The following is a 55,146-nucleotide window of genomic DNA, read 5'->3' on the forward strand; positions in this document are numbered from 1 at the left end:
GTCCTGAGCAAACCCGTGGCGCCCGACGAACTGGTGGCCACCGTGCTCGCCCTCGCGACCCGCCCCGGCGCCGGCGCAGGCGCCCTCTCTGTTCATGAAGGAAAGCCCGTATGAAAAGCCGCAGCCGGTTCATCGACGAAGAGGCCGCCCGCCTGGCCGTGTCGCTCGCGCGCCCCGCCATCGAGGCGGCGCTGCGCGACGCCGCCGTCAGCGGGCAGCACGTGCTGCACCTGGTGGTGCTGGACCCCGCGTCGCCGCCGGGCGCCTGCCGCTTCGAGGAGGCGCTGCTGTACGAGCAGACCCTCGGCCGACAGGACCGCACCACCTGGGACGCCGACTACGCCACCTACGCGCGCGACAAGGCCGCGCTGAGCTGGCGCCACGGCATGGACAGCCGCCGCCTGCAACTGCTCGAGCCGCACCGGCTGGGCGCCGAAGACCACCTGGTGTGGGGCGGGGTGTGCCTCGACGGCATCGTCGTCGCGGCGAGTGGCGCCATGCCGCAGTGGGACGAGACCTTCTCGTTCTGGGTGGCGGGCGCCCTGCGCGCGATCGCGTACGAAAGGGCGCTGTCGCAAGCGACGTAGCCCCAAAACAAAACCCCCGCACACCACGACAGCGTGCGGGGGTTTTCATCTGGTGCCGGAGAGAGGAGTCGAACCCCCGACCTTCTCATTACGAATGAGCTGCTCTACCAACTGAGCTACACCGGCGAAGCCCGGCATTATAGCCAAGGCGTGGGCCGACCGGGGGCGGTCGACCCGGCGATGTTCAGGCCTCGCGGTGGTAGGCGGTCACGCGCTCCACTTCGTTCTTCGAGCCCAGGATCACGCTCACGCGTTCGTGCAGCTTGCTGGGCGTGATGTCGAGGATGCGCTCGCGCCCGTTGGTGGCGGCGCCACCGGCCTGCTCCACCAGCCAGCTCATGGGGTTGGCCTCGTACATCAGGCGCAGCTTGCCCGGCTTGTCCGGCTCGCGCTTGTCCCAGGGGTACATGAAGATGCCGCCGCGCGTGAGGATGCGGTGCACGTCGGCCACCATGCTGGCGATCCAGCGCATGTTGAAGTCCTTGCCGCGCGGGCCTTCCTTGCCCTGCAGGCACTCGTCGATGTAGCGCTTCACCGGGGCGTCCCAGTGGCGCATGTTGCTCATGTTGATGGCGAACTCTTTCGTGTCGGCGGGGATCTGCACGTCCTCCTGCGTGAGCACGAAGGAGCCCTGCTCGCGGTCCAGCGTGAACATGGCCACGCCGTCGCCCACGGTCAGCACCAGCGTGGTCTGCGGGCCGTAGACGCAGTAGCCGGCCGCCACCTGCTTGCTGCCAGGCTGCAGGAAGTCGGCCTCATCCACGCCACGGTCGTCCTCGGGCATCTTCAGCACGCTGAAGATGGTGCCGATGCTGACGTTGACGTCGATGTTGGAGGAACCGTCGAGCGGGTCGAACAGCAGCAGGTATTCGCCCTGCGGGTAGCGGTTGGGCACGACGTAGATGCTGTCCATCTCCTCGCTGGCCATGGCCGCGAGGTGGCCGCCCCATTCGTTGGCCTCGATCAGGACCTCGTTGGCGATGATGTCCAGCTTCTTCTGAACCTCACCCTGCACGTTCTCGCTGCCGGCGGTGCCCAGCACGCCGCCCAGCGCGCCCTTGTTCACGGCGTGGCTGATGCTCTTGCAGGAGCGCGCCACCACTTCCAGCAGCAGGCGCAACTGCGAAGGGATGTGGCCGTCGACGCGCTGTTTCTCGACGAGGTAGCGGGTGAGGGAGATGCGTTGGCTCATGGTGATGTGTCGGTTCAGTCGTCGGACAGCGCGCGGGTCACGACCTCGCGCACGTCGTTGCTCAGCTCGGCCTGCGCGGCCACACGGGCGATGGCCTCGCGCGCGGCGCCGCGGTAGGGCTCGGCCAGCTTCTTCCAGCGGTCCAGCGCGCGCGCCAGTCGGGCGGCCACCTGCGGGTTGAAGCGGTCGATCTCGATGACGCGATCGCTCCAGAAGACGTAGCCCGAGGCGTCGGCGCGGTGGAAGGCGCCCGGGTTGGCATTGCAGTAGCTGAAGATGACGCTGCGGGCCCGGTTGGGATTGCGCAGGTTGAAGTCGCGGTGCGCCATCAACTGTTTCACCGCCGGCAGCACGTTGCCGCCGCGGTCGGGCGCACCGGCCTGCAGGGCGAACCACTTGTCCAGCACCAGGGCCTCGTCGCGGAACAGGTTGTGGAAGCGCGTGAGCGCCTCGCGCGCCAGCGCGTGGTCGGCCACCACCAGGGCCGACAGCGCGTTGAAGCGGTCGGTCATGTTGCCGGCGTCCTTGAAGCGCTGGTAGGCCTTGCCGGGCCACACGGTGTCACCCGTGCGGCGCGCGTTCAGGCACAGCATGGTGAGCGCCATGCCGGCCAGGGCGCGGCGGCCGGCGCTCAGCGGGTCGGGCCGGTAGGCGCCGTTGTCCTTGTGGGCCTCGTAGGCCCAGGCCCAGTCGGCCTGCAGGGCATCGGCGAGCTGCTCGCGCATGGCTTCGCGCACGGCGTGCACGCGCTGCGGGTCCACCACCTCGAGTTGCTCGGCGATGTAGGTCTCGCTGGGCAGGGTGAGCGCGAGTTCCTTGAAGGCCGCGTCGAGGCCGTCGTGGCGCAGCACCGCGCGCATGGCCTCGATGAAGGCGGCGTCCAGCGGCGCGTCCACCGCGCCGGGCGCGGCGATGGCCGCCAGCGCACGACGCAGCGCCAGGCGCTGGCCGGCCTCCCAGCGGTTGAAGGGGTCGCTGTCGTGGGCCAGCAGGTTCAGCAGTTGCTCGTCGCTGTAGTCGCACTCCAGCACCACGGGTGCCGAGAAGCCGCGCAGCAGCGAGGGCACAGGTGCGCTCTCGACGCCCTCGAAGACCACGCTCTGGCTGACCTCGGTCAGCACGAAGAGGCGCTGCTCGGGCGACAGAGGCAGTTCGCGGCCCGAGGCGTCGAGCAGACCCAGCGCCACCGGAATGACGAAGGGCTGCTTGAGTGCCTGGCCCGGCGTGGGCGCGCAGCGCTGCGTGAGCGACAGCGTGTAGCGGCGCGCCGCGGCGTCGTAGTGGCCCTCGGCGCGCACGCGCGGCGTGCCGGCCTGGCTGTACCAGCGCTTGAAAGGCTCCAGCAGGCGCGCGAGCGCGCTGTCGGGGTTGGCGTCGGCCATCGCCTGCGCGAAGTCGTCGCAGGTGACGGCCTGGCCGTCGTGGCGCTCGAAGTAGAGCTCCATGCCGCGCGCGAAACCGTCCCGGCCGACGAGGGTCTGCATCATGCGCACCACCTCGGCGCCCTTTTCGTAGACGGTGACGGTGTAGAAGTTGTTGATCTCGACGTAGCTGTCGGGCCGCACCGGGTGGGCCATGGGGCCCGCGTCCTCGGGGAACTGCGCGGTGCGCAGCACGCGCACGTCCTCGATGCGCTTGACCGCGCGCGCCGAGGCCTCGGCGCACAGGTCCATGCTGAACTCCTGGTCGCGGAACACCGTGAGGCCCTCCTTGAGCGTGAGCTGGAACCAGTCGCGGCAGGTGACGCGGTTGCCCGTCCAGTTGTGGAAGTACTCGTGGCCGATCACCGCTTCGATGTTGGCGAAGTCGGTGTCGGTGGCCGTGGCGGCGTTGGCCAGCACGTACTTGGTGTTGAAGATGTTGAGGCCCTTGTTCTCCATCGCGCCCATGTTGAAGTCGTTGACGGCGACGATCATGAAGCGCTCGAGGTCGAGCGGCAGCCCGAAGCGGGCCTCGTCCCAGGCGACGCTGGCCATGAGCGAGTTCATGGCGTGCTCGGTCTTGTCCATGTCGCCACGGCGAACGTAGACCTGCAGCAGGTGCTCCTTGCCGCTGCGCGAGACGATGCGCTGCTCGCGGCCCACCAATTGGCCGGCCACCAGCGCGAACAGGTAGCAGGGCTTGCGGTGCGGGTCGACCCACTTGGCGAAGTGGCGGCCCTCGTTGCCAGGGCCTTGCAGGTCACCCGACTCGACCAGGTTGCCGTTGGACAGCAGCACCGGGTAGCGCTGCTTGTCGGCGCGCAGCGTCACGGTGTAGCGGGCCATCACGTCGGGCCGGTCCAGGAAGTAGGTGATGCGGCGAAAGCCCTCGGCCTCGCACTGCGTGAAGAAGGTGCCCTGGCTCACGTACAGGCCCATGAGCTGGCTGTTCTTCTCGGGCGCGCAGGTGGTGAAGATCTCCAGCGTGAAGGGGTCTTCACCCTCGGGCAGGTTGTCCAGCACCAGTTGCCCTTCGTCCATGCGGAAGGAGCAGCCCGCGCCGTTGACCAGCACGCGCGCGAGGTTGAGCTCCTCGCCATCGAGCCGCAGCGACTGCGCCGGCGCCGCCGCATTGCGCCGCAGCGTCATGCGGTTGAGCACGCGCGTCTTGGCCGGGTCGAGATCGAACGTGAGTTCGACGGTGTCGATCCAGTAGGCCGGCGGGGCGTAGTCTTCACGGCGCACCACGGTGGTGGGGCCTTCACGCAGAGAACTCATCATGGATCAGACCCCTTGTTTGAGCGAGGCTTCGATGAAGGGGTCGAGGTCGCCGTCCAGCACCTTCTGGGTGGCGGAGATCTCGACGTTGGTGCGCAGGTCCTTGATGCGGCTGTTGTCCAGCACGTAGGAGCGGATCTGGTGACCCCAGCCGACGTCGGTCTTGGTGTCCTCCAGTTTCTGCTGCTCCTCCATGCGCTTGCGCATCTCGTGGTCGTACAGCCGGCTGCGCAGGCGCTGCCAGGCCAGGTCGCGGTTGCTGTGCTGGCTGCGGCTGTCCTGGCACTGCACCACGATGCCCGTGGGCATGTGCGTCAGGCGCACCGCCGAGTCGGTCTTGTTGACGTGCTGGCCGCCGGCGCCGCTGGCGCGGTAGGTGTCCACGCGCAGGTCGGCCGGGTTGATGTCGATCTGGATCGAGTCGTCGATCTCGGGGTAGACGAACACCGACGCGAACGAGGTGTGGCGACCGCCCGAGCTGTCGAAGGGGCTCTTGCGCACCAGCCGGTGCACGCCGGTTTCGGTGCGCAGCAGGCCGAAGGCGTACTCGCCCTCGATCTTGATGGTGGCGCTCTTGATGCCGGCCGTGTCGCCGGGCGTTTCGTCCTCCACCGTGGTGCTGAAGCCCTTGCGCTCGGCGTAGCGCAGGTACTGGCGCAGCAGCATGCTGGCCCAGTCGCAGGCCTCGGTGCCGCCGGCGCCGGCCTGGATGTCGAGGAAGCAGTTGAGCGGGTCCGCCGGGTTGTTGAACATGCGGCGGAACTCGAGCTTTTCCACGTCGGCCGCGATCTTGGCGGCCTCGTTGGCAATGGTCTGCAGGCCGGCGTGGTCGTCGTCGGCGGCGGACATCTCGTGCAGCTCGGTGTTGTCGGCCAGCTCACCGGCCAGGCGGTCCAGCACCAGCACCACGTCCTCGAGGGACTTCTTTTCCTTGCCCAGGTCTTGCGCGCGCTTGGGGTTGTCCCAGACGGTGGGGTCTTCCAACGCGGACTCGACTTCCTTCAGCTTCGATGCCTTGGCATCGTAGTCAAAGATACCTCCGCAGCTCGGCCACGCGGGTGGTCAGGTCATCGAGTTGCGTGCGGATGGCGTTGATCTGTTCGGCGTCCATGGCGGTTCCTGCGTGTCTTCGGCGAAAAACGGCGATTTTCTCATGCAGGGGAGGGCCCCGGGACGAGGCGCCTAGAAGCGCACCGTGGTGCCCACCATGAAGGCCGCCGTGCCCAGGAACTGCACCTCCAGCGAGAACCGGTCGTTGAGGCGGTAGCCCACGGAGGGAATGACCACCGGTGCGAAGCCGCCCACGTTCAGCGGCACCTTGTCCTTGTACTTGCCGCGGTAGCCGTAGATGATGCCGGCGCTGACCGTGACGTAGACCTCTGGCCAGCGCACGAACAGGTCGGGGATGCTCTTGGCCACGTAAGCGTAGGCCGATGGCTGCCCGAAGGAGTTGTTGAACAGCGCCAGGCCGCACATCTGGTTGTTCGGCAGGCGCCGGCTCAGGCTCATCAGATAGACCTGCCGGTGTTCCTCGTCGAAGCGCCAGTGGTGGGTGTACGGCGAGGCGAAGACTTCGTAGCGCGGCTCGCCCTCGGGCAGGGGGTCGTCCCAGCCAGGGCAGAGGTTGAGGGCGAGGGCGGGACCGCTGGCGACCGCCGCGGCGAGGGCGAAAACGTGTCGTCGGATGGGCATCGGTGCAGTCTGCCCGAATACGCCCCCTTGGACGCCGTCCGAGTGCAACAGCCGGTGAATCAGGCCTTGTCCGACAGAAATGACTCGATCAATGTGGCCAATTCCTCGGGGCGGTCGTGGTGCATCATGTGCCCCGCGTCTTCGACGATGGCGTGCCGCAGGTCGGGCACGTGCGCGATGCGCTCGCGGAATTCGTCCAGCGTGTAGCGGCCCTTCCACCACAGGCCCAGGCTGTCGTCGCTGGCCACCACGCACAGCGTGGGCGCGCTGATGCGGCGGTACACCTCGATCGCTTCCTCGGGCCGGAACAGCACGGCGTTGGTGACCTTGTGCGCCGGGTCGCCGAGGATCGCCCAGCGGCCCTCGGCGTCGGGCCGCGCCCACTGGCGGGCCAGCCAGTCGGCCTTGTCCCGCGGCAGGCGCGGGTTGGTCTTCATCAGTCGGCGCGCCACGCCCTCGGCGTCGGGGTAGGTGCTCAGGTCCATGTCGCCGCGCCGCTGCGCGCGAATCTCGTCCAGCCACTGCGCGTAGCGTTTGGGCGCCTGCTCCGGCGGCGAGGCCGGCATGCCGAAGCCTTCCAGGTTGACGAGCCGGCGGATGCGCTGGGGCCGCGCGCCCGCGTACAGCGTGGCCACGTGCCCGCCCATGCTGTGGCCCACCAGGTCCACCGGCCGATCGGGGGCGATGGCGTCGAGCAGCGCATCCAGGTCGCCCAGGTAGTCGGGAAACCAGTAGCTGTCGGGCGCGGCGCCGTCGAAGCGGGTGTCGCCATAGCCGCGCCAGTCGGGCGCGACGATGTGGCGGTCTTCCTTCATCGCGTCGATCACGAACTGCCAGGACGCGGCCACGTCCATCCACCCGTGCACCAGCACCAGCGGCGCCCGCGCCGGGTCGGGCGAGCCCCAGTGGCGCAGGTGGTAGCGCCAGCCACGGATGGGGAGAAACTCGCTGTGGGAGGGGCGTCGTGCTTGGTACATTCGCCCGATCATAGAGAGGCTCCGGTGGCGGGGCCCGGAGACAAAGGCATGCCCACAGCCGCCCGCCGTCAAGGCCGCGACACCGTTCCTGACCTGTACGCCGCCCTGCACGCGGCATTCCGCTGGCAGGTGCCGGCCGAGTTCAACATGGCCGAGGTCTGCATGCGCCGCTGGGCTGGCAGCCCGGCCAGCGCCCGCCGCACCGCCGTCATCGCCACGGCCCCGGGCATGGCTGATCGCGAACACAGCTACGCCGAACTGTTCGCGCAGGCGAATCGCCTGTCCAACGCGCTGGAAGCCCTTGGCGTGCAGCGCGGCGACCGGGTGGCCATCGTGCTGCCACAGCGCTTCGAGACCGCGGTGGCCTACATGGCCGTTCTGCAGATGGGCGCCGTGGCCATGCCGCTGTCGCAGCTCTTCGGTCCCGAGGCGCTGGAGTTCCGCCTGCGCGACAGCGAGGCGGTGCTGGCCATCTGCGACGCGAGCACCCTGGCGGCGGTACAGGGGGTGAGCGCCGCGTGCCCGCTGCTGAACGAACTGATCGCCGTCGACGCGCCCGACGGCACCGCGCGCGGCGGCGCGCTCGACTGGGCGCAACTGCTGGCACAGGAAGAAGCGCGCTTCGAGCCCGCTCACACGCGCGCCGACGAAGCCGCCGTGCTCATCTACACCAGCGGCACCACCGGCAACCCCAAGGGCGCGCTCATCCCGCACCGCGCACTCATCGGCAACCTCAGCGGCTTTGTCTGCAGCCAGAACTGGTTTGGCTTCGACCCGTTCGACGCGGGCCGCGCCAGCGAGGCCGTGTTCTGGTCCCCCGCCGACTGGGCCTGGACCGGTGGCCTGATGGACGCGCTGCTGCCCACGCTCTACTTCGGCCGGCCCATCGTGGCGCACAACGGCCGCTTCAGCCCGCAGACGGCGTTCGAGCTCATCGAGCGGCACGGCGTCACGCACAGCTTTCTCTTCCCCACCGCGCTCAAGGCCATGATGAAGGCCTATCCGCAGCCCAAGCGCCATTTCCGCTTCATGCTGCAGGGCCTGATGAGCGCGGGCGAGGCCGTGGGCGACGCGGTCTTCAACTGGTGTCGCGACGAGCTCGGCATCACCGTGAACGAGATGTTCGGCCAGACCGAGATCAACTACATCGTGGGCAACTGCGCGCGCCTGTGGCCGGCGCGGCCGGGCAGCATGGGCAAGGGCTACCCGGGGCACCGTGTCGCGGTCATCGACGACGATGGCAACGAGTGCCCCGTGGGCGTGCCGGGGGACGTGGCCGTGCACCGGCGCGACGTGCACGGCGAGCTGGACCCGATCTTCTTCCTGGGCTATTGGAAGAACGACGCCGCCACGCAGGGCAAGTTCACCGGCAACCTGAGCAACAGCTGGTGCCGCACGGGCGACCTGGCGGTGCGCGACGCGGACGGTTACCTCTGGTATCAGGGCCGTGCCGACGACGTGTTCAAGGCCGCGGGCTACCGCATCGGGCCGAGCGAGATCGAGAACTGCCTGGTGAAGCACCCGGCCGTCGCGAATGCGGCGGTGGTGCCGAAGCCCGACAAGGAGCGCGGCGCGGTGGTGAAGGCGTTTGTCGTGCTGTCACCGGGACACATCGGAGACGCGGCGCTGGTCGCCACCCTGCAGGCGCATGTGAAGGGGCGGCTGGCGCCTTATGAGTACCCGAAGGAAATCGAGTTCATCGAGGCCCTGCCGATGACGACGACGGGCAAGGTGCAGCGGCGGGTGCTGCGGCTGAAGGAAGAGGAGCGGGCGCGGGGCGTCTGAGGGCCTGGACGGGCCGTGGCCCGGCCGGGCATGCCGTTTGCCGCGTGTCGGGGATATGGCCCACGTCCCCCTCGCCGAAGCCGGACTGGAACGGCTTTTCACGCACGCCGCCGCACTTCCGGAGGCGGGGGACAACGCGGTTCACCGGATCATCCAGTTGCAGGTCCAGTTGATGGCGCAGCAGCTTGCGCTGCTGGCGGGCAGTTCGGCCCCCGTGGTCCCGGAGCCCTTGTCCAGCCCCGCTGTGCCCGATGAGGTCTGCGTGGTTGCCGACCCCGGAGCCGGCCCCGACCGCGCCGACTTCGCCGCGCCGGCGAATGCCAGGGAGCAGGCCATCGCCGCCATCTGGGCCCGCCTGCTGAACGTCACCCGGATCGGGCGGAACGACAACTTCTTCAATCTCGGCGGCCATTCCTTGCTGGCCCTGCGCGCAGTCCAGGAGATGCAAGCGATCACCGGCGAGAAGATCGCGGTGTACCGCCTGATCCTCGAGACCCTTGGCCAGATCGCCGCGACCGGCGCGATCGAGGGAGCGCCTGCCGAGCCGGACGCCGACGACGGCTGGTCCGGCAACGCCATGACGCCCTTGCGCTTCGGCCCCGCCTCGTCTCTCTACGGCGTCTTTCATCCGGGCGCTTCGCGCGATGTCCGCCCCCGCGCCGTGCTGTTGTGCAACCCCTTTGGGCAGGAAGCGGTGCGTGTCCACCGCCTGTTCCGCGTCTTGGCCGAACGCCTCGCCAGCGCCGGCGTGGCCTGCCTTCGCTTCGATTACCACGCGAGCGGCGAATCCCTGGGCGAGGACCACGAAGCCGATCTCGAACGCTGGGTCCACGATGTGGTGGCCGCCGATGCGCTGCTGCGCCAGCGCGCCGGCGTGCAAGCGGTGGACTGGCTCGCGCCGCGCCTGGCCGGCGCCGTGGCGGTGAGGGCATCGGCGCAGGCATTGCCGGGCCCTCGACAGCTCGTGCTCTGGGAGCCGGTGGTGTCGGGCGCCCCGTATGTCGAGCACCTGCTGGCGGTGCAGGCCGCGACCATGGCCGACCTGCCGGACGGTGGTGCGCTCGCCGGGGAAGACGAGATCCTGGGCTTTGCTGTCAGCCGGCGCCTGCGGGAGCAGATGCGTGCCGTCGCGCCCGACGACTACCGGCACGCGCGGACCCGTTGCATCGCATGGATCACGTCGCATCGGCAGGCGGGCGGCGACGATTGGACCGCCGCGCTGCGGGCCGAGGGCGTGTCGGTGAGGCGCCATGCGCTTCCGCTCGATTTCGACTGGACGTCGGAGGAAGCCTTCAACACCGCGCTGGTTCCCAAGGATGCGCTGGAGCTCCTCGAATCGGTGTTGACCGGAGAGCCGGCTTGAATGAGCTTGGTCTCAGCTTCGGTCCCCAGCGGCGCTTGAGCGCCACGTTGACGCTGCCGCCTGACAGAGCGCCGGCCCGGATGGGCGTGGTGCTGCTCAACGTCGGCATCATTCATCGCATCGGTCCGCACCGCTTCAACACCAAACTCGCACGCGCGCTGGCCCGCGAGGGTTGGGCCACACTCCGCATCGACCTCTCGGGCCAGGGCGACAGCGGCGTGCCGATCGAACCCCTGCCGTTCGAGCAGCAGGCCGTGGCCGACCTGCAAGCGGCCATGGACCACTTTCAGCGCGTGTGTCCCGTCGAGCGGTTCGTCATTGCCGGCATTTGCTCCGGTGCCTACAGCGGCCTGGCCGCTGCGCTGGCGGATGCGCGTGTGGACGGCCTCTGGATGCTGGACGGTTACGCGTATCCCACGGCCAGGACGCGATGGAATCGTTACCTGCAGCCGCTTGTCGAGGCATCGCCCCGCGCGCTTGGGTCGTGGGCACGCAAGCTCGGCAAGCGCACGGCCCGCGCCGTCCGGGCCGCGCTCAGCCAGTCGACGACGCCGGAGGTATGGGACTTCGCGCGCCGTGCGCCCTCGCAGGACGCCTTCGGCCGCGACATTCAGGCGCTCGTCGATCGCGGTGTGGCGGTGTGCTTCGTGTACTCGGGCAACATGCGCTGGTACTTCAACTATCGGAACCAGTTGCGCGACGCCTTCAGCGCATTCGACTTCGTCGGCCGCGTGCGCTGCGAGTACCTGCCGAAGGCCGATCACACGGCCACGACGCTGGCGACGCAACAGCAACTGATCCGCGGTCTGGCCGAGTGGCTGCGGAGCACGCGCGCATCCGATGGCGAGGGCGGGGCTCTCAATGCCGGGTCACCCAGACCATCCCGATGCTCACCCACGCCCCCAGGCTGAAATAAGGCGTGAGCCACAAGGCATCCTCTTTCCATGCCGACCATTGCCGGCTGGGCACGCGCCGGACCATGGCATCGCGGGCGCCGCTGGTCAGGTCCAGGTAGCACACGCCCCGCGCCCGGCATTCGCGGTAGCGACGCAGGTACATGGGGGTGTCGATGGCGAGCACATAGGCGATGAAGCCCAGCGATCCCACCAGGCCGAACAGGGCCGCCGCCTGCACCCACCCACTGCTGTGCTGCGCCACCACCGCCAGCAGAACGGCCGTCATGAAAAACCCCGCCGCCCACAGCAGCGATTCCACGGCCTGCGTGATGTGGTTGAGCGTCAGCACGCTGTGCCAGCAAAAGGCCTGGGCCAGCGTCATGAAGACCGGGATGCCCCAGGCCGCCGTCTGGACGAGCGGCAGGCCGGCCTGCCCACCCAGCTGGTGGACCAGCAGGCCCAACTGGATGGCGAAGCAGATCTCCGCCACCGTGGCGGCCGTGCGGCCCAGGATGATGCTGGACAGCGGTGAGTCCACCAGCACCAGCCGCTCCAGGTCGACCCGGGGCAGCACCGAGCGGTACGCGCACACCAGCACGTAGACGCCCGACAGCGCCAAGTGCCAATTGGCGTAGGCGCTGGTGCCGGCGCCGAGGTACCAGGCGACCAGCCACAGGCACACGTTCGCGACGGCCAGAACACAAAGCGCTCGCCACCAGGAGAGCGCTTGGCGATCGGCGCCGCAGAGGGTCACGGTGGAGCGGGAAGGGCTTCAGATCAGCCCGATGAAGCTGAGGATGAAGCCGACGACGACGACCAGACCGACGATGTAGATGATGGTGTTCATTGGTGTGTTCTCCTTGCGTGCAGTCAGATCCATCGTAGGGGGAGGGGTGTGCCCGGTGTGTCGGACGAGGTGAGCTTGAGCTGTAGGACAGTGACGTCGGTCCTGCGGCGGCGCGAGGACAGCTTGCGCGAGTCAAGCCACCGGCCTTCGCGATCGCGACTGATCCCGCGCCACCTCGATGAACTCCAGCACCTGCGCCCGCGGCTGCGAGCCGCGCCGCCACACCAGCCCCACGTCCACCGTGGGCACCGCGTCGCGCAGGGTGCGCACCTCCACGTGCTCCGCGTCCAGCGTCCAGGGGCGGTAGAGGAAGTCCGGCAGAACCGCCAGGCCCGCCCCCACGCCCACCAGCGAGCGCACGGCCTCCAGCGACGAGGTGCGCAGCAAGGTCCTCGGCTTCAACTGGTGGCGCGCCCATACGCTGCGCATCAGCACCTCGATGCGGTCCGCCTGCAGCACCACCAGGTCCTGCGCCGCGATCTCCGCCAGGCCCACTTCCTCCTGCACGGCCAGCGGGTGGTCGGCGGCCATCCACACGCGGTTCGGTGAACGCGTCAGCGTCTCCGCCGTCAGCGCCTGCGGCTCGCCCAGCGCGTTCGACACCATGATCGCGATGTCCAGTTCGCCATTGATGAGCAGGTGCTCCAGGAAGGGCGGCTGGTCTTCCACCACCTGCACCTCCACAGCGGGGCAGGTGCGCCGAAAGCGGGCGAACACTTCCGACAGGTAGTAACCCGCCACCAGGCTCGTCACGCCGATGGACAGCGAGCCCGCCAGCGGCGCCGCGCCCTCGCGCGCGCCGCGCGTGGCCTCGGCCACGGCGCCGATCACACGGCGCGCCTTCACCAGGAAACGGTGTCCCTCGGGCGTGAGGCGCATGCCCTTGGTGCTGCGCTCGAACAGCGTGAGGCCCACCGCGTCTTCCAGCTCCAGCACGCTCTTGGTGATGGCCGATTGCGCGATGTTGAGCATGCGCGAGGCCGCGGCCACCGAGTCCGATTCGGCCACCGCCAGGAAGTAGCGGAACTGCTTGAGCGTGAGGTGCCGGTTCATCGCGGTGCACGCCCTGCGGCAGGGCGCCCTGTTGCGGTGCAAAAAAGGAATCGCTGCCGGGGGCTATCGATTTTTTCGAACGCTGGCCGAGCTTATTTTGTATTTTGAAACGGTCAAGCCCCTGCCTAGCATGCCCCGCAGCCCAGGCGCCTGCGGCCCTGTGGTCGTGTTCAACCCGCAGCCAACCGAGGTGATTGACCCATGAGACACGCACACCACCCCCTCGCCCGCCGCCTCACCGGCGCGCTGCTCTGCGCCTTCGCGCTGGGCGCCGTCAGCAGCGCGGCGCTGGCCCAGAAGGCCCTGGACAAGCTCGGCAAGGGCGAAGGCCAGGTCGACATCGTGGCCTGGCCCGGCTACATCGAGCGCGGCCAGACCGACAAGAACTTCGACTGGGTGACCGACTTCGAGAAGAAGACCGGCTGCAAGGTGAACGTCAAGACCGCCGGCACCTCCGACGAGATGGTGGCGCTGATGAACGAGGGCGGCTTCGACCTCGTCACCGCCTCGGGCGACGCCTCGCTGCGCCTGATCGCCGGCAAGCGCGTGCAGCCCATCAACGTGAACCTGATCCCCAGCTTCAAGAACGTGGACCAGCGGCTGCAGAAGGCGCCCTGGCATTACGTGGGCAACACGCACTACGGCACACCGTACCAGTGGGGCTGGAACGTGCTCATGTACAACACCACGGTCTTCAAGGACAAGCCGCCCACCAGCTGGAGCGTGGTGTTCGAGGAGACCACGCTGCCCGACGGCAAGACCAACAAGGGCCGCGTCCAGGCCTTCGACGGTCCGATCTACATCGCCGACGCCGCGCTCTACCTGATGAAGAAGAACCCGGCCTTGGGCATCAAGGACCCGTACGAACTGAGCGAGGCGCAATACAAGGCCGCGCTGGACCTGCTGCGCGGCCAGCGCAAGCTGGTGGGCAAGTACTGGCACGACGCCTTCGTGCAGATCGACGACTTCACCAACGAGGGCGTGGTGGCGTCGAGCAGCTGGCAGTTCATGGCCAACATCCTCAAAAGCAAGAACCGGCCGGTGGCCACGGTGGTGCCCACCGAAGGCGCCACGGGCTGGGCCGACACGACCATGATGCACGTGGACGCGAAGAACAAGAACTGCGCGTACCTGTGGATGGAGCACTCGCTCAACCCCAAGCTGCAGGGCGACCTGGCGGCCTGGTTCGGTTCGGTGCCGGCGGTGCCCGCGGCCTGCAAGGGCAACAAGCTGCTGGGCGACGACGGCTGCGCGCGCCAGGGCTTCGAGTCCTTCGAGCGCATCTCGTTCTGGAAAACGCCCACGACGAAGTGCGCGACGCAGAACAACGCCTGCGTGCCCTACCACCGCTGGGTCACCGACTACATCGCGGTACTGGGCGGACGCTGAGCCCATGGCCGTTGCCGTCGCCCTCGAAGGCGTGAGCTGCCAGTTCGGCAGCGGCGCGCAGGCGGTTCGCGCCGTCGATGGTGTCGACCTCGTCATCGAGGGCGGCGAGTTCTTCACCCTGCTCGGGCCCTCCGGCTCGGGCAAGACCACCTGTCTGCGCATGATCGGCGGCTTCACGCTGCCCACGGCCGGGCGCATCCGCATCGGGGGGCAGGACGTGACGCTGCAGCCCCCGTACGCGCGCCCGGTGAACACCGTGTTCCAGGACTACGCGCTGTTCCCGCACATGAGCATCCGCGACAACGTGGCCTACGGTCTGATGGTGCAGGGCGTGGACAAGGCCGAGCGCCACCGCCGCGCGGAGGAGATGCTGGCCCTGGTGCGCCTGCCCGGCGTGGGCGCGCGCCGGCCCGGGCAACTGTCGGGTGGCCAGCGCCAGCGCGTGGCCCTGGCGCGCGCGCTCATCAACCGGCCGCAGGTGCTGCTGCTCGATGAACCCCTGGGCGCGCTGGACCTGAAGCTGCGCGAGCAGATGCAGACCGAGTTGAAGGCGCTGCAGCGCCAGTTGGGCATCACCTTCCTCTTCATCACGCACGACCAGCACGAGGCCTTGTCGATGAGCGACCGCATCGGCGTGTTCAACAACGGCCGCCTGGAGCAGGTGGGCGCGCCATCGGCCATCTACAACCAGCCGGCCACGCGCTTCGTGGCCGAGTTCGTGGGCGCGGCCAACGTGCTGGACGGCCCGCGCGCGCAATCGCTCACCGGTCTGTCCAGCGCCATGCTGCGGCCCGAGCGCATCCACCTGGTCGACGAGGCCGGCGCCCAGGTGCAGGGCACGGTGGTCGACGCGATGTACTTCGGTGCCTTCTCGCGCCTGCGCGTCGACTGCGGCGGTGAGGCGCTGGCGGTGGACCTGAGCCCCGAGCAGCACCCCTTGCTGCCAGCGCCGGGTACGCGGGTGGGGCTGCGCTGGGCGGCGGACGCGGTGCACCCTCTGGACGTTTCATGACCATGGCCGCGACGCTGCCGATCGCGCAGCCGGCCCGCCGGGGCGCGCTGCGGCGCCTGTCGGACGCGCTGTACTGCCACCGCGGTCTTGCATTGGCCGCGCTGCTGGTGCCTCCGCTGCTGTGGTTCGGCGTGGTCTACCTGGGCTCGCTGTTCGCGCTGCTGGCCAACAGCTTCTTCGCGCTCGACGAGTTCTCCGGCGTGGTGGACCGCTCCACGCTCACGCTGCAGAACTTCCGCGACCTGTTCGATCCCGCCAACCTCGACGTGGTCTGGCGCACGGTGCTGATGGCCACGGCGGTGACGCTGGCCTGCACGGTGATCGCCTTTCCCATCGCGTACACCATGGCCCGCTACGCGCGCGGACCACGCAAGGCGCTGCTCTACATCGCGGTGATGCTGCCGCTGTGGTCCAGCTACCTCGTGCGCCTGTACGCCTGGAAGCTGCTGCTGGCGAAGGAGGGCGCCATCGGCTGGGTGCTGGCCGAGCTGCACCTGGGCTGGCTGCTGGACGCGCTGCTGGCCACGCCGGGCATCGGCGGGCCTTCGCTGTCGTTCTCGCGCCTGGGCACCTTCGTCGTGTTCGTGTACATGTGGCTGCCCTTCATGATCCTGCCGATCCAGGCCGCCATCGAGCGCATCCCGGGCTCGCTGATCGAGGCTTCCGGCGACCTCGGCGCGCGCGGCGCCACCACCTTCTGGCGCGTGATCTTCCCGCTGGCCATGCCGGGCATCGCGGCGGGTTCCATCTTCACCTTCTCGCTCACACTGGGCGACTACATCATTCCGCAGGTGATCGGCGACTCCACGATGTTCATCGGCCAGGTGGTGTACCGGCAGCAGGGCGTGGCGGGCAACGTGCCCTTCGCGGCGGCGTTCTCGCTGGTGCCCATCGTGGTGATCGGCGCGTACCTGTGGTTCGCGAAAAAGCTGGGGGCCTTCGATGCGCTCTGACCCATCGAAGCCCGGCTGGGGCCTGCGCGCCGCGACCTGGGGCGCGGTGCTGTTCCTGCACATCCCGCTGGCGCTGATCATCCTGTACGCCTTCAGCGCCGAGGACAAGAGCTACGTCTTCCCGCCGCCCGCGCTCACCACACAGTGGTTCGCCGTGGCCTGGGAACGCGAGGACGTGTGGGCCGCCATCGGCCTGTCGCTGCGCGTGGCGGCGGTGGCCACGGCCGTGGCCATGGTGCTGGGCACGCTGGCGGCGGCGGGTCTGGCGCGCACGCGCTTCTTCGGGCGCGACGCGGTCTCGCTGCTGCTGATCCTGCCGATCGCGCTGCCTGGCGTCATCACCGGCATCGCGCTGCGCAGCGCCTACAGCACGCTGGAGATTCCCTTCAGCTTCTGGACCATCGTCATCGGCCACGCCACGTTCTGCGTGGTGGTGGTCTACAACAACGCGGTGGCGCGGCTGCGGCGCACCAGTCCCTCGCTCATCGAAGCCTCGATGGACCTGGGCGCCGACACCTTCCAGACCATCCGCCACGTGATCCTGCCGCAACTGGGTTCGGCATTGCTCGCGGGCGGGCTGCTGGCCTTCGCGCTGAGCTTCGACGAGGTCATCGTCACCACCTTCACCGCCGGCCAGCAGACCACGCTGCCCATCTGGATGCTGCAGGAGCTGGTGCGCCCGCGCCAGCGGCCGGTCACCAACGTGGTGGCGGTGGTCATCATCGCGCTGACCTTCCTGCCGATCTTCGCGGCGTACTACCTCACGCGCGCCGACGAACCCGGCCGCTGAATCAAACCCTCATGCACACGGAGAGCACCATGGGCAAGACCCCCGATTTCGCAAGCAGCCTGCACACCGAGCTGTTCATCGACGGCCAGTTCGTGCGTGGCGAAGGTGAGGCCGAGAAGGTGCTCAACCCCGCCACCGGCGAGCTGTTGGTCGAGGTGCCCGAGGCCTCGTACGAGCAGATCCACCGCGCCGTGCTGGCGGCCAACCGCGCCTTCGACAGCTGGGGCGACACCACGCCGCAGGAGCGCTCGCGCGCCCTGCTCAAGATCGCCGATGCGGTGGAGGCGAACGCCGAAACCTTCGCGCGCATCGAATCGCTCAACTGCGGCAAGCCCTATGCACGCGCCTTGGAGGACGAGATCCCCGCCATTGCCGATTGCTTCCGCTTCTTCGCGGGTGCGGCGCGCAACATGCACGGGCCGCTGGCGGGCGAGTACCTGGCCGGCCACACCAGTATGATCCGGCGCGACCCCATCGGCGTGGTGGGCTCCATCGCGCCCTGGAACTACCCGCTGATGATGGCGGCCTGGAAGATCGCGCCCGCGCTGGCGGCGGGCAACACGGTGGTGCTCAAGCCCAGCGAGCAGACGCCCCTGAGCAGCCTGCTGCTGGCGCGCATGGTGGCCGACATCCTGCCCAAGGGCGTGTTCAACGTGGTCTGCGGGCGTGGCGCCAGCGTGGGGCAGCCGCTGGTGGAGCACCCCCTGGTCCGCATGGTTGCGCTCACGGGCGACGTCGCCACCGGCCGCAAGATCCTGCAGGCCGCCACGGGCACGCTCAAGCGCACGCACCTGGAACTCGGCGGCAAGGCGCCGGTGATCGTGTTCGACGACGCCGACATCGACGCGGTGGTGGAGGGCATCCGCACCTTCGGCTACTACAACGCGGGGCAGGACTGCACGGCCGCCTGCCGCCTGTACGCGGGCAGCCGTGTGTACGACCGGCTGGTGGCCGACCTCAGCAGCGCGGTCAAGACCATCAGGATGGGCACGCAGGACGAGGCCGGCGTGGAACTCGGCCCGCTGATCAGCGACCGCCAGCGCGACCGCGTGGCCAGTTTCGTGGAGCGCGCGCAGATGGTGGGGCACATGGAGATCACCGCGGGCGGCAAGATGCGTGCGGGCAATGGCTTCTTCTACGAGCCCACGGTGATCGCGGGCGCTCGCCAGGACGACGAGATCGTGCGGCGCGAGGTCTTCGGCCCGGTGGTGTCGGTGACACGCTTCTCCGACCCCGACGAGGCCATCACCTGGGCCAACGACTCGGACTACGGCCTCGCCTCATCGGTGTGGACGCAGGACGTGGGCCGCGCGCTGAAGGTGGCGCGCAAGCTGCAGTACGGCTGCACCTGGATCAACACGCACTTCATGCTGGTGAACGAGATGCCGCACGGCGGCCTGAAGCACAGCGGCTACGGCAAGGACATGTCGATGGTTGCGCTGGAGGACTACACCGTGGCGCGGCATGTGATGGCGAAGCTCTGATTCGCGGCGACACGGGTGGCACCATCAAGGGCGCGGCTCGGTGGCGCCGCGGGCGAGCGCGGCGGACTGCGCCAAGCTAATGCCCGCCACCAGCGGGTCGGCGTGGCGGTGCGCGAGTTGCCAGGCCGTGCCCACGCGCCGGTACACCAGGGTGACGCGCAGCGCCCAGTCCTGTGCCGGCAAGCCGCCGACTTCCACGTGAGCGGCACGTTCGATCACGGCCAGCACCACCATGTCCTGGCTCGCGTAGGTCTGCACCACCTCCTGCGTGAGGCTGCCGTTGCGAAAGAACCGTCCGAAGGAAGCCATGCGCTCCTCGGTGAGCTGGACGCCGTGGGTCGGCGGCCCGCCGAAGGGCGACATCAGGGTGAAGTCCGGCGTGTAGGAGACCAGTTCGAGGTAGCGGGCGAAATCGCCACGCATCAGGGCGTCGTTGGCGCGCTCGGACACGATGGCGAGTTGTTGGGCGGTCGACTCCGGCGAGGTGCCGTCGGAGGCCGCCACCGCGCTGGCGGCGCCGAGAGAGCCGATGGCGCTGGCGGCGGCCAGCAAGGAGCGTCGGGATGCGTTCATGGGATGAGGTCCTTGAGGTCAGGTTAGGCGCGACAGGCACCGTCGAGGCCCGCATCGTCCGGTGATTGACTGAATGAATCCAGTGATACGATTTCAGCGATATGCTGAATCAGATCGATCTTCATCGGACGGACCTGAACCTGTTGACGCTGTTCGAGGTGGTGATGGCTGAGGGGCATGTGGGCCGCGCGGCGGAGCGATTGCACCTGTCGCCATCGGCGGTCAGCCACGGCCTGGGTCGCCTGCGCCGCCTGTTGAACGATCCGCTGTTCCTGCGCACCCCCAAGGGCGTGGTGCCGACCGCGCGCGCCGCCGAACTGGCGCAGCCGATCGGCGACGTGCTGGCGCGAGCGAGAAATGTGTTCGCGGTGGCCGAGCCGTTCGAGCCCGCGCGCTCCACCCGGCGCTTCACCCTGGGGGCGCCAGACGGCGTGTCGGCCGTCGTGCTGCCGCCCTTGATGGCGGCGCTGCGCGACCAGGCGCCGGGTGTCGGCATCGGCGTGCGGCAGGTGCTGCCCACGCCGGGTGAAACCAGCGCGGAGCGGGCCTGGCAGTTCGCTTTCGCCGAACTGGAGTCCCGTGTGATGGATCTGGCGATTCTTCCGTTGGCCGAGGTGCCGGCGCGCTTCCATCGGCAGCTGCTGTACGAGGAAGACTTCGTGCTGGCGATGCGCGCCGGGCATCCCCTGTCGCGGCGTGTCACGCTGGCGCGCTACTGCGACAACCAGCACCTCGTCGTGTCGTTGCAAGGCGACGCGCACGGGTTCGTCGACGAGGTGCTGGCTGGGCAAGGCCGGCGTCGACGCGTCGCCTTGACGGTGCCGAACTTCATGATGGCCCTGGCCATGTTGGCCGAGTCCGACCTGGTGGCGGCTTTGCCGCGCCGCTTCGTGCAGCGGCAGGGGCCGCGCTTCGGGGTGGTCGCGGTCGAACCACCCGTCGCACTCGGCAGCTTCGGCCTGCAACTGGTGGCGCCCCGCGTGGCGATGATGGACGCAGGCATCGCCTGGCTCGTCGAGGTGCTCGCCAGCCACCACCAAGAGGTGCCATCGAATCGCCGGGCGAAAAAAAGCCCGGCGCGCGGCCGGGCTTGAAGGAGGTGACAGCAGGAGTCGCTCAGCGCGCCGCCGTGTTGGCCGGCTCGGCCACGTAGATCTCCACGCGGCGGTTCATGGCGCGGCCCTGGGGGGTGCCGTTGTCGGCGATGGGCTCGCGCGAGCCGCGGCCGTCGGTGGTGATGCGGGCGGCCGAGACGCCACGGCCCACCAAATAGTCGCGCGTGGCGTTGGCGCGGTCGAAGGACAGCGGGTTGTTGACGGCGTCGCTGCCCGTGCTGTCGGTGTGGCCGATGATGGTCACTTGCGTGGCCTGGTTCTGCTGCAGCGTGGTGCTGAACTGGCTCAGCACGCCCACCAGGGTAGGGCTGAGCTGCGAGCGGCCGGTGGCGAAGCCCGCGTCGGCCGGCACCTCGAGCTTGAGGCGGTTGTCGGCCGTCTGGCTCACGCCGATGCCGGTGCCGGCGGTGGCCGCTTCCATCTGCTTCTTCTGTTCCTGCATGCGCGTGGACCAGATGTAGCCGCCCAGTGCACCCGCGCCCGCGCCCAACACGGCGCCCTGCGCCGCGCCCTTGGAGCCGCCCGTGAGGCCGCCCAGCACGACACCGGCGGCGGCGCCGATGCCGGCGCCCTTGGCGCTGTCGCGCTGCGTTTCGCTCATGTTGGCGCAGCCGGTGACGGCCACCGCCGCAGCCGCCGCGAGGACGGTGAAGCCACGGGTGAATCGGGAAACGGTGTTGGACATGATGAGACTCCTCTTGTTGATCGGAAGATCGCCGCGGCGCGCGGCGACGTGGGGTTGTAGCCCAGCGCCTAAACTTATACCCCTGCCCGGATACCGCCTCCGTAGGACTCTTCTGAATTTACAAATCCTTGCATGAAACCCGTTTCACTCGGCCAGAGCGCCCTCCAAGTCACCCCCGTCTGCCTTGGCACCATGACCTTTGGCGAGCAGGTCGATGAAGCCACCGCGCACCGCATCCTGGACCGCGCCGTCGAACGTGGCGTGGACTTCCTCGACGCAGCCGAGATGTACTCGGTGCCCGCGCGCGCCGAGACCTGCGGGTCCACCGAAACCATCATTGGCAATTGGTTCGCCCGGCACCCCGGCCAGCGCCAGAAGCTGGTGCTGGCCACCAAGGTGGCGGGGCCGTCGCGCGGCATGCCGTGGATCCGCGGCGACAACGCGGGCCTGAGCAAGGCCGAGATCGTGAAAGCCTGCGAAGGCAGTCTGCGCCGTCTGCAGACCGAGGTGATTGACCTCTATCAAATTCACTGGCCTGCACGCAACCTGCCGGCCTTCGGCGCGCTGGTGTTCGACCCGAGCAAGGACAAACCCTGCGCGTCCATCCACGAACAACTGGAAGCCATGGCCGAGCTGGTGAAGGCGGGCAAGGTGCGCGCCATCGGCCTGTCCAACGAAACGCCCTACGGCGTGCACGAGTTCGTGCGCCTGGCCGAGCAGCACGGCCTGCCGCGCGTGGCCACGGTGCAGAACCCGTACTGCCTGATCAACCGGTCGTATGAGAACGGGCTGGACGAGACGAGCCATCGCCTGGGCGTGTCGCTGCTGGCCTACTCGCCGCTGGGCTTTGGCCTGTTGACGGGCAAGTACGACAACACCGGCCTGGTGGGTGAGCACGGCCGGCTGGCGATTTTCGAGAGCATGCGCAAGCAGCGCTGGGGTCGGCCCGAGGCGCTGGCGACCGCGAAGCGCTACAACGCGCTGGCGCGCGAGCACGGCCTCACGCCCTCGCAACTGGCACTGGCCTTCTGCTACACCAACTGGCGCGTGGCCAGCACCATCATCGGCGTGACCACGGTGGCCCAACTCGACGAGTGCCTGGACGCCTGGGGCACCACGCTCACGCCCGAGCTGCTCGCCGCGGTGGACAAGATCCGCTGGGACAGCCGCGACCCCGCGCAGTAAAAGGATCACCCCCGCCGCGCTACGCGCGACCCCCTCAAGGGGGCGATGCCAGCGGCCCGGCAAAGCCGGTTCCGCGGCATCCCTCGACAAGGCCTGGCATGCCCAAACCTCGACACATTTCCGAGACGCCCGCGACGGCCTGGCTCAAGGCGCATGGCGTGCCGTTCTCCGAGCATCCCTACGAGTACGTGGAGCACGGTGGCGCCCAACACAGCGCTCAGGTGCTGGGCTTCGACCCCTTCGCGGTGGTCAAGACGCTGATCATGCAGGACGAGTCGGCGAAACCGCTGGCCATCCTCATGCACGGCAACCGCACGGTGTCGACCAAGAACCTGGCGCGCCAGATCGGCGCGAAGTCGGTGGAGCCCTGCAAGCCCGAGGTGGCCAACCGCCACAGCGGCTACCTGGTGGGCGGCACCTCGCCGTTCGGGCTCAAGCGCGCCATGCCGGTGTACGTGGAGTCGACGGTTCTTGAACTGCCTCGCCTCTGGATCAACGGCGGTCGGCGTGGCTTCCTGGTGGGCATCGAGCCCGCCGTGCTGAGTGGTCCGCTGGGTGCGAAACCGGTGCAGTGCGCGCTGGCAGAATGACGCGCGCGTTCAGCGCGCACCCATAGAAAAGAACTCTCCGAGGAGATGCCCTTGCAAGCGCTCTATCCCGCGTTGGCCACGGTGGCCGCCTACCTGATCGGGTCCCTCTCCTTCGCGGTGATCGTGAGCCGCCTGATGGGCCTGTCCGACCCCCGCACCTACGGCAGCAAGAACCCCGGCGCCACCAACGTGCTGCGCTCGGGCAGCAAGGCGGCGGCCATCGTCACGCTGCTGCTGGATGCGGTGAAGGGCTGGTTGCCGGTGGTCGCGGTGATGCACTGGGGCGAGCCCTTCGGCCTGGGCGCGGGCACGGTGGCGCTGGTGGGCCTGGCGGCCTTCCTGGGACACCTCTTCCCGGTGTTCTTCAGGTTCCAGGGCGGCAAGGGCGTGGCCACGGCGGCCGGCGTCATCCTCGGCTTCAACCCCTGGCTGGGGCTGGCCTCGCTGCTCACCTGGCTGATCATCGCCTTCTTCTTCCGCTATTCCTCGCTGGCGTCCATCGTCACGGCGGTGTTCGCGCCGGCCTACTACCTGCTGGGCGGCGGCGTGGCCTGGGAGGCGCCGGGCGTGATGGTGCTGAGCCTGGCCGTGATGGCGGTGCTGCTGGTGTGGCGCCACGCCGAAAACATCAACCGCCTGCTGGCCGGCAAGGAAAGCAAACTGGGAGCGAAGAAGGCATGAGCCCGAAGGACATCACCCGCGTCGGCATGGCCGCGCGCTACAGCGAAGCCGCCGTGTTCAACGGCACCGTGTTCCTGGCGGGCATGGTGCCCGAGCGCGGCGACACCGACATCCGCGGCCAGACCGAGGACGTGCTGCAGCAGGTGGCGCAGCGCCTGCAGGAATGCGGCAGCGACAAATCGCGCATCCTGCGGGTCGAGATCTACCTCACCGACATCCGCGACATCGCCGCGATGAACGAGGTCTGGGACGCCTGGGTGGTGCCCGGCGCCGCGCCGCCGCGCGCCACCGTGCAGGCCGCGCTGGCCAACCCGGCGTACCGCATCGAAATCGTCGTCACCGCTGCGCAGGCCTGAACGATCACGGCGCGATCAGTAACGACGCTCGAGTGTCATCTGGTCGTTGCTGCGCTGCATCTGGAAGCGCGAGAGAAAGCTGTTGCCCAGCAGCACATACGGCATGGGCTGCGGTAGCACGATGGCGCCCACCGCGTGCAGCTGCGCGTCGCCCACGCGCACCGAGTCGAGGTTGAGGCGGTAACCGATGGCCGCGCCGTTGGCGGTCTGCACGGTGACGCGCTGGCCGCGCTGGTAGTCGAGGTTGATGCGTTTGGCCTCGGACTCGCCGAGGATGACTTGCGTGGCGCCGGTGTCCACCATGAACTGCACCGCGCGGCCGTTGATCTGGCCCTGGGGCATGAAATGGCCGCTGCCGTCGGCCGTGAGCACCACGCGCTGGCTTCTGCCTGAGGCCTCGGTGGCCGCGCCACCCAGATGAACGGGTGCCTCGCCCAGGCGCAGGGTCTGGCGTTTGCCGCCGATGTCGATGACCGCCGCATCACCCTGCACCGACACCAGGCGCACGCCCTGGTGCGCCTGGCCCGCCGCCATGAAGCGCGGCGCGCCGCCATCGATGACGACCAGGGCCTTGCTGCCCGACACGCCCGAGAGCGACACCGATTGCGCGAAGCCCATGGCGGCCGCGCTGCACAGCACCGCCGCAACGAGCCCGCGCCGCATGTTCAGTCTCGGAAGTTGTTGAAGGACAGTGGGAGGTCCTTCATCTCGCTCTTGATGATGGCCATGGTGGCCTGCAGGTCGTCGCGCTTGGCGCCGGTCACGCGCACCGCGTCGCCCTGGATGGCGGCCTGCACCTTGAGCTTGCTGGCCTTGATGGCCTGCTGGATCTTCTTGCCGTCTTCGGTGGCGATGCCGTTGCGCACCTTGGCCACCTGCTTGACCTTGTCGCCGCCCACCTTCTCGACCTTGCCCATGTCGAGGAAGCGCACGTCCACGTTGCGCTTGGCGAGCTTGTTGCGCAGCACGTCCTCGATCTGCTGGAGCTGGAAATCGGCGTCGCCTGTCAGGGTGATCTCCTTGTCCTTCAACTCGATCGCGGCGCTGGTGCCCTTGAAGTCGAAGCGCGTGCCGATCTCGCGCGCGACCTGATCGACGGCATTCTTGACTTCAACGAGATCGGCTTCGAGGACGGTGTCGAACGAGGGCATGGCGAGGGAGCAGTGGGTGAGAAAATCGCGGCCATGATAGTCGAGAAGCAGGTGCCTCTACAGGGCTACAACAGCTTTGGCATTGTGGCCAAGGCGCACCACCTCGTGCGCATCCGCGACGAGGCCGACCTGGCCGCGCTGCGCGCCTCCGCGCCCTGGGCCGAGCTCACCCGCGTGGCCGCCCCGTTCGTGCTGGGCGGCGGCAGCAACCTGGTGATCACGGGCGATGTGAGGCCTTTGGTGCTCAAGGTGGAGATCGCCGGCCGGCGCCTGATGGAGGAAACGCCCAGAGGCTGGCTGGTGGAGGCCGGCGCGGGTGAGAACTGGCACGACTTCGTGCAATGGACGCTGGAGCAGGGCTGGCCCGGGCTCGAAAACCTGGCGCTCATTCCCGGCACCGTGGGTGCTTCGCCGGTGCAGAACATCGGCGCCTATGGCGTGGAACTGCAGGACCGTTTCCACTCGCTCGACGCCATCGACCTGCGCACGGGCGAGCGCTTCACGCTCGACGCCGCGCAATGCGGCTTCGGCTACCGCGATTCGGTGTTCAAGCACGTGCCCACCGACGCGCGAGATTTCGGTCTGGGCGGACGCGCGCTCATCACCCGGGTGCGCTTCTGGCTGCCCAAGGCCTGGAAACCGGTGCTGGGCTATGCGGACCTGGAGCGCAAGATCGCCGAGACGGGCAACACGGCCCCGGACGCGCAGACGATCTTCGACTGGATCTGCGCCATCCGCCGCGCCAAGCTGCCGGACCCGGCGGTGATCGGCAATGCCGGCAGCTTCTTCAAGAACCCCACGGTGACGCCGGACCAGTGCGCGGACATCATCGCGCGCGACCCGAAGGTGGTGCACTATCCCATGCCCGACGGCACGGTGAAGCTGGCCGCGGGCTGGCTGATCGACGCCTGCGGCTGGAAGGGGCGCGGCGTGGGCAACGCAGGCGTGTACGACAAACAGGCCCTGGTGCTCGTGAACCGCGGTGGCGCCACCGGGGGCGAGGTGGTCACGCTGGCCAAGGCGATCCAGACCAGCGTGTACGAGCGCTTCGGCATCCGGCTGGAGCCGGAGCCGGTGGTGATCTGAACGCACTTCAGGGAGGCATGACGATGGCCAGACACCCGGTGTTCTCGTACAGGTTCGCGAAGATCCATGCCCTGTACGTGCAGAAGGCCCAGCGAAAGCAACGCACCAGCGAAGAGGTGGATCAGATCATTTGCTGGCTGACCGGTTACGACGCGGCAGGTCTGCGCCAGCAGGTCGAGGGCGAGAACGACCTGGAGACCTTCTTTGCCGAGGCGCCGCGCATGCACCCGAACACCGCGCTCATCAAGGGCGTGGTCTGCGGGGTCCGGGTGGAGGAAGTCGAGGACCCGCTGATGCGCAAGATCCGCTACCTGGACAAGCTGATCGACGAGCTGGCCAAGGGCAAGGCCATGGAAAAGATCCTGAGGCAATGAAGGGCAACACCACCATGAAGACGACCGAACGCGAACAACTGCTGCAGACGCTGAAGACCCGCTTCGAGAAGCATTCCGAGCGCCACAAGGGCCTGGATTGGGCAGAGGTGCGCGCGCGGCTGGAGAAGAACCCGAAGGCGCTGGAGTCCTTGCGCCAGATGGAGGCCACGGGCGGCGAGCCGGACGTCATCGGTCGCGAGAAATCCTCGGGGCCGTTTCTCTTCTGCGACTGCTCGCCGGAAACCCCCACGGGCCGCCGCAGCCTGTGCTACGACCGCGAGGCCCTGACCGCGCGCAAGGAGAACAAGCCGCAGGGCAGCGCCGTGGGCCTGGCCGACGAGATGGGCATCGAGATGCTTGACGAGGCGCAGTACCGCCAACTGCAGGAGCTGGGCGAATTCGACCTGAAGACCTCGAGTTGGGTGGTCGCGCCGAAGGAGATCCGCGCGCTCGGCGGGGGGCTGTTCTGTGATCGCCGCTTCGGGCGGGTGTTCACGTACCACAACGGCGTGCAGTCCTACTACGCCTCGCGCGGGTTTCGGGGCCTGCTGCGCGTCTGAACGCGGCGCTGGCCGGATGGTGGCCAACAAAAAAGGGCCCGCCAACTGGCGAGCCCTTCGAACGGAGCGGTGGATTCGCCTCAGTCCTTGCCCAGCTTGAGCATGTCCACGCCGTCGCCGCCCTGGAGCAGGCCGCTGCGCGTGTACACACCCAGCTTGCCGCGCGTGTCGGTGATGTCCAGGTTGCGCATGGTGAGCTGGCCGATGCGGTCCAGCGGCGTGAAGGGCGCGTCCTCCACCTTCTCCATCGACAGCCGCTCGGGCGCATAGGTGAGGTTGGGACTCTCGGTGTTGAGGATGGAGTAGTCGTTGCCGCGGCGCAGCTCGACCGTGACCTCGCCCGTGATGGCGCGCGCCACCCAGCGCTGGGCCGATTCGCGCAGCATGATGGCCTGCGGGTCGAACCAGCGGCCCTGGTACAGCAGGCGGCCGAGCTTGAGGCCGTTGATGCGGTACTGCTCGATCGTGTCTTCGTTGTGGATGCCGGTGACCAGGCGCTCGTAGGCGATGAACAGCAGCGCCAGGCCGGGGGCCTCGTAGATGCCGCGGCTCTTGGCCTCGATGATGCGGTTCTCGATCTGGTCGCTCATGCCCAGGCCGTGGCGGCCGCCAATTTCGTTGGCCTTGAGGATCAGGTCCACGGGGCTGGCGAAGGTCTGGCCGTTGAGGGCGACGGGCTGGCCGTCCTCGAAGCGGACCGTCACCTCTTCGGGCTTCACCGCGCAGTCCTCGCGCCAGAAGGGCACACCCATGATGGGGTTGACGATGCGGATGCCCGAGTTCAGGTGCTCCAGGTCCTTGGCCTCGTGCGTGGCGCCGAGCATGTTGCTGTCGGTGCTGTAGGCCTTCTCCACGCTCATCTTGTAGTCGAAGCCGTTGGCGATGAGGAACTCGCTCATCTCCTTGCGGCCGCCGAGCTCGTCGATGAAGGTCTGGTCCAGCCAGGGCTTGTAGATCTTCAGGCTCGGGTTGGTGAGCAGGCCGTAGCGGTAGAAGCGCTCGATGTCGTTGCCCTTGAAGGTGGATCCGTCGCCCCAGATGTGGACGTCGTCTTCCTTCATGGCGGCCACCAGCATGGTGCCGGTGACGGCGCGGCCCAGCGGCGTGGTGTTGAAGTAGGTGATGCCGGCGGTGCTGATGTGAAAGGCGCCGCACTGCAGGGCGGCGATGCCCTCGTGCGCCAGTTGCAGGCGGCAGTCGATCAGACGGGCCTTTTCGGCGCCGTAGGCCATGGCCTTGCGCGGGATGGCGTCGTAATCGTCCTCGTCGGGCTGCCCGAGGTTGGCGGTGTAGGCGTAGGGCAGGGCGCCCTTCTTCTTCATCCACAGCAGGGCGGCGCTGGTGTCCAGGCCGCCCGAGAAGGCGATGCCGACCTTCTGTTGCGTGGGCAGGTGTTGCAGGATGGTGGCCATGGTTTGGCGGCCCTTCGACAGGCTCAGGGCAAACGGGGTTGAAGGGATCAGCCGAAGTGGCAGATGTAGTGGTAGGCCTCGCTCACGCGGATGTCGAAGCTGCTGTTGGCGGGGACGGAGAAGCGCTCGCCGGGGCCCGAGCGTTTCCATTCGGTGCTGCCTGCAAGCCGGTATTCGCAGCCGCCGGCCACGCATTCCATGATCTCGGCCGCGCCGGTCTTGAAGGTCAGCTCGGCCGGCAGGACCACGCCCACGGATTGTTTCGTGCCGTCGGCCAGGGTGAGGCTGTGGCTCACGCATTTGCCGTCGAAGTAGACGTTGGCCTGGGTGGCGACGGTGACGCCGCTGATCTGGGAGGTGGTCATGGGATGGGGGCGTGGTGAAGGCAAAGCCGCGATTTTAGGTGGCGGCCCCGGGGCGGGCGGGTCGGGGCGGCGGCTCAGCGCCGGCTGGCCCAGTCGGCCGAGTCGAAGCCCACGGTGATGGCGCCATCGCTCCACTGCACCACGGGCCGCTTGATCAGGCTCGGCCGTTCCAGCAACAGGCGGCGCGCGCTGGTGCTGTCCACCACGGCGGCGCGCGTGGCCTCGTCGAGCTGGCGCCAGGTGGTGCCCTTGCGGTTCACCAGGGTTTCCCAGCCGGCGCTGGCCAGCCAGGCGTCCAGCCCGGCCTCGGGCACGCCCTGCTTCTTGAAGTCGTGGAAGCGGTGTTCGCGGCCGTTGGCGTCCAGCCAGGCGCGCGCCTTCTTCACCGTGTCGCAGTTGGGAATGCCATGCAGCGTGATCATGGTCGGGGATTGTCCGTCACCGCTGTCGGGCCAGGAGGTGGGTGGGACAATCGCGGGATGCTTGAGATCCCCGTTCCCGACCATCCCGTGACGCTGGCCGACTGGCTCGCCCACGCCGAGCGCCTGCACCCGCAGGCCATCGACATGGGCCTGGAGCGCGTGCAGACCGTGGCGCGGCGCATGGGCCTGCAACTGAACTGCCCGGTGATCACCGTGGCCGGCACCAACGGCAAGGGCAGCACCTGCGCCATGCTGGAGTCCGTCTACACGCAGTCGGGCTATCGCACGGGCGTGTACACCTCGCCGCACCTGGTGCATTTCGAGGAGCGCTGCCGCATCGCGGGCGAGGTGGTGTCGGCCGAGGAACTCGTGCCCGCCATGGCCGAGGTGGACGTGGCGCGGCGCGGGCAGGGCGGCGAGGCCGAAGTGAGCCTGACCTACTTCGAGTTCACCACGCTGGCCATCCTGCGCACCATCTCGCGCGCGTCGGTGGACGTGGCCATCCTCGAAGTCGGCCTGGGCGGCCGGCTCGACGCGGTCAACATCCTCGACGCCGACTGCGCCGTCATCACCAGCATCGACCTCGACCACATGGCCCTGCTGGGCCCCGACCGCGAGAGCATCGGCCGCGAGAAGGCCGGCATCATGCGCACCGGCCGCCCCGTGGTGGTGAGCGACCCGGCGGTGCCGCAGAGCGTGATCGACCACGCCCGCGAAATCGACGCGGACCTCTGGCGCGTGGGCGTCGACTTCCACGTCGCGGGCGACCAGCAGCAATGGGGCTGGGCCACGCACCCCTCGCGTGGCGGGCGGCGCTACAGCGGACTGGCCTACCCGGCGCTGCGCGGCGCCAACCAACTGCTCAACGCGGCCGGCGTGCTCGCCGCCATCGAAACCCTGCGCGCTCGCCTGCCCGTCACGGCCCAGGCCGTGCGCACCGGCTTCGTGCTGGTGGAGTTGCCCGGGCGTTTCCAGATCGTGCCCGGGCGGCCCACGCTGGTGCTCGACGTGGCGCACAACCCGCACTCGGTGGCCGCGCTCGCCGTCAACCTGGACGCCATGGGTTTCTACCCGCGCACGCACGCGGTGTTCGGCGCCATGGCCGACAAGGACCTGAACACCATGCTCGCCCGCATCGCCCCGCTGATCGACCGTTGGTACCTCACCGATCTTCCCCTGCCGCGCGCGAGCCGGGCCGCGGATCTGCGGCCCCTGGTAGAGGCCCTGCCCGGCGCCATCCCACGCGAGACCAGCACCCACGCCAGCCCGCGCGAGGCATTGGCCGCGGCCCTGGGCGCGGTGGACCCCGCTGATAGAATCGTGGTCTTTGGCTCGTTCTACACCGTCGGTGGTGTGCTGCAGGACGGATTGCCGAAACTCGCGGCCCCGCACCTCGCCGCCTGAACCGTGCCGACCCAGGCCCTCGCGACCCCATGATCAGCTCACGCTCCGGCTCCCAGGGCAGCGCATCCGCACCGCCTCCCACCATCGAAGCGGTGCGCCGCCGGGCGCGGCACCGCCTCATCGGCGCCAGCATCCTGGTCGCCGCCGGCGTCATCGGCTTCCCGCTGCTGTTCGACAGCCAGCCGCGCCCGATTTCGGTGGATATCCCGATCGAGATCCCCGCCCGCGACGGCGCGCCGCCGCTGGCGGGCGCGAGCCGGCCAGCCCCGGCGCCCACGCCCTCGCCGGCACATGCCCCGTCTCCGGTGCCAACGCCTGCTCCCGCGCCAGCGCCCAGCCCGGCACCCGCGCCCAGCCCGGCACCGGCGCCATCACCCAGCCCGGCACCGGTGCCATCGCCCAGTCCCGCGCCCGCGCCAGTGGCTCCCGCGCCGGCGCCCGCCCCCGAGCCCGCCAAGCGCGACGCCGCCGAGGCCGCGCGCGCCCAGGCCATTCTGCGTGGCCAGCAGCCGCCCGCGGCCAGCACCGCCAACGAGCGCGTGGTCGTCCAGGTGGGCGCCTTCGCCGACGAGGCCCGCGCCCGCGAGGCGCGGCAGAAGCTGGAGCGCGCCGGCCTCAAGACCTACGTGAACGTGGCGCAGACGTCCGAAGGCAAGCGCACCCGCGTGCGCGTGGGCCCCTTCGACAGCCGTGCCGAGGCCGAGAAGGCCGCCGCGCGCGTCAAGGCGCTGGGCCTGCCGGCCGCCATCCTCACGCTCTGAGCGGAGGGCGCTCCATGCTGCTGACCGACTGGGTGCTGCTCACGCTGCTGGTGCTGTCGGTGCTGCTGGGCATCTGGCGTGGCCTCGTGTTCGAGGTGCTGTCGGTGCTCGGCTGGGTGGTCGCCTTCCTGTGCGCCCAGGCCTTCGCTGCCGACGTCGTGCCCTACTTGCCCATCGACAAGGTCGCCCCACCGCTGCAACTGGCGATCGGTTTCGCGCTGGTCTTCATCGCGGTGGCCTTCCTCGGCGGCCTGGTCGCCTGGCTGGTGCAGAAATTCGTCAACACCGTGGGCCTGCGCCCCGTCGACCGCGTGCTCGGCGGTGCCTTCGGGCTGCTGCGAGGCCTGGTCATCCTGCTGGCCATCGCTCTGGTCATCACCATGACGCAGATGCAAACGGCCGCCTGGTGGCAGGGCTCACCCACCGCCAACGCGCTCAGCGGCACGCTGCAACAGGCCAAACCGCTGTTGCCCGACCCGCTCGCTCGCTACATCCCCTGAACTTCTGAACCTCTACCCAAGGACACCATCATGTGTGGAATCGTCGGCGTCGTCAGCCAGACCCCGGTGAACCAGCTCATCTACGACGCGCTGCTGCTGCTGCAGCACCGCGGCCAGGACGCGGCGGGCATCGTCACCCAGCAGGGCCGCAAGTTCTTCATGCACAAGGCCAAGGGCATGGTGCGCGACATCTTCCGCACCCGCAACATGCGCGCCCTGCCGGGCAACTGCGGCCTGGGCCAGGCGCGCTACCCCACGGCCGGCAACGCCTACAGCGAGGAAGAGGCCCAGCCCTTCTACGTGAACGCGCCCTTCGGCCTGGTGCTGGTGCACAACGGCAACCTGACGAACGCCCACGCGCTCAAGCAGGAGCTGTTCCAGACCGACCACCGCCACATCAACACCGAGAGCGACTCCGAGGTGCTGCTCAACGTGCTGGCGCACGAACTGGAAAAGTGCACGCGTGGCGAGCCGCTGAAGCCGGCCGACGTGTTCGCCGCCGTGCGCGGCGTGCATGCGCGCGTGAAGGGCTCCTACGCGGTGGTGGCGCTGATCGCCGGCCATGGCCTGCTGGCCTTTCGCGACCCCTTCGGCATCCGCCCGCTGTGCATCGGCCGGCACGAGGGCAGCGTGATGGTGGCCAGCGAGTCCGTCACGCTGGAGGGCTCGGGCTTCAACTTCGAACGCGACGTGTTGCCTGGTGAGGCGGTGTTTGTCACGCTCGAGGGCGAGATGCACGCCGAGCGCTGCGCCCCGAACGCGGTGCTCAAGCCCTGCATCTTCGAATACGTCTACCTCGCGCGGCCCGACTCCGTCATGAACGGCATCTCGGTCTATCAGGCGCGCCTGAACCTGGGCACCACGCTGGCCAAGCGCGTGATCTCCACCGTGCCGCCGAACGAGATCGACGTGGTGATCCCCATCCCCGAATCCTCCCGCCCGAGCGCGATGGAGCTCGCGCGCCTGCTGGGTCTGCCCTACCGCGAAGGCTTCGTGAAGAACCGCTATGTGGGCCGCACCTTCATCATGCCCGGCCAGGCCGTTCGCAAGAAGTCGGTGCGTCAGAAGCTCAACGTCATCGGCAGCGAGTTCAAAGGCCGCAACGTGCTGCTGGTCGACGATTCCATCGTGCGCGGCACCACCAGCCGCGAAATCGTGCAGATGGCGCGCGACGCCGGCGCGCGCAAGGTCTACCTGGCCAGCGCGGCGCCGCCGGTGCGCTTCCCCAACGTCTACGGCATCGACATGCCGACACCCGGCGAACTCGTCGCCCATGGCCGTTCGGTGGAAGAGGTGCGCGAGATCATCGGCTGCGACGCGCTCATCTATCAGGACGTGGACGGCATGAAGCAGGCGGTGGGCTCGCTCAATGGCGCGCTCGATGGCTTCGATGCCTCGTGCTTCGACGGCGTTTACGTCACCGGCGACATCACGCCGCAGGACATCGAACGGCTCAACCAGGGCCGCCCGCAAAGCGAAGAGGGCGAAGAGGACACCTCGCGCCTGGCCTTGCCGAACGCCCAGGAGGCCTGAGTTGGACGACGAGTTGCGCAAGACACTGCACCGCGACACGCTCGCGGTGCGCGAAGCCGTCGACCGGAGCCCCTACGGCGAGAACTCCGAGGCGCTGTACCTCACCAGTGGCTACGTGCAGTCCTCGGCCGAATCGTCGGCACGGCGCTTCGCGGGCGACGAGGACGGCTTCACTTACGGCCGCTACGGCAACCCCACGGTCACCAGTTTCGAGCGCCGCCTGGCCGCGCTCGAAGGCAGCGAGGCCGCGATGGGCACTGCCTCGGGCATGTCGGCCATCCTGATGATGTGCATGGGCCTGCTCAAGGCCGGCGACCACGTGGTGTGCTCGCGCTCCATGTTCGGCTCCACCATCAAGCTCATCGGCAGCGACCTGGGCAAGTTCGGCGTGGAGTCCACCTTCGTGCCGCAAGACGACGTGGCCGCGTGGAAGGCCGCGCTGCGCCCGAACACGAAGCTGCTGTTCGCCGAGACGCCCACCAACCCGCTCACCGAGGTCTGCGACATCCAGGCCCTGGCCGACCTGGCGCACAACGTGGGCGCGCTGCTGTGCGTGGACAACTGCTTCGCCACGCCCGCGCTGCAGCGTCCCATGGACTTCGGCGCCGACATCGTCATGCACTCGGGCACCAAGTACCTCGACGGCCAGGGGCGCGTCATGGCCGGGGCGCTGTGCGCCAGCCAGGCCATGATCACCGAGAAATTCCTGCCGGTGCTCAAGAGCGCCGGCATGACGCTGGCCCCCTTCAACGCCTGGGTGGTGCTCAAGGGCCTGGAGACGCTGGACATCCGCATGCGCGCGCAGAGCGCCAACGCGCTCGAGCTGGCGCACTGGCTCGAATCGCATCCCTGGGTTTCGCGTGTGTACCACCCGGGCCTGGCCAGCCACCCGCAGCACGCGCTCGCAATGAAGCAGCAGTCGGGTGTGGGCGGCGCGGTGCTGTCTTTCGACGTGGTGGCCATGGATCCCGACCAGGCCCGCCAGCGCGCTTTCCACGTGCTCGACTCGCTGCGCGTGCTCTCCCTGTCCACCAACCTGGGCGACACCAAGACCCTGTGCGCGCATCCCGCGAGCACCTCGCACGGACGCCTCACCGAGGCGCAGCGCCAGGCGGCCGGCATCGGCCAGGGCCTGATCCGCGTGGCCGTGGGCCTCGAACACCTCAACGACATGCAGGCCGACCTCTCGCGCGGCCTCGACACCCTGCCGTGACCATCCGCACCCGCTTCGCCCCGTCGCCGACCGGCTTCATCCACCTCGGCAACATCCGCTCGGCCTTGTACCCCTGGGCCTTCGCGCGCTCGCAGAAGGGCGACTTCATCCTGCGCATCGAGGACACCGACCTCGAGCGCTCCTCGCAGGCCGCGGTGGACGTGATCCTCGAAGGCATGGCCTGGCTGGGCCTGGACCACGACGAGGGGCCGTTCTATCAGATGCAGCGCATGGACCGCTACAAGCAGGTGCTGGCCGAGATGCAGGCCCAGGGCCTGGTCTACCCCTGCTACATGAGCGTGGAAGAACTCGACGCCCTGCGCGAACGCCAGATGGCCGCGAGGGAAAAGCCGCGCTACGACGGTACCTGGCGTCCCGAACCCGGCAAGACCCTGCCGCCCGTGCCCGAAGGCCGCAAGCCCGTGCTGCGTTTCAAGAACCCGCAGGGCGGCGTGGTCGCCTGGGACGACAAGGTCAAGGGCCGCATCGAGATCGCCAACGACGAACTCGACGACCTCGTGATCGCGCGCCCCGACGGCACGCCCACCTACAACTTCTGCGTCGTGGTCGACGACATCGACATGCGCATCACGCACGTGATCCGCGGCGACGACCACGTCAACAACACGCCGCGCCAGATCAACATCTTCCGCGCGCTCGGCAAGGAGCCGCCGGTGTACGCCCACCTGCCCACCGTGCTCAACGAGCAGGGCGAGAAGATGAGCAAGCGCAATGGCGCCAAACCCGTGACGCAGTACCGCGACGAGGGCTACCTGCCCGACGCCATGGTGAACTACCTCGCGCGCCTCGGCTGGAGCCACGGCGACGACGAGATCTTCAGCCGCGCGCAGTTCCTCGAGTGGTTCGACCTCGACCACCTGGGACGCAGCGCCGCGCAGTTCGACGAAGCCAAGCTCCGCTGGGTGAACGCCCAGCACCTCAAGGCCATGGCCGACGAGGCCCTCGCCCCGCTGGTGGCCGAGCAACTCAAGAAGCGCGGTATCACCGCCGATGAACGCCTGCCGCGCATCTGTGCGCTCTTCAAGGACCGGTGCGACACCACCGTGGCCCTGGCCGACTGGGCCGCGGCCTTTTACGCCGACGTGAACCCCGGCGCCGAAGAGCGCACGCAGCACATCACCGAGGCCGTGAAGCCGGCACTGGCGGCGCTGGCCTCGGCACTGGCCGATCTGGCGAGCTGGGACAAGGCAGCCATCTCTGCCGCGCTCAAGGCGGTGCTGGCCGCGCACGGCCTGAAGATGCCGCAACTGGCCATGCCGGTGCGGGTACTGGTGATGGGCACAGCGCAGACGCCGTCGCTCGACGCCGTGCTGGAACTGCAATCGCGTGACATCGTGGTCGCGCGTCTGCAGAAAGCCTGAATTTCTGGCATATAATGCGAGGCTCGCTAGGACGCAACGCCGAGTGATCGGCGAAACGGAACAGCGAACCCTGTGGGGGTATAGCTCAGCTGGGAGAGCGCTTGCATGGCATGCAAGAGGTCAGCGGTTCGATCCCGCTTACCTCCACCACAGATTCGAAGTCGCGCATGGTGGCGACGGCAGGAAAAGCAGACACTGCCGCTGATACAATGCGAGGCTTCCGTCCAGGTTATGACCCTATCGTCTAGAGGCCTAGGACATCACCCTTTCACGGTGAGTACCGGGGTTCGAATCCCCGTAGGGTCGCCAAACAAGCCGCAAGGCAAGTAGGCACAAGTCGTGGCACTTGGTTCGCAAGAACGAAAGCCGCCTGCCAGGAGTGGTAGTTCAGTTGGTTAGAATACCGGCCTGTCACGCCGGGGGTCGCGGGTTCGAGCCCCGTCCACTCCGCCAGATCCAGAAGCCTTGCTCATCACTGAGCAAGGCTTTTTTCATTTCCGAAGCGCTTTCGGCGCTTCGTCGACGGTGGTTCACAGGAAGCGGTTGAGGATCCGCTTGGACGTCCGGTCCAGTGCAAAGCGGTCAGCGATCTCGAACAGCACGCCGTGGCCGTCCTGGATCAGCAGGCGGCCGCCGTCGAGGCGGCGGATGTCGTCCTCGGCCTTGAGCACCAGCTGCGCGGGCCCGCGCGTGGTCTCCACCGTCCAGGTGCTGGGCGTGGCATAGCCCGACACGCTCAGGATGCGAGCGATGCGGGGCATGAACTCGCGCGGCGCCAGTTCTTCTTCGATCAGTGCGCGCGTCGCGGCGTCCAGTGTGGACAAGTGGTCGATCCACAGCAGTTCGTGCCCGTCGCTGCCCACCAGCGACAGGCCTTCGTCGGGTGCGGCCAGCGGAAAGGCGCGAACGGGCAAGACGTCGGTGTGCACCTGCCCGTCCGCAGTGGTGAGTCGCAGCGGGCCCTGCGGGTCGCGGTGGAGTGTCCAGGCGGTCGAGGTCATGGGCTTGGTTCCAGTGTCCATCAGGCGGTGCCCACCGTGGCGCCGTGCGCCGTGGGGTTGGCATGGGGCGAAACGAATGTGGGCTCGTCTTCCGAGTCCACGTTGCGCAACTGCGCCATATAGAGCCGCCAGTAGGCGCCTTCGCGCGCCATCAGCTCGTCGTGCGGTCCCACCTCGACGACTTCCCCGCGGTCCATCACCACCAGCCGGTCGGCGCGGCGCAGCGTGGACAGCCGGTGCGCGATGGCGATGGTGGTGCGCCCGGCCACGAGGTTGTCGAGCGCCTTCTGGATTTCCTTCTCGGTCTCGGTATCCACGCTGGAGGTGGCTTCGTCGAGGATCAGGATGCGCGGGTCGATGAGCAGCGCGCGGGCGATGGAGATGCGCTGGCGCTCACCGCCTGACAGGCCTTGGCCACGCTCGCCCACCAGCGAGTCGTAGCCCAGTGGCAGGCGCAGGATGAACTCGTGCGCGTGCGCGGCGCGCGCCGCGGCCACGATCTCGGCGCGGGTGGCGCCGGGCTTGCCGTAGGCGATGTTCTCGGCGATGGTGCCGTAGAAGAGGAAGGGCTCCTGGAGCACCAGGCCGATGTGGCGGCGGTAGTCGGCCACGGCGAACTCGCGCACGTCGGTGCCGTCGATGCGGATGCTGCCGCTGCTGACGTCGTAGAAGCGGCAGATGAGGTTGACCAGGGTGCTCTTGCCCGAGCCGCTGTGGCCCACCAGGCCGATCATCTCGCCGGGCCGGATCTGCAGGTCCATGCCGCGGATGACCGAGCGGTTGCCATAGCGGAAGTGCACACCGTTCAGTTCGATGCCGCCGTCGAGGCGGGAGCGGCTCACGGGCTGCGCTGGCTCCGGTACGTTGGAGACGTGGTCGAGGATGTCGAAGATGCGCTTGGCACCGGCCGCGGCCTTCTGCGTGACGGAGACGATGCGGCTCATGGCATCCAGGCGCGTGTAGAAGCGCCCGATGTAGGCCAGAAAGGCCGTGAGCACGCCCACGGTGATCTCGCCCTTGCTGACTTGCCAGATGCCGAAGGCCCACACCACGAGCAAGCCCAGTTCGGTCAGCAGCGTGACGGTGGGCGTGAACAGCGACCAGGTCCTGTTGAGTTTGTCGTTGACCTCGAGGTTGTGGCGGTTGGCCTCGCGAAAGCGCGCGGCCTCGCGCTTTTCCTGCGCGAAGGCCTTGACCACGCGGATGCCGGGGATGGTGTCGGCCAGCACGTTGGTCACGTCGGACCACACGCGGTCGATCTTCTCGAAGCCGGTGCGCAGCCGGTCGCGCACGAGGTGGATCATCCAGGCGATGAAGGGCAGGGGCAGCAGCGTGACGAGAGCCAGCCAGGGGTTGATGCTGAACAGGATCACCGAGGTCATCAGGATCATCAGCACGTCGGTGGCGAAGTCCAGGGCGTGCAACGAGAGGAAAACGCAGATACGGTCGGTTTCCGATCCGATGCGTGCCATGAGGTCGCCCGTGCGCTTGCCGCCGAAGTACTCGAGCGAGAGCGCGAGCAGGTGTTCGAAGGTGGTGGTGCGCAGGTCGGCGCCGATGCGCTCGGACACCAGGGACAGCACGTAGGTGCGCGCCCAGCCCAGGCCCCAGGCGGTCAGCGCCGCCAGCAGCAGGCCGCCCAGCAGCCAGGCCACATGGCCGGGGTCGATGCGCTGCCCGTTCTGGAAGGGGATCAACACCTCGTCCATCAGGGGCATGGTGAGGTAGGGCGGCACCAAGGTCGCCGCGGTGGACGCCAGCGTCAACAGAAAGCCCAGCGCCAATTGGCCCTGATAAGGTCGGGCGAATCGCCACAGACGCAATAGCACCCAGGTCGATGGCGGGTTATGCAATTCGGATTCATCGGTCAATTTGTCGCTGATCGGCGACAAATCATTTTCGGGATTTGGCGACAAATCGATTGCGCCTGTCGGTTGCGCGACAGATTCTTGCATTGCAGCAATTGTTTGCGCGCGGTCGAAAGCGGTTTTTGCCCGTTCGAATTCGGCCTTGAAACGCAGGGCCAGCGTGTTGTGCGACACGGTGAAACGCCAGACGCCCAGCCGCTGTTGGCCGTTGTGCACACTGAGTTGGCCGACCCCTGCATGATCGCTGTGCTTCAAGCACAATACCGCCCCCAGGGGCCATTCACGCCAGCCGGCATCGGCCCCGCCGGTCTCCCAGCTCAACAACCGTTGGGTCGTCAGCACCAGCACGCCGGCCGAGAAATTCAATTTCGAATCGAGGTCAACCTGCAGCCAGCCTGAAACACGTTCGTTGGGCAGTAGCCGGTCCCGCAACTTCTCTGACCATGGTTGCGGCAAGTTACCGAGCACCGAGCTGAGTTCGGGTGTAGTTGAGTTCATTGAATGCGGATCGGTCCGTTGTGTGCCCGCTGTGATGGCGCGTGCCTGCATTGTCCTGGATGCAGCCCACGCCGGTTCGCGGCACCCGCGTCGAACGGTCGCTGAATCGAGACCCAAGATGAATCCCATACGATTTCTGCGCGTCAGCTACCTGGGCGGCCCCAACATCTGGACCTATCGCCCGGTCCTCGAGAGCTGGATCGACATCGGCGAACTCGAGGACCACCCCTCTCACCTGCTGCCCGGCCTGTATCAGCGCCTCACGGCGTGGCTGCCCGGGCTCGTCGAGCACCATTGCGGCGTCGGCGAACGCGGCGGCTTCCTGCAGCGTCTGCAGGAAGGCACCTGGGCCGGGCACATCCTGGAACACGTGGTGATCGAGCTGCAGAACCTTGCCGGTCTGCAGACCGGCTTCGGCCAGACGCGCAGCACGCCGCAGCGCGGCGTCTACAAGATGGTGTTCCGCGCCCGCGACGAGCGCGTGGCGCGGCGCGCCCTGACCCTCGGCCACGAACTGCTGATGGCCGCCATCAACGACGGGCCGTTCGATGTCGACGCGGCCGTGCACGAGCTGCGCGACCTCGTCGACGACCTGTGCCTGGGGCCCAGCACCGCCAGCATCGTGGACGCGGCCACCGGCCGCCGCATTCCGCACATCCGCCTGAACGACGGCAACCTGGTGCAATTGGGCTACGGCGCGCGCCAGCGCCGCATCTGGACGGCCGAGACCGATCGCACCAGCGCCATCGCCGAAAGCATCGCCAGCGACAAGGACCTGTCCAAGGGCCTGCTCGCGGCCTGCGGCGTGCCGGTGCCTGAAGGCCAGGTGGTCGACAGCCCGCAAGCCGCCTGGGCGGCCGCGCAGGACATCGGCCTGCCGGTGGTGGTCAAGCCCACCGACGCCAACCACGGCCGTGGCGTGTCGCTGGAGCTGATGCGTCAGGAGGACGTGGAGGCTGCCTTTGCCGTGGCCGACGCCGAAGGCAGCGGCGTGATGGTCGAGCGCTTCGTGCGCGGCCTGGAGCACCGCCTGCTGGTGGTGGGCGGGCGCGTGGTGGCCGCCACGCGCGGCGACGAGGCCTGGGTGACGGGCGACGGCCGCAGCACGGTGCTGCAGCTCATCGACAGCCAGATCAACAGCGACCCGCGCCGCGGCCTCAACGAGGACTTCCCGCTCAACGCCATCCGGCTCGAGGAATACCCCGCGATGGCCGTGGAGCTGCAGCGCCAGGGCCACGCGATCGACAGCGTGCCGGCGGCCGGCCAGCGCGTGCTGATCATGCGCAATGGCAACCTCGCCATCGACTGCACCGACGACGTGCACCCGCAGGTGGCCCACCAGGTGGCGCTGGCCGCGCGCGTCATCGGCCTGGACATCGCCGGCGTGGACCTGGTGGCGCAGGACATCTCGCGCCCCCTGGCGGAACAGGGCGGCGCCATCGTGGAGGTCAACGCCGGCCCGGGCCTGCTCATGCACCTCAAGCCCGCGGTCGGACAGCCGCGTCCCGTGGGGCGCGCCATCGTCGATCACCTCTTCGTTCCGGGTGACACCGGCCGTGTGCCGGTGGTGGGCGTGGCGGGCAGCCGCGGCACCACGGCCATTGCACGGCTCGTGGCCTGGCTGGCCACGCTGAACGGCCCGCAGGTGGGCCTGGCCTGCAAGGCGGGGCTGTTCCTGGGGCGGCGCCCCTTGCAGCACGGCGATTTCTCCAAGGCCAACGCCGCCCGGCGCCTGTTGATGAACCGAGGCGTGCAGACGGCGGTGTTCGAGAACGACCCGCTGACCATCGTCACCGAAGGCCTGGCCTACGACCGCTGCCAGGTGGGCGTGGTGACCGATGCCTCGGGCAGCGCCGCACTGGCGGCCTGCCACATCCGCGAGGTCGAGCAGCTCTTCAAGGTCATGCGCACGCAGGTGGACGTGGTGCTGCCCGATGGCGCGGCCGTGCTCAACGCCGCCGACCCGGTGGTGGCCGAGATGGCGCCGCTGTGCGATGGCGACGTGATCTTCTACGCCGAAGACCCCGACCTGCCCGTGCTGGTGGAGCACCTGGCGCAGTACCGCCGCGCGGTCTTCCTGCGCCAGGGCGAGATCGTGCTCAGCGATGGCCAGCAGGAACACGTGGTGGTGGCGCTGGACGATGTGTCGCTGGGCGACAGCGTGGCCGCCGAGGACAGGACCGCCGTGCTGCTGGCCTCGCTGGCCGCCGCGTGGGCGCTGGAGATTTCGCCCGCCCTGATGGCCGCCGGCCTGCGCACCTTCGACCGCGAGGCGCCGATCGCGCATGAGCCGATCCGGCGCATGCCCGCCGCCGCGGTCGCCCCCCATTCCCTTGCCGAGAAGAGCGTCTGATGGAACTCACCCGCATCCGGGCCCTGCGCGGCCCCAACCTCTGGACCCGCCACACCGCCATCGAAACCGTGGTGCACTGCGGCGACAACGAGCGCGCCCTCGCCAGCCTGCCGGGCTTCGAGGCGCGCCTGCGCGAGCAGTTTCCGCATCCCGGCGCCCTGCACAGCGCGGGCGGTTCGCTCTCCCTCGCCCATGTGCTGGAAGTGGCCACGCTGTCCTTGCAGGCGCAGGCGGGCTGTCCGGTCAGCTTCAGCCGCACCTCGTCCACCATCGAATCGGGTGTGTACCAGGTGGTGGTGCAGTACAGCGAGGAGGCCGTGGGCCGCCGCGCCCTGGAGCTGGCGCACCAGCTGATCGAGGCCGTGCTGCGCGGCGAGGGTTTCGATCTGGCCGCCGCCGTTGCCGAACTGCGCGAGCTCGACGAGGACGAGCGCCTGGGCCCGAGCACCGGCTCCATCGTCAACGCGGCGGTGGCGCGCGGCATTCCCTACCGGCGCCTCACCGCCGGCAGCCTCATCCAGTTCGGCTGGGGCAGCCGCGCTCGCCGCATCCAGGCGGCCGAAATGGACCGCACCAGCGCCGTGGCCGAGTCCATCGCGCAGGACAAGGAGCTCACCAAGCGCCTGCTGCAGGCGGCCGGCGTGCCCGTGCCCCTGGGGCGCCCGGTGAGCGACCCCGACGACGCCTGGGCCGCCGCGCTCGAGGTGGGCCTGCCGGTGGTGCTCAAGCCGCGCGACGGCAACCAGGGAAAGGGCGTCACGGTGAACGTGACGACGCGCGAGCAGCTCGACGCCGCCTTCCAGACCGCGGCCCACCACGGCGACGTGCTGGTCGAGCGCTACCTGCCCGGTAGCGACTACCGCTTGCTGGTAGTGGGCGATCGCCTGGTGGCGGCCGCGCGCCGCGACCCGCCGCAGGTGGTGGGTGATGGCCGGCACACCGTGCGCGAGCTGGTGGACATCGTCAACGCCGACCCGCGCCGCGGCGAGGGCCACGCCACGGCGCTCACCAGGATCCGCTTCGACGACATCGCCCTGGGCAGTCTGGCCGTGCAGGGCCTGCGGGCCGACAGCGTTCCCGCCAAAGGCCAGCGCGTGGTGCTGCGCAACAACGCCAACCTGAGCACCGGCGGCACCGCCACCGACGTGACCGACGACGTGCACCCCGACGTGGCCGCCCGTGCCGTGGCGGCGGCGCAGATGATCGGGCTGGACATCTGCGGCGTGGACATGGTGTGCGAAACCATGCTCAAGCCGCTGGAGGATCAGGCCGGTGGCGTCGTGGAGGTGAATGCCGCGCCGGGCCTGCGCATGCACCTCTCGCCCTCGTACGGCCACCCGCGCGACGTGGGCAGGGCCGTCATCGACGACATGTTTCCCAAGGGCGACGATGGCCGCATTCCCGTGGTGGCCGTCACCGGCACCAACGGCAAGACCACCACCGTGCGCCTGATCGCCCACCTGTTCGCGGCCAGCGGCCTGCGCGTGGGCATGACCAACACCGACGGCGTCTACGTCAACGGGCACCAGACCGACAGCGGCGACTGCGCCGGCCCGCGCAGCGCGCGCAACGTGCTGGCCCACCCCGACGTGGACGCGGCCGTGTTCGAGACCGCGCGCGGCGGCGTGCTGCGCGAGGGCCTGGGCTTCGACCGCTGCCAGGTGGCCGTCGTCACCAACGTGGGCGCGGGCGACCACCTGGGCCTGAACTACATCACCACGGTCGAGGACCTGGCGGTGCTCAAGCGCGTGATCGTGCAGAACGTGGCCGCCACCGGCTACGCGGTGCTCAACGCGGCCGATCCGATCGTGGCCGACATGGTCCACAACTGCCCCGGCGAAGTCATCTACTTCGCGCAGGACCGCCACCAGCCGGTGATGGCCACGCACCGCGCGCAGGGCCGCCGTGTGGTCTACGTGGACGGCGGGGCCATCGTGGCCGAGCAGCAGGAGCTGGGCGAGCGCTTCGAGTTCTCGGGCATCCCCATCACGCGCGGCGGCCAGATCGGCTTCCAGGTCGAGAACGCCATGGCCGCCATCGCCGCCGCCTGGGGCGCGGGCCTGTCCTGGGACGCCATCCGCCGTGGCCTGGCCAGTTTCCACAACGACGCCCACAACGCGCCGGGCCGCTTCAACGTGATGGACTACCGCGGCGCGACCGTGATCGCCGACTACGGCCACAACCCCGACGCCATGCGCGCGCTGGTGCAGGCCGTCGAGGCCTTGCCGGCTCAGCGCCGCTCGGTCGTCATCAGCGGCGCCGGCGACCGCCGCGACCAGGACATCCGCGAGCAGACGCAGATCCTGGGCAAGGCCTTCGACGAGGTCATCCTGTACCAGGACGCCTGCCAGCGCGGCCGCGCCGACGGCGAGGTGGTCGGCCTGCTGCGCGAGGGTCTGGTGGGCGCCACGCGCACGCGCGAGGTGCTGGAGATCCAGGGCGAGTTCAAGGCCATCGACACCGCGCTGGAGCGCTTGCAGCCGGGCGACCTGTGCCTCGTCCTGGTGGACCAGGTGGAGGCCGCGCTGGCTCACCTGCAGCAGCGCACGCGGCAGGAAGCGGTGGTGGCGGCCTGAGGCGCTGGTCGCATCCGCTCAGGTCGCGCGCTCGCGCGGCCAAGCAAAAGGGCTCCACGCGCTGGAGCCCTTTTTTTACGTTTGCCTGACGGGACTTGTGGCGACCGAACCGTCGCGGCGATCGCGACCACCCAGGGGCCTTGTCTTTCCGGAGGAATCCCATGGCGATACACAAGTCAAACGGCAAACCCAGTGTGTTGGGACCGTCACTCGCGGCAAGCCAGTGCTCGGTCGACAACCAGAAGAAGGAGGGGGTGCAGACGGGCTCCTTGTCATCCACGGAAGTTCCCGGAACCGAGCCTGAGGACAAGGGGGAGGTCACGGCGCACGCGGCGCAGGACGTCGGGCGCAAACTCACCGCCTCGGCTTGGCAGATACCCCGGGAATCGGTGAAGTCCGCCGTGTGCGCTGGCACGGGGGCTGTCTTCGCGTGCGCGGCGGTGGCGACCGCGCTGGCGGTACCTGGCCGCGAGCCCGCGGCGGCCGTCGCGGCCCTCAGTGGGGTCGCCGGGCTTGCGCGTGGGGTGATGGGCTTTCTGTTCAGGCAGGTCTGCTGCCCACCGGACCGTGCGTGACGTTGAGCGGGAAAAGCCCATGAGCCATTCCGTGTCCGCTCACCCCGATCCCGTCATCGACGGTGTGGTCACCGCCGCCTGCCGGTCCCTGGCCGGCATGAGTGCCCTTGTGGATCAGTGCTCGACCGAACTGAATGCTGGCCACAGCGCCGGCGATCTGCGTGGCATGAACACCCGGGACTACGAGGCCCTTTATGCCGTCGCGCTCAAGCTGTACGACGCTGCGGACTACGAACGCGCCTTGCCGGTGAGCCTGGCCCTGGTGGCCCATGAAGCGCGTTCCGTCAATTACAGCTACCTTGCAGGCCTGTGCCTGCAAAAGCTCAAGCGCCACCGCGAAGCGGCGGTGATGTACCTGCTGGCTCTGGGCCAGGACGCCACCCACGCGCCGTCGGCCTTCCGCATGGGCGAATGCTGCGCGGCGCTGGGGGAAGACGAAGCGGCGCAACAGGCGTACGAGCACGCCGTGGCGCTGGGCCGGGCGGACGAGCGATACGTGCACCTGCAGCACGCCGCGCTGGCACGCCTGAACTGAATCCCCGCTGGGGCCTGCCCGCGGGCAGGCGCCGGCAGCCCACGCGGCCCGGTGGTCAGCCCGCCTGCCGCTCCAGCGCGCGCAGCTTCACCAAGCCGGTCGACAGCGCCGTCCCGCAGACGATCACCAGGCCGCAGCCCACCATCCAGGCGGTGACCACTTCACCCAGGAACACCGCGCCATAAACCAGCGCGAACACCGGGATCAGGAAGGTCACCGTCAGCGCCCTGGCGGGGCCGGCGCGCTCGATCAGGTGGAAGTACAGGATGTAGGCGATGGAGGTGCACAGCACCGCCAGCGCGATCACAGCCGTCCAGGCGCCGGGGCTCACGGTCTGCGCGGGCCACAGCCAGGCCATGGGCAGCAGCAGGGCCAGCGTGGCGCCGATCTGGCTGCCGGTGGCCGAGGCCAGCGGGTGCACGCCGGTGAGGTAGCGCTTGGTGAAGCTCGCCGCGATGCCGTAACACAGCGTGGCGAGCAGGCAGGCGCCCATGGCCACCAGCGACATGGCCTGGCCGCCCGCGCTCACCATGCCCTGCGCGTCCACGCCCGACTTGCCCAACACCAGCAGCGTGACGCCGACAAAGCCGATCACCAGCCCCAGCACGCGCGAGCCGCCCGGGCGGTCCTTGAGCCAGACCCAGGCCACCAGCGCGCCGGTGAGCGGCACCGTGGCGTTGAGGATGGCGGAGACGCCCGTGGGGATGTGCAGAACGGCGAAGGAAAACAGCAGGAAGGGCAGGCCCGAATTGAGGATGCCCACGATGAGGATGGGCCGCCAGCGCGCGCGGAAGTCGGCCCAGACCGCCGCCTTCAGGAACACCGGCAGCAGGCACAGCGCCGCGATGGCGACGCGCAGACCGGCCGTGGGCACGGGGCCGAACTCGGCCGCGCCCAGGCGCATGAACAGGAAGGACGCGCCCCACAGGGCGGCGAGCGCGATGAATTCGAGCAGCAGGAGGGGCGTCATGCGGGTATCAGGGTGGGCGTCGGCAGAGGCAAGTCGGCCGACTCGAGTTGCAGCAGGGCCTGCTTGCGGGGCAGTCCGCCAGCATAGCCGGTGAGCTCGCCCCGCGCGCCCAGCACCCGGTGGCAGGGGACGATGACGCTCAAGGGGTTGCGGCCCACGGCCGCGCCCACGGCGCGCACGGCGCTCGCTGCCTGCAGATGCTGAGCGAGCGCGCCATAGCTCAGCGTGCGGCCGGCCGCGATGCCGCACAGGGCGCGCCACACGGCGGTCTGGAACGGCGTGCCGAAGGACAGCTCCAGCGGCAGTTCGAACACGCGGCGCCGCCCGGCGAAATAGTCGGCCAGCTGGGCGGCGGCTTCCCGCAGCACGGGGTGGGCCGGCTCGGGCCGCCAGCGGGCCATCAGTGCCGGGTCGGGCGCGTGGCGCTGGTCGTGGAACCAGGCGCCGGCCAGGGCGCCGTCGGTGGCGGCCAGGCGCATGGGGCCCAGGGGCGTGTCGATGTCGGTGCGGATGAGCGTGGCGGGCAGTTTCATGAGGGGCTCCCTTCGGGCGCAGGTGGGGGGACGGCGGCCGGGCGGTAGAGCCCGGCCCAGGCGCGCAGCACGGCGTAGCTGCGCCAGGGTTGCCAGGCCCGGGCCAGCGCCTCGCAGGCGCGTTCGCGCTCGCGCGGCGTGCCGCTCAGGCCCAGGGTGTGGTGCAGGGCGACGTCGGCCGCGGGCCAGGCGTCGGGCCAGCGCAGGGCGCGCATGGCGATGTACTGCGCCGTCCAGGGGCCGATGCCGGGCAGGGCGGTGAGCGCTGCCGTGGTGGCGGCCAGGTCGGCGTGCGGGCCCAGGTCCAGCGAACCCTCGGCCACGCCGCGCGCCAGCGCGCGGATGGCGCCCTGGCGCTGGCGCACGATGCCCAGCGCCCCCAGCTCGTCCGCGCTGGCGGCGGCCAGCGCCTGCGGCGTGGGGAACAGGCGATCGAGCGCGGGGTCGGGCGTCTCCAGCGGTTCGCCGAAGCGCGCCACCAGCCGCCCCGCCAGCGTGCGCGCGGCAGCCACCGTCACCTGCTGACCCAGCACCGCGCGCACCGCGAGTTCGAAGCCATCGATGGCGCCCGGCACGCGCAGCGCCGTGCCGCCGGGGAAGTGGGTGCCCAGCACGGCGTCGATGGCGTGCGGGTCGGCGTCCAGGTCGCACAGGGCGCGCACGCGCCAGATCAGCGTGGGCAGGGCGGGCAGCAGGCCGTCGCTGGCGTGCAGCCAGACGCGGTGCCGCGCGGGCTCGAAGCGCAGGCCGAACCAGCCGGTGTGCGTGCCCGAGGGCGTGTGCAGGCGCAGGGTGCGCCAGTAGCGCTGCTGCGCCAGGTCGATCGCGTCCACCCCGGGCAGGCGGCGCGCGTCCAGGAAGGCCAGCAGCGCGGGCACGTCCAGCGGCGGGCGCCAGCCCAGCGCCACCGCGTGGCTCCCGGATGCGTCGACACCGCGCCGGCGCATGGCCGTGGGGCTCAGGCCGTAGCGCTCCAGCAGCGCGGCATTGAAGCGGCGCAGGCTGGAAAAGCCGCTGGCGGCGGCCACGGCGCCCACGCTCAGTCGCGTATCGGTGAGCAATTGTTTGGCGGCGAGCAGTCGTCGCGTGTGCAGCACCTGCAGCGGCGACACGCCCAGGTGCGCCTCGAACACGCGGCGCAGGTGGCGGTCGCTCACGCCCAGTTTCGCGGCCAGGCGCTGCATCGCGGGGCCGTCCTCGCCGATCCATTGCGCGGGGTCGTCGAGCAGGCGGGTGGCGTGCTGCACCAGCAGCTCGCCCGCGTCCTGCGTGGACCAGGCGCGCGACAGCGGCGCCAGCTCGGGCCGGCAGCGCAGGCAGGGCCGAAAGCCCGCGCGCTCGGCCTGTGCCGCGTGATCGAAGAAGCGGCAGTTGGCGCGCCGTGGCGCGCGCACCGGGCAGACCGGGCGGCAGTAGATGCCGGTGGTGCTGACGCCGGTGAAGAAGCGGCCGTCGAAGCGCGCATCTCGCGCGCACAGCGCGAGGTAGCGGGCGTCGTCGTCGGAGGAGGTTCGGGTGTCCATGGGGGCATCGTAGGCCGCTTGCCCCAAGAGAACTCGCCGTTTCCGGACATGATCCTGTAACAGGGGTATCGGCCCCGCTTCCTACAATGCCCGCTTTTGCCAACCATTCCCGGGAGCCCCTGCATGCAAGTGTCCGCCTCCATCTTCAAGGCCTACGACGTGCGCGGCATCGTGCCGAGCACGCTGGACGAGCGCGTGGCCGAAGCCCTGGGCCTGGCCTTCGGTACCGTGGCGCGCCGCCAGGGCGAACGCACCGTGGCCGTGGGCCGCGACGGTCGCCTGAGCGGACCGGCCTTGTCCGAGGCGTTGATCCGTGGATTGGTGGCCGCCGGCATCGACGTGATCGACGTGGGCATGGTCACCACCCCCATGCTGTACTTCGCCGCCGCCACGCTGTGCAACAGCGGCATCCAGGTCACGGGCAGCCACAACCCCAAGGACTACAACGGCTTCAAGATGGTGATGGGTGGTCGCGCCATCTACGGCGAGGACATTCAGGCTCTGCGCCAGCTCATCGAAAGCGATGGCGGCGAGCGCGCCGAGGGCGGGCGCGTGCGCCACGTCAACGTGGCCGGCCCGTACCGCGACCGCATCGTGGGCGATGTGAAGCTTGCGCGGCCGATGAAGGTCGTGGTGGACTGTGGCAACGGCGTGGCCGGCGCTTCGGCGCCCGCGCTGTTCCGTGCCCTGGGCTGCGAGGTGATCGAACTCTTCAGCGAGGTGGACGGCAACTTCCCCAACCACCACCCCGACCCGAGCAAGCCCGAGAACCTGCGCGACGTGATCCGCACCCTGGCCGAAACCGACGCCGAGCTGGGCCTGGCCTTCGACGGCGACGGCGATCGCCTGGGCATCGTCACCAAGGGCGGCAACAACATCTACCCCGACCGTCAGATGGTGCTCTTCGCGCAAGACGTGCTCACGCGCGTGCCGGGCGGCGCCATCATCTACGACGTGAAGTGCTCGCAGCGCCTGGGTCCCGCCATCGAGGCGGCCGGCGGCGTGCCGCACATCTACAAGACCGGCCACTCGCTCATCAAGGCGCGCATGAAGGAGCTGGACAGCCCCCTGGGCGGCGAGATGAGCGGCCACATCTTCTTCAAGGAACGCTGGTTCGGCTTCGACGACGGCACCTACGCGGGCGCGCGCCTGCTGGAGATCCTGAGCCGCCACCCCGACGCCAACGCCGTGCTCGACGGCTTGCCCACCAGCCACAGCACGCCGGAACTCAACGTGGCGTGCGCCGAAGGCGAGCCGCACGCGGTGGTGAAGGCGCTGGTGGACATGGCGCGCTTCGACGCGCCGGCCAAGGTCTCCACCATCGACGGCGTGCGTGTGGACTGGCCCGACGGTTTCGGCCTGATCCGCGCCTCCAACACCACGCCGGTGCTGGTGCTGCGCTTCGAGGGCCATACGCCCGAGGCGCTGCACCGCATCGAGGCGGCCATGCTCGATTTGCTGAAGCGGGCCAAGCCCGATGCGGTCCTCGGTGCGAGCGCGCATTGAGGAATGAACACCCCCGCGGCGCTGCGCGCCACCCCCTCAAGGGGGCAACGCCGACGGCCCGGCAAAGCCGGTTCCGTGGCATTTCTCGACAAAGGCACGCTTGACTGAGGATCTGCTCAATGAAGTGACGGTGGTGCTGGTGACCTTTCACAGCGCCCACTGCCTCGATGCCCTCGACGGCCTGCTTGCTCACTGCCCGCACATCGTTGTCTCCGACAACGGCAGCGGCGACGGCACGCCCGCGCAGGTGCGCGCCCGCTGGCCGCAGGCGGTGGTGCTGGAGCACGGCCGCAACCTGGGCTTCGGCACGGCGAACAACCGCGCCATCGCGCAGGTGAAGACACCCTTCGCCTTCCTCCTCAACCCCGATTGCGAGGTCACGCCCGATGGCCTGCGCGAGCTCGTGCGCGCCGCCGAGGCGATGCCCGAGGCGGCCATCGTCGCGCCGCAGCTCGAAGGCGCGCCCGGTCGGCCCGACGTGAACTACCGCTGGCCCAGCACGCTGTGGCCCTCGCGCGGCCCCGGGGCCGATGGCCCGGCCTGCGTCGGCTTCGTGGTCGGCGCGGCCATGCTGTTTCGCCTCTCGCGCTTCGAGGGCGTGGGCTTCTTCGACGAGCGCTTCTTCCTCTACTACGAGGACGACGACCTCTGCCTGCGCCTGTTCCAGCAGCAGCGCCCGCTGCTGCTGTGGCCCGCCGTGGCGGCCGTGCACCGCGCGCGCGGTTCGGTCAAGGGCAAGACGCCCTGGAAGAGCGAGTACCTGCGCGGCTACCACCACGCGCAGTCCAAGCTGATCTACACCGCCAAGCACCGATCGCCAGCCCAGGCGCAGCGCCAGCGCTGGCGCGTGCTGCTGGGCACCACGCTGGCACTGCCGCTGCGCGCCATCGCCTGGTCGCCGCGCCTGCTGGCGCGCATGGCAGGGCGCTGGATGGGGCTGGCGCGCTGGAGGCCGCGTGGCTGACGCGTCCCTGAAGCGCCCCACGCTGGGCGTGGCTGTGCTCACGCTCAATGAAGCGCAGCGCATCGAGGCCTGCCTGCGCAGCGCCGCCTTCGCCGACCGGATCGTCGTCGTCGACAGCGGCAGCACCGATGGCACGCGCGAGCGGGCGCAGGCCTTGAATGCCGAGGTTCACGTGCACGCCGATTGGCAAGGCTTCGCTGAGCAGCGCACGCGCGCCCTCGCGCACCTGGACACCGACTACGTCTTCTTCCTCGACGCCGACGAGGAGATTCCCGCCGCCCTGCGCGCGGAAATCGAGTCCGCCGTGGCCTCGAACGAGGACGCCACCTGGCGCGTGTGGTGGGACGAGGTGGCCTTCGGCCGTGCGCTCACGCGCATGAAGCCGCGTGGCGGCATCCAGCGGCTGTTCCGCCGCGCCACGCTGGAGCGCTTCGACGGGCTGGTGCACGAAGCACCGGTGCTGCGCCACGCGGTGCCGGCGCACGCCCTGCGCGCCCGCCTGCTGCACCACTCGCGCCCCACGGTGTACGGCAGCCTGCGCAAGCTCGCCCAGTACGTGCAACTGGGCGCGGCCAAGCGTGGTGCCCAGGGCAAGAAGGGGGGCGTGCTGCGCGGCGCGGTGATGGGCTGGGTGGTGTTCCTGCGCGTCTACCTGTTCCAGCGTGCGTTCCTGTGCGGCGGGCCGGGCTTCCTGTACGCGCTTTTCATTGCCCTGGAAACCTTCTTCCGTTACGCCGCGCTGCGCTACGACGCCACCAGCGCAAGCGGCCCCGCCCTGCGTTGAGCGGGCGCCTCAGGCACCGAATCGCATGGCGAGCTTGAGCCGCCAGTAGGCCAGGGTGTCCTGCCAGGGCACCCGCATTGGCGGCCGTTCGAGCGAGGGGTTGCGCAGCGCGGGCTGGATGAGGTGTTCATCGAACAGGCCCATCACGCGCTCGGGGTTGTAGAGCGGCGTGTAGCGGTCCCACGAGGCCGCACGGATCGCCACCGGGTCCAGCGCTTCGATGCGGCGCACGAGGTCATCGGCGTCCTGGTAGGGCCAGCCCGCATCGCCCAGCACGTCCAGGTGGTGGCGGTGTTTGCTGCGCGCGTAGCTGAGCACGGGCTTGTTGCGGATGGAGAACTCGCCGCAGGCCAGGCCGAAGGACTCGCCTTGCAGGCGCGCGTGCAGCATGGCGTCGCAGGTGTTGATGAAGCGCGTCTTGAAAACCAAGTCGCTGCTGCCGGGCAGGAAGCGCGCGCGCGGGTGGTTCACGAAAGGCGCGATGTTGAGGAAGATGAACCAGGTGTCGTCGCGGCTGGCGAGCACGCGCTGGACCGCCTCGATGGCCGCCGGCACGTCGAAGCTGTGGGCGCCGCCGTGGCAGCCCAGCACCTTGGCGCTGGTGGGAATGCCGAGCTGCACGCGCAGGTCGCCGTCCTCGTCGGGCAGGCTCACGATGTGCGGCACGGCCGGTATGCGACCCGCGCTGCAACCCCGGCTGAGCCATTCCGAGATGAAGGCGTAGGACGCGCCGTGCATCTGGCGCGGGTGCGTGGGGAAGACCGCGTGAACCATGGTCGGCACGGTGCGCGAGTACAGGCCGTCGTTCTTGCCCGACTTGATGGCGTACAGCAGCTGCGCGCCGTGTTGCCGCAGCAAGCCATCGAGCTCGGCGCGGTCGCGGTACGCGGCGACGTCGAAGCGTGCGCGGAATTTCGCGATGGCCTGTGGGTCGTTGTTCGGGCTGGTGGCGTCGTGCACGACCACGGCGCGGTGGCCCAGCACCGCCTCGGCGCCTGCCGCGTAGTCGTACAAGGCCACCTCGGTGCCACGCAGCGAGATCTGGTTGGAATGGAAGGCGATCGTGAGGCGGGTCATTCGAGCACCGGCGCGCGCCGCGCGCGCAGGCTGGCCATGGTGAGCGCGCTCATCAGGATGAGGCAATGGCTTTCGGTGGACAACCAGAAGGCGCTGTGCGTGAGGCTGGCCGCGCACACGGTGGCGACGAAGCCCAGGGCGAAGGCGCGCCGCGCCGCGTCGTGGCGCCAGCCCGCGCGCGCGATGGCAGCGATGAACCACAGGAAGAGCAGGAGGCCGACGACACCCTGTTCAACCAGGAAGAAGAGGAACTGGTTGTGCGGGTGCGGGCAGACCACGGAACACCATGAACCGGTGGTGAAGTGCTGCTTCGCCAGGACGGGGTAGGACGCGGTGCCGTGGCCGAACAGCGGGGCCTGGCCGGTGGTGGCAAGCGCGAAGCGGGCCATCTGCACGCGGGCGCCGGCGGAGGTGACGGTGGCGGCGGGCGTGGTGTCGAGCCGTGCCGCGCGGGCTTCATCCCACGCGGCGGTGACGCGGGCCTGCAGCACGGGCGACAGCGCGAAGGCCAGCGCCAGCGTGGCGCCCAGGCCGGCCAGAGCGCCCAGCACCGCGCGCCGGGAATGCGCCACGGCCAGCGTGAGCGCGAACACGGCACTGGATGCCACCCAGGTGAGGTAGCCGGTGCGGCCCTGCGACAGCGCCAGGATGGCGCCGGTGGTCAGCAACCAGAGGACGGCGCAGGCCCAGCGCAGGCGCGACCGGCGCGTGGTGAAGCCCAGCAGCGCCACGATGAGCGCGAACACGGTCATCAGCAGGCCTTGCGAGATGTGGTCCTTGAACACCGTGTGATCGGTCTCCAGCTGCATGCGGCTGGCCTTGGTCCAGGGAATGTCCACCCACACGCTCAGCCAGGTGACGGCCAGCGTGAACAGCAGCGCCAGCATGAAGGCGTGCCAGCAGCGCCGGCGCGTGCGGGCGTCCTGCAGCAGTGCGATGAACATCGGCACCAGCAGGAACTTGAGGTACTTCTGCAGGAAGCCCAGGGCGCCCTTGGCGTCGGCGGGCGACCAGGCGACGGCGATCACCACCCAGGCGAAGAGCGCGAGCGCGGGGGCCGCGAGCGGGTTGCGCAGGGCCTCGCGCAACTCGGCGCGCGCGGGCGCGCCAATGAGCGAGAGCAGCCACAGCAGCAAGGTGAGCAGCAGCGCCACGTTGGCCAGCGCCACCGACATGGGGAAGGCCAGAAAGCACAGCACCAGCGTGGCGCGGGCGGCAGTGGAGCAGGCGTGGGCGAGGTTCATGGCTGGCTGTCGTCTGGCGCGAACGGTGGCGTGGCGGTCGCCGGGGCATCGGCGATGCCGTAGGCCGTGGTGAGCAGCGCCCAGTCGGCTTCGTCCCAGTGGAAAGGTGTGACGCGGCCGGCTTCCTTGCGCAGCGAACGCAGCAGCCGCGCGAGGTTGTCCGCCTTCCAGGCCTCGCCCGGGCGCACGGCGCATTTGTCGAAGTCGACCACCCAGGCCTTGCCTTGCGCGTCGAGCAGCAGGTTGTGGGCGTTGAGGTCGGCGTGGAAGACCTGGCGCTCGTGCAGCGCGCGGATCGCGCGGCCCAGGGCCGCCCATTCGTCAGGCGACGGCGGCGCGGCCTGCAGGCGCTGCACGAGGTTGCGGCTGCCTTCGATCAGGCCGACGGCGATGTCGGCGCTGTAGACCAGGCCGTGCGGCCGGTGGCGCGCCAGCGCGGGCGCGGGCACGGGCAGCCGCCAGGAGCGCATGAGGCGCAGCAGCGCGAACTCGCGCATGGCGCGGCTCAGGTGCGCGGGCTCGCGCCAGAAGCGGTCGTCGCTGAGGCGGGCCATGAGACCGCCGCGCCGGTAGTGGCGCAGCACCAGGCCGTGGCCGTCGGTCTGGACGAGCCGCGCCTGCCCGCGGCCGCTGCCGGTGGCCAGGTGCTCGGCGATGGCGTCGGTGTCGAACAGCCCGCTCGCCCGCGCGGCGTCAACGGTGCGTGGGTCGTGCCACAGCGTGTCGGCGCCGTGCGTGCCGATGTGCACCGGCCCCAGAGCCGACGGATCGGCTGGGCCGAGCCGCGCGCGCACGGTGGCCAAGGTGCGTTCGGCCGCGCCGCGGTTGGCGTCGATCAGGGCGCGTGCCGCCTCGCCGCGCGCGCTCCACGCGCTCGTGTCGCGCAAGACCTCGTCCACCGCTAGTGCCAGCGTGGCGGCGTCGCGCACGGCCTGCCCCGCGCCTGCGGCCTGCGCGTCGTCGAACAGCGCCTGCGCGTTCGCCGTGTGCGGGCCGAACAGGAAGGCCTGGCCCAGGGCCATGGGCTCCAGCGGGTTGTGGCCGCCCACGGGCGCCAGGGTGCCGCCGACGA

54 protein-coding genes and 4 tRNA genes (2 of these 58 only partly in view) are annotated in these 55,146 nt (G+C 69.3%); 35 read left to right on the forward strand and 23 right to left on the reverse strand.

Annotated elements, in window-relative coordinates:
* Positions 1-114: the 3' portion of an ATP-binding cassette domain-containing protein gene (locus tag GTO19_RS11820; protein WP_291021090.1), read on the forward strand. It extends 2,679 nt beyond the left edge of the window; the window shows 114 of its 2,793 coding nt (coding positions 2,680-2,793); its start codon lies beyond the left edge, outside the window; the stop codon is at positions 112-114.
* Positions 111-587 (forward strand): hypothetical protein, encoded by a 477-nt coding sequence (locus GTO19_RS11825; RefSeq protein ID WP_291021091.1) that lies wholly within the window; start codon positions 111-113, stop codon positions 585-587. The genes GTO19_RS11820 and GTO19_RS11825 overlap by 4 nt, the downstream gene beginning before the upstream one ends.
* Positions 588-637: 50 nt before the next feature.
* On the opposite strand, the gene GTO19_RS11830 is transcribed toward GTO19_RS11825, so the two are convergent.
* The 6 genes from GTO19_RS11830 to GTO19_RS11855 form a co-directional block, all read right to left on the reverse strand.
* Positions 638-713: transfer RNA gene (locus GTO19_RS11830), tRNA-Thr, on the reverse strand.
* Positions 714-771: 58 nt separating this feature from the next.
* Positions 772-1,779, reverse strand: coding sequence for a class 1 fructose-bisphosphatase (locus GTO19_RS11835; protein WP_291021092.1), 1,008 nt, complete (start codon positions 1,777-1,779; stop codon positions 772-774).
* 14 nt (positions 1,780-1,793) lie between these two features.
* Positions 1,794-4,478, reverse strand: a complete 2,685-nt coding sequence (gene pepN, locus GTO19_RS11840) for an aminopeptidase N (RefSeq protein WP_291021242.1) — start codon at positions 4,476-4,478, stop codon at positions 1,794-1,796.
* A gap of 6 nt (positions 4,479-4,484) precedes the next feature.
* Positions 4,485-5,589 (reverse strand): peptide chain release factor 2 gene (gene prfB, locus GTO19_RS11845; RefSeq protein WP_291021093.1). Its coding sequence is split into 2 segments (ribosomal slippage): positions 4,485-5,507 and positions 5,509-5,589, totalling 1,104 coding nucleotides; the frame shifts between segments, so codons are not numbered across the junction.
* A gap of 71 nt (positions 5,590-5,660) precedes the next feature.
* Positions 5,661-6,170 carry a hypothetical protein gene (locus GTO19_RS11850; RefSeq protein ID WP_291021094.1) on the reverse strand — a complete coding sequence of 170 codons (510 nt, stop codon included), beginning with the start codon at positions 6,168-6,170 and terminating at the stop codon, positions 5,661-5,663.
* Positions 6,171-6,229: 59 nt separating this feature from the next.
* The gene (locus tag GTO19_RS11855; protein WP_291021095.1) at positions 6,230-7,147 is read right to left on the reverse strand and encodes an alpha/beta hydrolase; all 918 of its coding nucleotides are present in this window, start codon (positions 7,145-7,147) and stop codon (positions 6,230-6,232) included.
* A gap of 48 nt (positions 7,148-7,195) precedes the next feature.
* On the opposite strand from GTO19_RS11855, the gene GTO19_RS11860 reads away from it, so the two are divergent.
* From GTO19_RS11860 to GTO19_RS11870, 3 genes are read left to right on the forward strand one after another with little or no spacing between them, the layout of a single operon-like run.
* Complete coding sequence (locus GTO19_RS11860) at positions 7,196-8,932, forward strand: acyl-CoA synthetase (RefSeq protein WP_291021096.1); 1,737 nt, start codon at positions 7,196-7,198, stop codon at positions 8,930-8,932.
* Positions 8,933-8,987: 55 nt separating this feature from the next.
* On the forward strand, positions 8,988-10,295 hold the full coding sequence (locus GTO19_RS11865; RefSeq protein ID WP_291021097.1) for a phosphopantetheine-binding protein: 1,308 nt from the start codon (positions 8,988-8,990) through the stop codon (positions 10,293-10,295).
* Complete coding sequence (locus tag GTO19_RS11870; RefSeq protein ID WP_291021098.1) at positions 10,292-11,206, forward strand: alpha/beta fold hydrolase; 915 nt, start codon at positions 10,292-10,294, stop codon at positions 11,204-11,206. Before GTO19_RS11865 ends, GTO19_RS11870 begins: the two co-directional genes overlap by 4 nt.
* Here GTO19_RS11870 and GTO19_RS11875 read toward each other — a convergent pair.
* Positions 11,154-11,873, reverse strand: a complete 720-nt coding sequence (locus GTO19_RS11875) for a hypothetical protein (protein WP_291021099.1) — start codon at positions 11,871-11,873, stop codon at positions 11,154-11,156. The genes GTO19_RS11870 and GTO19_RS11875 overlap by 53 nt on opposite strands.
* A gap of 297 nt (positions 11,874-12,170) precedes the next feature.
* On the reverse strand, positions 12,171-13,091 hold the full coding sequence (locus tag GTO19_RS11880; protein ID WP_291021100.1) for a LysR substrate-binding domain-containing protein: 921 nt from the start codon (positions 13,089-13,091) through the stop codon (positions 12,171-12,173).
* Positions 13,092-13,292: 201 nt separating this feature from the next.
* Here GTO19_RS11880 and GTO19_RS11885 point away from each other — a divergent pair, with 201 nt between their 5' ends.
* The 5 genes from GTO19_RS11885 (at position 13,293) to GTO19_RS11905 (ending at position 18,719) form a co-directional block, all read left to right on the forward strand.
* Positions 13,293-14,480, forward strand: coding sequence for an ABC transporter substrate-binding protein (locus tag GTO19_RS11885; protein ID WP_291021101.1), 1,188 nt, complete (start codon positions 13,293-13,295; stop codon positions 14,478-14,480).
* Between the two features lie 4 nt (positions 14,481-14,484).
* Positions 14,485-15,492, forward strand: a complete 1,008-nt coding sequence (locus GTO19_RS11890) for an ABC transporter ATP-binding protein (protein ID WP_291021102.1) — start codon at positions 14,485-14,487, stop codon at positions 15,490-15,492.
* On the forward strand, positions 15,489-16,445 hold the full coding sequence (locus tag GTO19_RS11895) for an ABC transporter permease (protein WP_291021103.1): 957 nt from the start codon (positions 15,489-15,491) through the stop codon (positions 16,443-16,445). Before GTO19_RS11890 ends, GTO19_RS11895 begins: the two co-directional genes overlap by 4 nt.
* Positions 16,435-17,235 (forward strand): ABC transporter permease, encoded by an 801-nt coding sequence (locus tag GTO19_RS11900; RefSeq protein ID WP_291021104.1) that lies wholly within the window; start codon positions 16,435-16,437, stop codon positions 17,233-17,235. The genes GTO19_RS11895 and GTO19_RS11900 overlap by 11 nt, the downstream gene beginning before the upstream one ends.
* A 71-nt stretch (positions 17,236-17,306) precedes the next feature.
* Entirely contained in the window at positions 17,307-18,719 is a 1,413-nt protein-coding gene (locus GTO19_RS11905; protein WP_291021243.1) for a gamma-aminobutyraldehyde dehydrogenase, read from the forward strand.
* 24 nt (positions 18,720-18,743) lie between these two features.
* On the opposite strand, the gene GTO19_RS11910 is transcribed toward GTO19_RS11905, so the two are convergent.
* Positions 18,744-19,292 carry a nuclear transport factor 2 family protein gene (locus GTO19_RS11910; protein ID WP_291021105.1) on the reverse strand — a complete coding sequence of 183 codons (549 nt, stop codon included), beginning with the start codon at positions 19,290-19,292 and terminating at the stop codon, positions 18,744-18,746.
* Positions 19,293-19,393: 101 nt separating this feature from the next.
* Between GTO19_RS11910 and GTO19_RS11915 the strand changes: the two genes are divergently transcribed.
* Positions 19,394-20,386 (forward strand): LysR family transcriptional regulator, encoded by a 993-nt coding sequence (locus tag GTO19_RS11915; RefSeq protein WP_291021106.1) that lies wholly within the window; start codon positions 19,394-19,396, stop codon positions 20,384-20,386.
* Between the two features lie 22 nt (positions 20,387-20,408).
* Here the strand turns inward: GTO19_RS11915 and GTO19_RS11920 are convergent, their stop codons facing one another.
* Complete coding sequence (locus GTO19_RS11920) at positions 20,409-21,092, reverse strand: OmpA family protein (protein ID WP_291021107.1); 684 nt, start codon at positions 21,090-21,092, stop codon at positions 20,409-20,411.
* A gap of 132 nt (positions 21,093-21,224) precedes the next feature.
* Here GTO19_RS11920 and GTO19_RS11925 point away from each other — a divergent pair, with 132 nt between their 5' ends.
* From GTO19_RS11925 to GTO19_RS11940, 4 genes are all read left to right on the forward strand, one after another.
* Positions 21,225-22,277, forward strand: coding sequence for an aldo/keto reductase (locus tag GTO19_RS11925; RefSeq protein ID WP_291021108.1), 1,053 nt, complete (start codon positions 21,225-21,227; stop codon positions 22,275-22,277).
* Positions 22,278-22,375: 98 nt separating this feature from the next.
* On the forward strand, positions 22,376-22,867 hold the full coding sequence (locus GTO19_RS11930; protein WP_291021109.1) for an aminoacyl-tRNA deacylase: 492 nt from the start codon (positions 22,376-22,378) through the stop codon (positions 22,865-22,867).
* Between the two features lie 51 nt (positions 22,868-22,918).
* The gene (gene plsY, locus GTO19_RS11935; RefSeq protein ID WP_291021110.1) at positions 22,919-23,548 is read left to right on the forward strand and encodes a glycerol-3-phosphate 1-O-acyltransferase PlsY; all 630 of its coding nucleotides are present in this window, start codon (positions 22,919-22,921) and stop codon (positions 23,546-23,548) included.
* Positions 23,545-23,904: a RidA family protein gene (locus GTO19_RS11940; RefSeq protein WP_291021111.1), complete on the forward strand. Its 360-nt coding sequence runs from the start codon at positions 23,545-23,547 to the stop codon at positions 23,902-23,904. The genes plsY and GTO19_RS11940 overlap by 4 nt, the downstream gene beginning before the upstream one ends.
* Positions 23,905-23,919: 15 nt before the next feature.
* Here the strand turns inward: GTO19_RS11940 and GTO19_RS11945 are convergent, their stop codons facing one another.
* Both GTO19_RS11945 and GTO19_RS11950 read right to left on the reverse strand, forming a co-directional pair.
* Positions 23,920-24,567, reverse strand: a complete 648-nt coding sequence (locus GTO19_RS11945; RefSeq protein ID WP_291021112.1) for a TIGR02281 family clan AA aspartic protease — start codon at positions 24,565-24,567, stop codon at positions 23,920-23,922.
* Between the two features lie 2 nt (positions 24,568-24,569).
* Positions 24,570-25,055, reverse strand: a complete 486-nt coding sequence (locus tag GTO19_RS11950) for a YajQ family cyclic di-GMP-binding protein (protein WP_291021113.1) — start codon at positions 25,053-25,055, stop codon at positions 24,570-24,572.
* A gap of 33 nt (positions 25,056-25,088) precedes the next feature.
* On the opposite strand from GTO19_RS11950, the gene murB reads away from it, so the two are divergent.
* The 3 genes from murB to GTO19_RS11965 are packed head-to-tail and all read left to right on the forward strand — an operon-like array spanning position 25,089 to position 27,075.
* Entirely contained in the window at positions 25,089-26,141 is a 1,053-nt protein-coding gene (gene murB / locus GTO19_RS11955; protein WP_291021114.1) for a UDP-N-acetylmuramate dehydrogenase, read from the forward strand.
* Between the two features lie 23 nt (positions 26,142-26,164).
* Positions 26,165-26,515 carry a DUF2200 domain-containing protein gene (locus tag GTO19_RS11960; protein WP_291021115.1) on the forward strand — a complete coding sequence of 117 codons (351 nt, stop codon included), beginning with the start codon at positions 26,165-26,167 and terminating at the stop codon, positions 26,513-26,515.
* A gap of 14 nt (positions 26,516-26,529) precedes the next feature.
* Positions 26,530-27,075: a DUF4256 domain-containing protein gene (locus GTO19_RS11965; RefSeq protein WP_291021116.1), complete on the forward strand. Its 546-nt coding sequence runs from the start codon at positions 26,530-26,532 to the stop codon at positions 27,073-27,075.
* An 80-nt stretch (positions 27,076-27,155) separates the two neighbouring features.
* Here the strand turns inward: GTO19_RS11965 and argG are convergent, their stop codons facing one another.
* From argG to GTO19_RS11980, 3 genes are all read right to left on the reverse strand, one after another.
* Positions 27,156-28,487 carry an argininosuccinate synthase gene (argG, locus tag GTO19_RS11970; protein WP_291021117.1) on the reverse strand — a complete coding sequence of 444 codons (1,332 nt, stop codon included), beginning with the start codon at positions 28,485-28,487 and terminating at the stop codon, positions 27,156-27,158.
* A gap of 47 nt (positions 28,488-28,534) precedes the next feature.
* Positions 28,535-28,852, reverse strand: coding sequence for a pyrimidine/purine nucleoside phosphorylase (locus tag GTO19_RS11975; protein WP_291021118.1), 318 nt, complete (start codon positions 28,850-28,852; stop codon positions 28,535-28,537).
* 74 nt (positions 28,853-28,926) lie between these two features.
* A complete protein-coding gene (locus GTO19_RS11980) occupies positions 28,927-29,274 on the reverse strand; it encodes an ArsC family reductase (protein WP_291021119.1) in 348 nt (115 codons plus the stop codon).
* A 57-nt stretch (positions 29,275-29,331) separates the two neighbouring features.
* Between GTO19_RS11980 and folC the strand changes: the two genes are divergently transcribed.
* The 9 genes from folC (at position 29,332) to GTO19_RS12025 (ending at position 36,520) form a co-directional block, all read left to right on the forward strand.
* Positions 29,332-30,678, forward strand: a complete 1,347-nt coding sequence (gene folC / locus GTO19_RS11985) for a bifunctional tetrahydrofolate synthase/dihydrofolate synthase (protein ID WP_291021120.1) — start codon at positions 29,332-29,334, stop codon at positions 30,676-30,678.
* Between the two features lie 29 nt (positions 30,679-30,707).
* Positions 30,708-31,439 (forward strand): SPOR domain-containing protein, encoded by a 732-nt coding sequence (locus GTO19_RS11990; RefSeq protein WP_291021121.1) that lies wholly within the window; start codon positions 30,708-30,710, stop codon positions 31,437-31,439.
* A gap of 14 nt (positions 31,440-31,453) precedes the next feature.
* Positions 31,454-31,939 (forward strand): CvpA family protein, encoded by a 486-nt coding sequence (locus GTO19_RS11995; protein ID WP_291021122.1) that lies wholly within the window; start codon positions 31,454-31,456, stop codon positions 31,937-31,939.
* Positions 31,940-31,969: 30 nt separating this feature from the next.
* Positions 31,970-33,472: an amidophosphoribosyltransferase gene (gene purF, locus GTO19_RS12000; RefSeq protein WP_291021123.1), complete on the forward strand. Its 1,503-nt coding sequence runs from the start codon at positions 31,970-31,972 to the stop codon at positions 33,470-33,472.
* A gap of 1 nt (position 33,473) precedes the next feature.
* On the forward strand, positions 33,474-34,685 hold the full coding sequence (locus GTO19_RS12005; protein ID WP_291021124.1) for an O-succinylhomoserine sulfhydrylase: 1,212 nt from the start codon (positions 33,474-33,476) through the stop codon (positions 34,683-34,685).
* Positions 34,682-36,067: a glutamate--tRNA ligase gene (gltX, locus tag GTO19_RS12010; RefSeq protein WP_291021125.1), complete on the forward strand. Its 1,386-nt coding sequence runs from the start codon at positions 34,682-34,684 to the stop codon at positions 36,065-36,067. Before GTO19_RS12005 ends, gltX begins: the two co-directional genes overlap by 4 nt.
* A 74-nt stretch (positions 36,068-36,141) precedes the next feature.
* Positions 36,142-36,217 (forward strand) — tRNA-Ala (locus GTO19_RS12015).
* An 83-nt stretch (positions 36,218-36,300) separates the two neighbouring features.
* Positions 36,301-36,376 (forward strand) — tRNA-Glu (locus tag GTO19_RS12020).
* 67 nt (positions 36,377-36,443) lie between these two features.
* A tRNA-Asp gene (locus GTO19_RS12025) sits at positions 36,444-36,520 on the forward strand.
* A 77-nt stretch (positions 36,521-36,597) separates the two neighbouring features.
* Here the strand turns inward: GTO19_RS12025 and GTO19_RS12030 are convergent.
* Positions 36,598-37,089, reverse strand: coding sequence for a DUF1854 domain-containing protein (locus GTO19_RS12030; RefSeq protein WP_291021126.1), 492 nt, complete (start codon positions 37,087-37,089; stop codon positions 36,598-36,600).
* Positions 37,089-38,897, reverse strand: coding sequence for an ABC transporter ATP-binding protein (locus tag GTO19_RS12035; RefSeq protein ID WP_291021127.1), 1,809 nt, complete (start codon positions 38,895-38,897; stop codon positions 37,089-37,091). The genes GTO19_RS12030 and GTO19_RS12035 overlap by 1 nt, the downstream gene beginning before the upstream one ends.
* Before the next feature lie 18 nt (positions 38,898-38,915).
* Between GTO19_RS12035 and GTO19_RS12040 the strand changes: the two genes are divergently transcribed.
* The 5 genes from GTO19_RS12040 to GTO19_RS12060 all read left to right on the forward strand — a co-directional run bounded on the left by GTO19_RS12040 (position 38,916) and on the right by GTO19_RS12060 (position 45,473).
* Positions 38,916-39,335, forward strand: coding sequence for a hypothetical protein (locus GTO19_RS12040; RefSeq protein ID WP_291021128.1), 420 nt, complete (start codon positions 38,916-38,918; stop codon positions 39,333-39,335).
* Between the two features lie 217 nt (positions 39,336-39,552).
* Positions 39,553-41,787, forward strand: a complete 2,235-nt coding sequence (gene cphA, locus GTO19_RS12045; RefSeq protein ID WP_291021129.1) for a cyanophycin synthetase — start codon at positions 39,553-39,555, stop codon at positions 41,785-41,787.
* Positions 41,787-44,363 carry a cyanophycin synthetase gene (cphA, locus tag GTO19_RS12050; RefSeq protein ID WP_291021130.1) on the forward strand — a complete coding sequence of 859 codons (2,577 nt, stop codon included), beginning with the start codon at positions 41,787-41,789 and terminating at the stop codon, positions 44,361-44,363. Before cphA (GTO19_RS12045) ends, cphA (GTO19_RS12050) begins: the two co-directional genes overlap by 1 nt.
* Positions 44,364-44,524: 161 nt before the next feature.
* Positions 44,525-44,938, forward strand: a complete 414-nt coding sequence (locus GTO19_RS12055) for a hypothetical protein (RefSeq protein WP_291021131.1) — start codon at positions 44,525-44,527, stop codon at positions 44,936-44,938.
* 19 nt (positions 44,939-44,957) lie between these two features.
* The gene (locus GTO19_RS12060) at positions 44,958-45,473 is read left to right on the forward strand and encodes a CDC27 family protein (RefSeq protein ID WP_291021132.1); all 516 of its coding nucleotides are present in this window, start codon (positions 44,958-44,960) and stop codon (positions 45,471-45,473) included.
* A gap of 55 nt (positions 45,474-45,528) precedes the next feature.
* Here GTO19_RS12060 and GTO19_RS12065 read toward each other — a convergent pair whose 3' ends face one another.
* From GTO19_RS12065 to GTO19_RS12075, 3 genes are read right to left on the reverse strand one after another with little or no spacing between them, the layout of a single operon-like run.
* Positions 45,529-46,443, reverse strand: a complete 915-nt coding sequence (locus tag GTO19_RS12065) for a DMT family transporter (RefSeq protein ID WP_291021133.1) — start codon at positions 46,441-46,443, stop codon at positions 45,529-45,531.
* Positions 46,440-46,976, reverse strand: coding sequence for a methylated-DNA--[protein]-cysteine S-methyltransferase (locus GTO19_RS12070; RefSeq protein WP_291021134.1), 537 nt, complete (start codon positions 46,974-46,976; stop codon positions 46,440-46,442). Before GTO19_RS12070 ends, GTO19_RS12065 begins: the two co-directional genes overlap by 4 nt.
* A complete protein-coding gene (locus GTO19_RS12075; RefSeq protein ID WP_291021135.1) occupies positions 46,973-48,499 on the reverse strand; it encodes an Ada metal-binding domain-containing protein in 1,527 nt (508 codons plus the stop codon). Before GTO19_RS12075 ends, GTO19_RS12070 begins: the two co-directional genes overlap by 4 nt.
* A gap of 123 nt (positions 48,500-48,622) precedes the next feature.
* On the opposite strand from GTO19_RS12075, the gene GTO19_RS12080 reads away from it, so the two are divergent.
* The 3 genes from GTO19_RS12080 (at position 48,623) to GTO19_RS12090 (ending at position 51,753) form a co-directional block, all read left to right on the forward strand.
* Positions 48,623-50,005 carry a phosphomannomutase/phosphoglucomutase gene (locus GTO19_RS12080; protein WP_291021136.1) on the forward strand — a complete coding sequence of 461 codons (1,383 nt, stop codon included), beginning with the start codon at positions 48,623-48,625 and terminating at the stop codon, positions 50,003-50,005.
* Between the two features lie 100 nt (positions 50,006-50,105).
* Positions 50,106-50,969: a glycosyltransferase family 2 protein gene (locus GTO19_RS12085; protein WP_291021137.1), complete on the forward strand. Its 864-nt coding sequence runs from the start codon at positions 50,106-50,108 to the stop codon at positions 50,967-50,969.
* Positions 50,962-51,753, forward strand: coding sequence for a glycosyltransferase family 2 protein (locus tag GTO19_RS12090; protein WP_291021138.1), 792 nt, complete (start codon positions 50,962-50,964; stop codon positions 51,751-51,753). The genes GTO19_RS12085 and GTO19_RS12090 overlap by 8 nt, the downstream gene beginning before the upstream one ends.
* Before the next feature lie 9 nt (positions 51,754-51,762).
* Here GTO19_RS12090 and GTO19_RS12095 read toward each other — a convergent pair whose 3' ends face one another.
* The 3 genes in view from GTO19_RS12095 to GTO19_RS12105 are tightly spaced (each overlapping or abutting the next) and all read right to left on the reverse strand, a layout consistent with a single transcriptional unit that may run on beyond the window.
* Positions 51,763-52,830: a hypothetical protein gene (locus GTO19_RS12095; RefSeq protein WP_291021139.1), complete on the reverse strand. Its 1,068-nt coding sequence runs from the start codon at positions 52,828-52,830 to the stop codon at positions 51,763-51,765.
* Positions 52,827-54,074 (reverse strand): O-antigen ligase, encoded by a 1,248-nt coding sequence (locus GTO19_RS12100; protein ID WP_291021140.1) that lies wholly within the window; start codon positions 54,072-54,074, stop codon positions 52,827-52,829. The genes GTO19_RS12095 and GTO19_RS12100 overlap by 4 nt, the downstream gene beginning before the upstream one ends.
* Positions 54,071-55,146 carry the 3' portion of a 3-deoxy-D-manno-octulosonic acid kinase gene (locus tag GTO19_RS12105; RefSeq protein WP_291021141.1) on the reverse strand. It continues 973 nt past the right edge of the window, so only the last 1,076 of its 2,049 coding nucleotides appear in the window; its start codon lies beyond the right edge, outside the window; it ends in the stop codon at positions 54,071-54,073. Before GTO19_RS12105 ends, GTO19_RS12100 begins: the two co-directional genes overlap by 4 nt.

This window comes from Hydrogenophaga sp. (assembly GCF_011772445.1).
GTDB lineage: Bacteria > Pseudomonadota > Gammaproteobacteria > Burkholderiales > Burkholderiaceae_C > Hydrogenophaga.

Bases quoted from the DNA above. Each gene is read 5' to 3' on its own strand.
- GTO19_RS11825 (WP_291021091.1), top strand. From the start codon at position 111: ATGAAAAGCCGCAGCCGGTTCATCGACGAAGAGGCCGCCCGCCTGGCC.
- GTO19_RS11835 (WP_291021092.1), bottom strand. From the start codon at position 1,779: ATGAGCCAACGCATCTCCCTCACCCGCTACCTCGTCGAGAAACAGCGC.
- pepN (WP_291021242.1), bottom strand. From the start codon at position 4,478: ATGAGTTCTCTGCGTGAAGGCCCCACCACCGTGGTGCGCCGTGAAGAC.
- GTO19_RS11850 (WP_291021094.1), bottom strand. From the start codon at position 6,170: ATGCCCATCCGACGACACGTTTTCGCCCTCGCCGCGGCGGTCGCCAGC.
- GTO19_RS11855 (WP_291021095.1), bottom strand. From the start codon at position 7,147: ATGTACCAAGCACGACGCCCCTCCCACAGCGAGTTTCTCCCCATCCGT.
- GTO19_RS11860 (WP_291021096.1), top strand. From the start codon at position 7,196: ATGCCCACAGCCGCCCGCCGTCAAGGCCGCGACACCGTTCCTGACCTG.
- GTO19_RS11865 (WP_291021097.1), top strand. From the start codon at position 8,988: ATGGCCCACGTCCCCCTCGCCGAAGCCGGACTGGAACGGCTTTTCACG.
- GTO19_RS11880 (WP_291021100.1), bottom strand. From the start codon at position 13,091: ATGAACCGGCACCTCACGCTCAAGCAGTTCCGCTACTTCCTGGCGGTG.
- GTO19_RS11885 (WP_291021101.1), top strand. From the start codon at position 13,293: ATGAGACACGCACACCACCCCCTCGCCCGCCGCCTCACCGGCGCGCTG.
- GTO19_RS11890 (WP_291021102.1), top strand. From the start codon at position 14,485: ATGGCCGTTGCCGTCGCCCTCGAAGGCGTGAGCTGCCAGTTCGGCAGC.
- GTO19_RS11895 (WP_291021103.1), top strand. From the start codon at position 15,489: ATGACCATGGCCGCGACGCTGCCGATCGCGCAGCCGGCCCGCCGGGGC.
- GTO19_RS11900 (WP_291021104.1), top strand. From the start codon at position 16,435: ATGCGCTCTGACCCATCGAAGCCCGGCTGGGGCCTGCGCGCCGCGACC.
- GTO19_RS11910 (WP_291021105.1), bottom strand. From the start codon at position 19,292: ATGAACGCATCCCGACGCTCCTTGCTGGCCGCCGCCAGCGCCATCGGC.
- GTO19_RS11915 (WP_291021106.1), top strand. From the start codon at position 19,394: ATGCTGAATCAGATCGATCTTCATCGGACGGACCTGAACCTGTTGACG.
- GTO19_RS11920 (WP_291021107.1), bottom strand. From the start codon at position 21,092: ATGTCCAACACCGTTTCCCGATTCACCCGTGGCTTCACCGTCCTCGCG.
- GTO19_RS11925 (WP_291021108.1), top strand. From the start codon at position 21,225: ATGAAACCCGTTTCACTCGGCCAGAGCGCCCTCCAAGTCACCCCCGTC.
- GTO19_RS11930 (WP_291021109.1), top strand. From the start codon at position 22,376: ATGCCCAAACCTCGACACATTTCCGAGACGCCCGCGACGGCCTGGCTC.
- GTO19_RS11940 (WP_291021111.1), top strand. From the start codon at position 23,545: ATGAGCCCGAAGGACATCACCCGCGTCGGCATGGCCGCGCGCTACAGC.
- GTO19_RS11945 (WP_291021112.1), bottom strand. From the start codon at position 24,567: ATGCGGCGCGGGCTCGTTGCGGCGGTGCTGTGCAGCGCGGCCGCCATG.
- GTO19_RS11950 (WP_291021113.1), bottom strand. From the start codon at position 25,055: ATGCCCTCGTTCGACACCGTCCTCGAAGCCGATCTCGTTGAAGTCAAG.
- murB (WP_291021114.1), top strand. From the start codon at position 25,089: ATGATAGTCGAGAAGCAGGTGCCTCTACAGGGCTACAACAGCTTTGGC.
- GTO19_RS11960 (WP_291021115.1), top strand. From the start codon at position 26,165: ATGGCCAGACACCCGGTGTTCTCGTACAGGTTCGCGAAGATCCATGCC.
- GTO19_RS11965 (WP_291021116.1), top strand. From the start codon at position 26,530: ATGAAGACGACCGAACGCGAACAACTGCTGCAGACGCTGAAGACCCGC.
- argG (WP_291021117.1), bottom strand. From the start codon at position 28,487: ATGGCCACCATCCTGCAACACCTGCCCACGCAACAGAAGGTCGGCATC.
- GTO19_RS11975 (WP_291021118.1), bottom strand. From the start codon at position 28,852: ATGACCACCTCCCAGATCAGCGGCGTCACCGTCGCCACCCAGGCCAAC.
- GTO19_RS11980 (WP_291021119.1), bottom strand. From the start codon at position 29,274: ATGATCACGCTGCATGGCATTCCCAACTGCGACACGGTGAAGAAGGCG.
- folC (WP_291021120.1), top strand. From the start codon at position 29,332: ATGCTTGAGATCCCCGTTCCCGACCATCCCGTGACGCTGGCCGACTGG.
- GTO19_RS11990 (WP_291021121.1), top strand. From the start codon at position 30,708: ATGATCAGCTCACGCTCCGGCTCCCAGGGCAGCGCATCCGCACCGCCT.
- GTO19_RS11995 (WP_291021122.1), top strand. From the start codon at position 31,454: ATGCTGCTGACCGACTGGGTGCTGCTCACGCTGCTGGTGCTGTCGGTG.
- purF (WP_291021123.1), top strand. From the start codon at position 31,970: ATGTGTGGAATCGTCGGCGTCGTCAGCCAGACCCCGGTGAACCAGCTC.
- GTO19_RS12030 (WP_291021126.1), bottom strand. From the start codon at position 37,089: ATGGACACTGGAACCAAGCCCATGACCTCGACCGCCTGGACACTCCAC.
- GTO19_RS12040 (WP_291021128.1), top strand. From the start codon at position 38,916: ATGCAATTCGGATTCATCGGTCAATTTGTCGCTGATCGGCGACAAATC.
- cphA (WP_291021129.1), top strand. From the start codon at position 39,553: ATGAATCCCATACGATTTCTGCGCGTCAGCTACCTGGGCGGCCCCAAC.
- cphA (WP_291021130.1), top strand. From the start codon at position 41,787: ATGGAACTCACCCGCATCCGGGCCCTGCGCGGCCCCAACCTCTGGACC.
- GTO19_RS12055 (WP_291021131.1), top strand. From the start codon at position 44,525: ATGGCGATACACAAGTCAAACGGCAAACCCAGTGTGTTGGGACCGTCA.
- GTO19_RS12060 (WP_291021132.1), top strand. From the start codon at position 44,958: ATGAGCCATTCCGTGTCCGCTCACCCCGATCCCGTCATCGACGGTGTG.
- GTO19_RS12065 (WP_291021133.1), bottom strand. From the start codon at position 46,443: ATGACGCCCCTCCTGCTGCTCGAATTCATCGCGCTCGCCGCCCTGTGG.
- GTO19_RS12070 (WP_291021134.1), bottom strand. From the start codon at position 46,976: ATGAAACTGCCCGCCACGCTCATCCGCACCGACATCGACACGCCCCTG.
- GTO19_RS12075 (WP_291021135.1), bottom strand. From the start codon at position 48,499: ATGGACACCCGAACCTCCTCCGACGACGACGCCCGCTACCTCGCGCTG.
- GTO19_RS12080 (WP_291021136.1), top strand. From the start codon at position 48,623: ATGCAAGTGTCCGCCTCCATCTTCAAGGCCTACGACGTGCGCGGCATC.
- GTO19_RS12095 (WP_291021139.1), bottom strand. From the start codon at position 52,830: ATGACCCGCCTCACGATCGCCTTCCATTCCAACCAGATCTCGCTGCGT.
- GTO19_RS12100 (WP_291021140.1), bottom strand. From the start codon at position 54,074: ATGAACCTCGCCCACGCCTGCTCCACTGCCGCCCGCGCCACGCTGGTG.